The sequence below is a fragment of the Streptococcus troglodytae genome, from assembly GCF_002355215.1.
In the GTDB taxonomy this organism is placed as follows: Bacteria; Bacillota; Bacilli; order Lactobacillales; family Streptococcaceae; genus Streptococcus; species Streptococcus troglodytae.
Genome location: NZ_AP014612.1, coordinates 634385 through 692055, shown reverse-complemented (window position 1 = coordinate 692055; position 57671 = coordinate 634385). Strand labels below are relative to the sequence as shown.

Here is a 57671-nt window from a genome sequence, read left to right as displayed (position 1 = left end):
CCAGTTCCGGTGTTAGTTCTACATTTGCCTCACCACGTACGCCGTCTGTACCAAAATATTTTCCCATAACTATTTGATGCTAAGCATCTTCCTCCATTAATTTTAATCATTATAATATTATTTTTCTTAGCTGTCAACTTAACAGTTACTTTTGCAGGACTTATCTTAAGATTATCCGCAGCCAAAGGAATGGTCTTTGTTGTATCCTTAGTAACATCTGAAATATTAACTTTAGCCTTAATATAAGAGATTTTTTCGAGATTTTCTTGTTTACCATAGACAAGAACCTCTTTTGTAGCTAATTCGTAGCGAATATCAGACAGACTGCTGTTAATTTGACCTGTTAACTCAACAATAACTGGTACTTTTTCGATAATTCTTCAACCTCAACCTCTAAGTCTGTTTTTGTTGGTTCAATAATACTTGGTAAAATTTTACCGTTTTCAGAAACAGCCTGTAAGGTTACTGAACCGCTGTAATTTTTGGATAGGACTTGGTTTTCCGGAAGGACAGCCGCTACATGATCAATCTGATCAATGGTGGACTCATCGCTAGTAACCTCTACCTCTGAAGCGCTAGTGGAAATTTTCTTTAATTTGTAACCATCAGCAATTTGATTATCAGATACTTTACCGACAACTTTAAACGTCTTTGTTTTCTTTTTACCAACGGTCACATTTATAGTCGTCGGCGAAGCTTCTGCACTGACACCACTAGGAAGATCTTTTATCTCTAAAGGGACCTTATTGGTACCTTCTTTAGCATTTGACAAGTCAGCAACAACTTTAAAGTGTCTGGTATCATTATTGATTTCTGAATCCAATTTCACCCGATTGGTTGAGGTCAAATAAACCTCTGTATCATAAGAATAACCACTAATGAAGTATTTATTGCTGTCATATTTAATATCAATAGGGACATTTTCCAAGGTATGGTTATATGTCTGCAAAAGGCCAGTTGTTTGATTTCTTGAACCATAATTGACTGAATTAGCTGTCAAGAACAAGAGAATGGCAAAAAAGATTGAAACAAGAGTTAACCAGAGTCGTTTAGTAAAAAACCGCTTAAACATGATGGCGTCCTCCAAAGAATTGCTTCATCCAATTCTTTTTCTTTGGTTCTTCTTTAATGAAATGCTCCCGCAATAAGACCTCAAAAGCTTCAAGGGACAAATCATGGATAAAATCGCCTTTGTAAGCAACAGAAATAGCTCCTGTTTCCTCGGAAACAACAAAGGTAAAGGCATCAGAAGCTTCTGAAAGTCCAATGGCAGCACGGTGGCGCGTTCCAAATTCCTTGGAAATATGACTGGACTCTGAAAGCGGAAGATAGGCACAAGAAACAGCAATCTTATTTCCCTCCACGATAACAGCACCATCGTGCAAAGGGGTGTTAGGAATAAAAATATTAATCAGTAATTCTCCAGAAATATCTGCATCTAAAGGAATTCCAGTGGCAATATATTCTCTTAGGGTCTGGGTCTCTTCTATTGATACTAAAGCTCCAATTTTGCGCGGACTCATATAAGCCACAGCTTTCACAAAGGCGGCAACTAATTTCTCATCATCACTCAGCTGCTGTCTTTGAATAAAAGACTGGGGCGTTCGTCCAAAACGTTCCAAGCCAGACCGAATTTCAGGAGCAAAGATAACAACTCCAGCAATAACACCATAAGTAATAACTTGGTTCATCAAAAAAGCAATTGTTGTGAATCCTAAGAATTCTGCGACAAATTTAAAGAGAACAAATAGAACAACTCCTTGAACTAAAGACATCACTTTAGTACCTGCTAAAGCCTTGATAAATTTATAAATCAACCATGATACAATAGCAATATCAAGAATATGAACCAAAATTTTTAAAGGACTATCAATAAGACTAGCCCAAAATTGGGCATTAATGTTAAATAAACTACTCATACAACTCTTTCTTTTTAATATCAAACTTAACTATATACCCCTTTATTATATCATTTTTCAAGTGATTTTTCTGTATCTCAAACGCTTTTTTTATGATAAAATGTTCATATGACTTTAAAATCAAGAATAGGAATTTTAGCTGGTAAGACAGCACACTTTTTTCTCAGTAAAATCGGGCGCGGCTCTACCTTACCTGGAAAAATTGCTCTTAAGTGCGATAAAGATATTTTAAATACACTTGCCAAAGACTATGAAATTGTTGTTGTCACGGGTACCAATGGCAAAACCCTGACCACAGCTCTGACAGTCGGTATTTTAAAGGAAGCCTATGGTCAAGTGCTAACTAACCCCAGCGGGGCCAATATGATTACAGGCATTACCTCAACTTTTTTAACTGCTAAAAAATCTAGAAATGGTAAAAAGATTGCGGTATTGGAAATTGATGAAGCCAGTCTACCTAAAATTACTGACTATTTAAAGCCCAGTCTTTTTGTTTTTACCAATATTTTCCGCGATCAGATGGATCGTTACGGCGAAATTTACACCACTTATCAGATGATTTTGGATGGTGCTGCCAAGGTACCAGAGGCAACCATTTTAGCCAATGGTGACAGCCCGCTTTTTCATTCCAAAGAGCTGATCAATCCTGTACGTTACTATGGTTTTGATACGGAAAAAGAAGTCGCTCATTTGGCACACTACAATACCGAAGGTATCGTTTGCCCTAAATGTGAGCATATCCTACAGTACAAACTCAACACTTATGCTAATCTTGGCGACTATATCTGTCCTAAGTGTGGCTTTCATCGTCCTCAACTGGACTACAGTTTGACTCAGTTGACTAGCATCAGCAGCACAGATGCTGAATTTGTCATTGATGGACAAGACTACAAAATCAATGTTGGCGGTCTTTACAATATCTATAATGCCTTGGCTGCCGTTTCTGTTGCCGAATTCTTCGGAGTAAATCCAGATAAAATTAAAGCTGGCTTTGACAAGAGCCGTGCTGTTTTTGGACGTCAAGAAACCTTCAAAATTGGCGATAAATCATGTACTCTTGTTCTTATTAAAAATCCTGTCGGTGCCAGTCAAGCGCTAGAAATGATTAAACTAGCTCCTTATCCTTTTACTTTATCAGTTCTTCTCAATGCTAATTATGCAGATGGTATTGATACCAGTTGGATTTGGGATGCTAATTTTGAAAGCATTTTAGACATGGACATTCCACAAATCTTTGCAGGTGGTGTTCGCCATTCAGAAATAGCCAGACGTCTACGTGTTACTGGCTACAATGAGAAAAAGATCGAGCAAGCTGAAAAACTTGAAGACATTCTAAGCATGATCGAAAAACAAGAGGCTGAGCATGCCTACATTTTAGCTACTTACACAGCCATGCTGGAATTTCGCGAATTACTGGCCAGCCGTCATGCAGTAAGAAAGGAGATGAACTAATAATGACTTATACTTCTTTACAATCTCCTTCTGACAAGGATTATTTATATGACATCAGGGTCGCTCATCTTTATGGCAATTTGCTCAATACCTATGGTGATAATGGAAACGTTCTCATGCTTAAATATGTTGGTGAAAAATTAGGTGTACGAATGACTTTTGATATTGTCTCAATTGGTGATGATTTTGATGCTAACAAGTATGATATGGTTTTCTTTGGCGGCGGTCAGGACTATGAGCAATCTATTGTTGCTAAGGATTTGCCTAATAAACGCTCTGCTATTGCCAACTTTATTCAAAATAATAAGGTTATCCTAGCTATCTGCGGCGGGTTCCAGTTGTTGGGACAATATTATGTTCAGGCTAATGGTGTTCGCATTGACGGTATCGGTGTTATGGGTCACTATACGCTTAATCAAAAAGATAATCGCTACATTGGTGATATCAAGATTCATAATGATGAATTTAACGAAACCTACTACGGCTTTGAGAATCATCAAGGAAGGACCTTTTTATCTGATGACGAAAAGCCTTTAGGGAGAGTTATTTACGGAAATGGTAATAATAAAGAAGATGGTAGCGAAGGCGTTCACTATCAAAATGTTTTTGGCTCCTACTTCCACGGTCCCATCCTTTCGCGTAACGCTAATCTAGCTTACCGCCTTGTGACAACGGCACTGCATAATAAATATGGCGCCGATATTCAACTACCTCGCTACAATGATATTCTTAGCTTAGAAATTGCTGAAGAATACGGTGATGTTAAGAGCAAAGCAGAGTTTGAGAAATAACTAAAAAATTCACTGTAAAAAGGCTTTTTTTGAGACTTTCCTTAGGTAATACGGACGGTAGCGACTTTCTTCGGAATTCCATACCTAAGATTTGAGCCTAAGGTTTCAAATCTTCCGAGTGGCAGAAACTTCAATGTTTCTGCCACTTTTATCACGGCGGAAAGCCTCCTTTAGGCTCACTTCGTTCGCAAATAAAGGGAATAATCTTGGCATTTACAGAGCTTAAAAATAGGTTTTCTACCATTCTAAGATTGATTTTCCCATCTTATGACAACAGCAATACAGATTAATTCTGATTATAATATCTTTGTTAATGAATAGATATGTTATTATAAAAGAAACCCTACAAAATTATATTGTTCTAGACTATACCTTTATATGGATAATGTTTAACATAATAAAAGCGTACCTCTTTTTCATTCAAGGGTACGCTTTTATTAAGGTAGATGCACCAAATTTTTTCAATTAAAACATCAGAAAATTTTTCTAATAGTTGGTCATTAGAAATAGTTTCCAATGCAATATCTTTCGCTTCATCTTGACTCATTTTTACATTTAAAAGTTCTTTTTTACTCCTATTATTCAGTTGTTGTCCAAATTTTAAAAGCGATGACTCATTAGAAATATAATCTGCTTTATTCAATTGTCTATTCAAAAATATAGGTGTACAAAGAAGTTGAAATACTATTAATTTTGACAATCTTTTCTTATCTTCTTTTGTTAAAACTTCAGCTTTATAATTGTCAGAGGTCAACATTATTTTTGTTATGATATTACGTAAAGGATCTCCGTAAAATGGTTCAATATTTTGTGAAAAATATTTTTCCCCAGTATTTATCATCTTTTCTTTGTGAAACATTTTATAATAATTCCTTTTATAACCTACTTCTCTAATTGATTTTGTAAACGTCTTATCATTAGATTTCAATGTTACTTTTACATAGTAATTACCTTTTTATTTTTTGAGCAAACCATTTTAAATAAGCCTGAGGAATAATATGCTGTCTTGTATTGTCTTCTACCACTTAATCTCCTTCCGCCCGCTCACTCAATTCTTCCCATTCTTCCAGAAGTTCCAGCTGTTCTGTTTGAACATTCTCTAGTTCTTTTTGCAGTTCAGCCAATTGAGTAAAGTCATTAGTAGCAAGCATGTCCGCATTGATTTCAGACTCACGCGCTTCGATGATTTCTAAGTGCTCTTCAATTTCGGCTATACGCCTCTTTAATTTGCGCTCTTCTTTTTGGCTGGCCTTTTGAGCTTGATAATCGGAGGCAGCTGCCGCTGAAGACGATATGACTTTTTCATGTGGAGCTAACGAAACAGCATGCACAGCTGCTTCTCGCTCTGCCTTTTTTTCCAGATAATAATCATAATCACCTAAATAAAGGCTAGAGCCATTTTCAGAAATTTCGAGAACTTTTGTAGCAACGCGGTTGATAAAATAACGGTCGTGACTAACAAAGAGAAGGGTCCCATCGAAATCAATAAGAGCAGTCTCCAGCACTTCTTTGCTATCAATGTCTAAGTGGTTAGTAGGTTCGTCTAGAATGAGAAAATTATTGTTTTCCATGGATAGCTTGGCAAGAAGCAAACGCGCACGCTCACCACCAGACAGCATGGCAACAGACTTTTTGACATCATCACCTGAAAAGAGAAAGGCGCCTAAACGATTTCTAATAATCACTTCTGCTGTTCTTGGAAAGGCTGACCAAAGCTCTTCTAAAACGGTATTTCTCGCTGTCAAATTGGACTGGGTTTGATCGTAATAACCGACTTGTACATTCGAGCCATAAGCTGAGCTTCCATGAATAAATGGTATTTGCCCCATAATGGACTTGAGCAAAGTTGACTTGCCAATACCATTTGGTCCAACAATAGCAAGGGCATCCATTTTCCTAACCTCTAGATTAATAGGCTGCGCCAATATCTGGTTATCATAACCAATAGCAGCATCAGTAACCTTTAAAACCTCATTTCCGGAAGCTTTATCAACATGAAAAGTCATATTGGCAGATTTTTTGCTTGTACCGGGTTTATCCAATCGCTCCATCTTTTCCAATTGCTTACGTCTAGCCTGTGCCCGCTTGGTCGTTGATGCACGGACAATATTGCGCTGCACAAAGTCCTCTAATTTAGCAATTTCTTTTTGCTGCTTCTCGTAATTTTTCTCTTCTGTGGCTATTTTTTCAGCCTTAAGATCCATAAATTTAGAATAATTCCCCACATAGCGATCGAGAGAGTGAGGGGTCAAATCAAGCGTAATTGTCGCTACCTTGTCGAGAAAATAGCGGTCGTGACTGACAATGATCAAGGCACCTTGATAATTGACTAAATAATTTTCCAACCAAGAAATCGTTTCGATATCCAAATGATTGGTGGGCTCGTCCAATACCAACAGTTCTGGTTTTTCTAAGAGCATCTTAGCCAAAGCTAGGCGCGTGTTTTGGCCACCTGAAAGCTCAGCAATTTTTGTCTGCCACATAGACGCATCAAATTTAAAACCATTGAGAATGGCCTTGATGTCACTCTCATAAGTGAAACCGCCCTGCTGCCTGAAGGATTCAGATAAGCGATCATAATCAGCCATGAGTTTATCAAAATCAGCTCCAACCAGATCTGTCATTTGTCCTTCCATAGAGCGCAAACGTCTCTCAGTCGCACGTAAATCATCAAAAACATGGAGCATTTCATCATAAATGGTATTATCAGATTCAAAACGGCTATTCTGAGCCAAATACGACAGGGTTACATCACGCTTGAGCGTGACTTCACCTGATGTTGCTGCTTCTTCACCCACGAGAATTTTTAAGAGTGTAGATTTACCAGCACCATTAGGCCCAACCAAAGCGATACGATCATGTTCATCTACTTGAAGATTAATATTATCAAAGAGCACATCACCAGAAAATGAGCGCTCTAATTTGTTTCCTTGTAAAATAATCATAATTCTATTTTATCAGATCTCGACTGACTAAGCTAGTTGAGATAGTCAAAAAGATAACCGCAGTTATCTTTTTGACATTGTTTATTGATCCAAAACAGCCATCGTTGTTAGAGCTGAATCATAATAGTTTGTTGATGACAGGCCTTTGACAAAAACTTTCTTTTCTTGCTGATGTAAACGCTCATACTTATGGTTTAATTTCTTAGCTGCATAGAAAATTGGAGCATCAAAACTAGCTGACTGATGACTATCCAACCGTTCCCCATTCAGCTTATAACCCGCATAGATGGTCTTTTCGGTCATGAAGAAATTCATCATCTTCTTAAGTATCTTTTGGCTCTTTTTATCATTGCTTTTAGCTAAATTATAGGGCATACGACAGGCATTATAATAATAATCGCCATCATACTGACTAGCAACAAGATTAGCTTTAGCAGCCTTTATCTCACCTGATTCACGAACCCACATAAAATCTGGCAGGAGACCAGTTTTATGCTGACGACTCATCTTTTCTAAGCTAGCTAGCATGGAAGTTTTAATCGTTTTCCAAGTCTCATCTTTACTAAACTGATAAAAAACATCAAATTGTTCTGGCAGTATATCTGAAGTGCGGACGAGATCATAATAATCAGTCCCTTTAACAGCCCAATTACCAACAGTCAAGGATTTCGTCTCTGAATTGTAATTATAAGTTAAAATATCCTTTAGAAGCAACCTAGCTTGTTTTTTATAAGTATCAGCTTGATCGGGCCAGAGCTCTGATGCTTTAATCAAGGCGTAAGCAATATACAAATCCCCATCCGTTGCACTGTTTGATAAATCTTCAATTGAGCCATCTGTTTTAATATTTTGTTTCCAAGACATTAACTGTGTATTGGCAGTGCGATGGTTCATATAATATTTGTAGAGCTTAGCAAATTGGGATTTAGTAGCTATGCCCTTCTTAGCAGCTTTAATAGCAATATACATTCCATAACCTTGTCCTTCAGAAAGAGCAGTTGTCCCTTCATCACTAGTAGCCGTCTTTACATAAGCACTTTTTCCATGAGTTACAACATAATATTTAGACCAACTTTTATAGGTGTTCCTTTGCATATCATCAGTACTTTTCACTCGGATAAAATAAAATCCTACAGCCAGTGTTGCCAGCAAAAGTATAAGCCAAATGTATTTTAATTTCTTTTTTTCACTTTCTTCTCCTCTAGCCTGCAAAACGTTTTGTTTTAACCCATTTAGTTCCTTCACGATGTAAAATCTTATCCATCATAACAGAAGCTACTGATGAAATGGATACAATAATAAAGAGCTGCGTATAGGTAAAGTAAGCCAATAAGGCAATCCAAATTTGTTTAACAGTTGCCTGACCATATTGAGTCGCCTGTGAAATTGAAATTTGCAAGAGATAAAGCAAAATCATCAAGAACCAGTTAAAGAGTAAAAGCTGTGCCATGTAAATATTATTAGCATCAAAAGCAAAGGGAACCTGCACACCTGGCTTAAATAGACCAATAATTAATGCAATCAAATTGGAGAAAAACAAGATATCTGATAACACAATGGCTGCATTAAACCAAAAGAAAGTACAAGTATAGTAGAAGACTTCCCATTTGACACGCCAATTACCACGGCCAAAAAGGTGTTTAAAGTTAGCAATAACAACCTCATAGTTACCTTTGGCCCAGCGCTTTCTTTGCAAATAATAAGATTTCAGCGTTTCGGGTTCTTGCTGGAAAGCTTCTGAATTATAAGCAAGGGCAATCAACTTACCACTTTGCATGATTTTAAAGGAAATATCTGTATCTTCTGTCAGGGCACCATTTCTCCAGCCGCCAATACTCTTAACAAATTCCGTATTGATAATAAAGTTGGTCCCAGGAATCCGTCCAATTTTGCCTAAATGCCACATACCAACATGTTGGATACGTTGGGTAACAACGATTTCCTGATTAATACAACGCGTCAAGAAATTTTGATTAGCATTACGCGTCTTATTTCGACCAAAAGCTGCCACATGACGTTCTGGATCTTCCATAACCTTTTGAACAAGGAAATAAAGAGCATTTTTTTCAGGCATGGCATCCGCATCATAAACACAGATATAATCGCCTTTAGCTATCTTCAAAGCATCATTTAAGACACCAGCTTTTCCACCAGTACCACTACGATTAATCAGGGTCAAATCTCGATCAGCATATTGCGGCAAAGCTTTAATGTTTTGCATTTCCTGATAAGTATTATCTTCACAATTATCAGCAAAAAGAATAATTTCAAGCTTATCCTTTGGGTACTTCATATCCAAGATAGCCTTTGCTGTCTGTGCAATCACAACATCTTCATTATGAGCCGGAACCACAACCGTTACCATAGGATATTCTGGCAAAGGACTGGTATCAACATCAAAATCACTGTGCTTAAACCAAAAATGGACAGCTGACATAAGGATGATCAATGCCATAGCTAAGGAAGACCAAATTGAAATTAAACTAATAATCATTAGAATTTGACTCATCATCATCCACCGCCTTAAAATTTTTATTAACTCTTTCTAAAATAACTAAATAACTAATAAACAAGGTGACAAAACAGGCCGCAAAAAAGAGACTGATGCCAAGACCAATGTTAAAAAATAAGTTTGTTAAGTTCATAATCTCCACTCACCTAATATTCTACAATAATATGAGTTTCCAAAAGACGTTCCAGCCTTTTGAGGATATCTTCATAATAAGCATAACGTTCCCAATTATCATGATTAACTAATTGATAACCATATTGGAACTGAATTTCATGACTAGTTGCCTCATTATTGAAACGCAAACTGCTAAGATTGATACTAACCTCTTCTTCCATCCCGCGATGCCAGTTGGGATCTGAAGTTATTTGAACAATAAGAAACAAACCATTTCTCAAATAAAAAACACGGTCACTGTCATGTTTGGATCTAAAAATGGCACGATTAATGCGTTTAATACTAGCATAATACTCTTTAGGCTGAATTTGCTTAAATTGTTCAGCGTGAGCCCAACTAACCAACATTGTTTGAATAGTGACGTCCTCAGAATGCTGTGCCTTACGAGCATAGTATTCATAATAGCTTTTAGCCTTAGAAGTTTGAACTGCAATCGCACCTTTTTTCTCTAAAAACAAAGCTTCTACTTGATTAGCAGTGATTAAAACTATAGGCAAAACTAAAATTAAAGCTAAACGGTCATACAAAGGAATATATGAAATACCCACAGACAAGATAAATGAACCAATAATAATAGAAAAGAGTTCGGTCCAAGTTACTAATAGGTCTGTTAAAAACCAAGGAGTAATGATAGCCATAAAAATAAGAAAGGCATAAATCTCTAAGATAAGCAAACCATACTGAAGAGCAACATAAAGACCTAATCCAGCAGCTAATAGCATAAATAAAAGCATGCTGAAAAATTTTAACAAGCGTTTCATTCTAAAATTATTCCCCCATTCCAAAATCATTCGGCCGTGCGCTATTATTAAAATAATAAGAAATCGCTTCTAAAATACGTTTTGAAGCTTGACCATCGCCATAAGGATTTTGGGTCTGGGCCATTTTATCATATTCTTCTTTATTATCCAGCAAATTTATCATAGCATTTTTGACACTATCTTCTTGAGTACCAACCAATCTTAAAGTCCCCGCTGCTACTCCTTCAGGTCGCTCTGTTGTATCGCGTAAGACAAGGACAGGCTTCCCAAGGGATGGTGCCTCCTCTTGAACACCACCAGAATCTGACATAATAAAATAACTCTTATTTGCTAAGTTATGAAAATCCATAACATCAAGCGGTTCAATCAGATGGATACGCTCTGTATTTGCTAAAATATCCTTTGCTGCCTTTTGAACAGCGGGACTCAGATGAACTGGATAAACAAGCTCAACATCTGGATAATCAGCTAACACTGATTTAAGCGTCTTAAAGACCCTTCTCATCGGTTCTCCTTGATTTTCACGACGATGCATCGTTACCAAAATAATTCTATTATCTGGTTTAATTTTAGTAAGAACATCATGATGATAGTCCTCTTTAACAGTTAAATCAAGAGCATCAATAGCAGTATTTCCAGTAATAAAAATATGTTGAGCAGGATGATTTTCCTTCAAGAGATTATCACGGCTTTGATTCGTTGGTGCAAAGTACAAATCTGAAACAACATCTGTTATCTGGCGATTAACTTCTTCTGGAAATGGAGAGCGTTTATTCCAAGTCCTAAGGCCTGCCTCAACATGACCAATTTTAATTTGATTATAGAAAGCAGAGATGCTAGCAGCAAGAGTTGTCGTTGTGTCACCATGAACTAAAATAATATCAGGTTTCTCACTCTTTAAGACTTCATCCAGTTTACTAATAACATTGGTTGTAATGGTTGACAAGGTCTGCTGCTTACTCATAATGTTCAGATCATAATCAGGCCTAATCTTAAATGTCTCTAACACTTGATCAAGCATCTGTCTGTGCTGAGCAGTTACTACGGTTACTGCTTCAAAACGATCAGTCTGCTCTTTTAAAGACATAATCAGGGGTGCCATTTTGATGGCCTCTGGTCTTGTACCAAAGACAAGCATAACTTTAATCTTTTTCATGTTCCCTCTTCATGATAAATTGAAATTAATGTAAAGCCAAATGATACATCTTTGTCATAATAGCACTATTTCATTACATTTTCAATACAAAATACTTTGATTTTTTTAAAAAACTTTTCCTTTATTTTATAATTACATTAAAAATTCTCTTCTTTTAAAAGAGCGTCCAAGGATAAAAATCATTACTAAATAAGTATTTAGCAAGCTTTAGAATTTTTTTATTTTATTTTAATAAAATAAAAAACAACCAAGTGGCTGTTTCGTATATGTCGATAAAATTAAATTTCTATAATAAAACGATATAAAACTATTATTTTGTTCACATTTAATTAGCGTAAAGTTTCTTAACAGCAGTTATATCAACTGTTTGAATACCATTGTAGGAACCTGATGAGGCCATTACCGAAGTTTCTTTATCATCATGATCAAGTCCTATAGCATGCCCTAATTCGTGCTCTGCTGTGTGGACTATCCTATCAAAACTATAACCGTAACTTGCATCTAAAAGATAGTAGCGATTAAGTTTAACATCAACATGACTCATGCGATTGGTCACTGCATTCGTTTCTGTTTCGGCCAAACCAGCGGCTTGCGAATTTGCATCAGAATAATCCTTTGCTATAATATCTGCTGATGCTTTATCCGAAATGATATTAAAAGTGAAACTTCCTGTTGCATTCCAATTAGCCAGAGCAGTTTGGTAAGCCTTAACAATAGTTTTATCAGTAGAAGCTATATAAACACTAGCACTATTTTGACTCCAACGACTCCCTGCTTCATGTTTATAATTATCTGTTGATAATTTAGACATCGTATCTGACAAACTAAAGTCACTACTAAAAAAAGTCGTTATCTTATTCCATTGCTCAGAAATCGTTGATTGCAAATCAGTTCTTTGATTATTGGTAAAATAAAGAAAAGCAAAAATAATAATTGCAAGAATAATAACAGTTTTAACAATACTCCAGATAATATTCCATATTAGTCTAGGAATAAAAACAAAATTTTAATGAAAGTCTTCATAAATAATCCTTTCTATGCTTGTCATAAAACTCAGGATGACAGACAAAAACAGGAACTTTCTGATATTCATCTCACTTTTTAATCTATAACACTAAGCAAGATCCAAATATTCTTAGATTCATTTCATTCTTGAAAATCCAGTATTTAAGATATGCCTAAGTATAGCAGGCAAGAGAATAAAAAGCAAGGATTTACCGCAATCGCCAATGAAGCAAGATTTGTACATACCATCACTGAAATCACAATAGAAACGAAAAACTGAGCCAATTGGAATCGTATTTATGGGCAGCATTTCATACTTTGGTGTAACTATAGGCTTTACATAGTAACTGAGTTAAGAGTTGTCTTGAAATAGCTTGCAGACTGAGAGCAACCTTTCTTTTGACGTTTGTTTTTTGACTTTCAGAAAGAGAAAGCTATTAAAAAATTACCCCTTAAAGAGATTTTGAGCCAAAATCATGACTATCTGTTTTAATGGGCAATTTACTTGTCTCGCACCTTACGGAGCGAGCCGAACTGAAAATCACATACATAATAAAACAGCAGGCAGAATTAAGACTCTGCCTGCTGTTTCATTTATCAGCTAATATTAATTCACTTTCAATTCTTTAAAATGACCATTTTTAACTTTGCTGTAACCCTGTTTTTTGAGAAATCTTTCACTTTGCTTTAAGCTAATATAAGTTGCTCTTTTACCTGAAGGAGTATTGATGTTTACTTCTGGAAGCTTCTTCGCTAATTCATTAAGATTAGCCTTGGTATAATCTACACTTACTTTTTCTATCAAATAGTCATCCTTGTAAACAACACTTTCCTGAACACCCGTAATACCTTGATATTTCTCTGATTGAGAGCCAACCTTCTCTTTTGCTGCTTGAGCATCTGTCACCTTGAGTGCTGAATAAAGGATTTTTGACTCCGCCGTTTGTTTAAGTACCTTATCACTGCCTTTATTATGATAGTAAGTCAATCTAACATCAGCTACATCTTCTTTAAAAAGCTGATAGGACACTGTTTCTACACGAGATGATTTAGCACTTACTATTTTTGATTCGTTAAGGTAAAAATGTCACAGCTACAATAATCAGCCCTAACACAACACTTAATTTCTTTTCACAAGCCGAATCCTCACTTTCATTTTCTATTCTTATTTTAGCTGCTTAAAATAAACTGTCAAATAAAACCAGAAAAACTTACTTTAAGATTATTATATTAGGACAGCCGTTCTTCTTTTTGATAGTCAATAGGAAGCCATTCTAAAAGAAAATTCAACTGCTTTTCCCAATAGTACCACTCATGTCTGCCATGGTCGTTACGATAGTCAATATCAAGTCCTATCTTTCTTAATTTTTTCACGGCTGTTTCATTAGCCTGATAAAGAATATCTTCATAACCGCACCAAGCGTAAAACTTGGTTTTTTTATCAGACTTTTCTGCTAGTGTTGTTAGAAAATGTTCCTGTAACTGTTTTCCTTGTAAATTTCCAAAGATGCCTTCCCAATAGTTTTGAGATGCTCCTGTTGTTTCTCCTAGGTCTTGACCGTCAATTCCAAGTCCAAGTGCACCTGAAAAGAAGCTGCGTGAGAAAACTTATCTGTTGAAAGAGCAATTTTATAAGCTCCGTAACCTCCCATGGAAAGTCCCGCAATAAAAGTTTTCTCCCGTTTTCTTGTCATATTTGGAAAGAAGCGCTGCAGAATTTGAGGCAGCTCTTTGGCAATCATATCATAATAATCCAAGCCATAAGCTGTATTGGTATACCATGCTAAATCAGTTGATGGCATAACTACAATAAGATTTGTCTTTCTAACGAGACGTTCAATAGCTGTCCGCTTCTGCCATGAATTTTCATTGCCGCCCATACCGTGCAAAAGATAAAGAACAGGAATATCGGTATCATTTATATAATCTTCCTTAATCTCTGAAGCATCGGGATAGATAACATTAACATGGCGTTCCATCCCTAAAATTTTGGAATTGTATTCTATTTGAAAAAAAGCCATTTTTGATCTCCCTTTTTTTGTTTTTATTATAGCACAATCCCTCTTTTTTTGGTAAACTAGCAAAATAAGTGGAGGAACATATGGTTACGATTTGCGGTGATCTTATTGATAAGGAGACAAGATGCATTGATTATCATGGCCCGACAGACATTGTCGCCCTAAAATGTTTTGCCTGTCAAAAATACTACCCTTGTTTTTTATGCCATAATCGACATGAGACACATAATTTTCAAGCCTATCCAGAAAAATTGAAAAAAGATAAGGTTGTTTTTTGTGGAGCTTGTCAAAGAGAATTAACTATTGAAGCATACAAGGGAAAAGAAACCTGTCCTTTCTGTCACCATCTTTTCAATCCCAATTGTAAAGTACATTACAATCATTATTTCAGAAATTAATAAAAAGCTAGGATTGTACTGACCCCTAAAAGTTGGACTTCTCTACCAACCTTTTGGAAACAGTATCAATCAAGCCTCTTTTATCTAACTTCCATAACTACTGGTAAGATGGCTGGACGACGCTTCGTTTGTTCAAAAAGAAATTTACCAATTTCATCACGAACAATAGATTTCAATTCTCCCCAATCAAACGTATCTTGTTGTAAATAATTTTCAACAGCCTTATTGACAATATCTGCGCTTTCGCGTAAAATATCACGGCTTTTCTTGACATAAACAAAACCACGTGTATTGATTTTAGCTCTTGAAATGATTTTCTTTTCTTTTTTATTGACAGTTAAGGCAATGATAAAGATACCATCTTCAGAAAGCACCTTGCGGTCTCGTAAAACAATATTACCAACATCACCAATAGCATTACCATCAATCATGACATCTCCAGCTGGGATACTGCCTTCATGTAAGAAACCATCCTTTTTATCATAAACCATAATGTCACCATGTTTCATGATATAAATATTTTCCGGAAACATGCCTATTTCAAGAGCTAAATCAGCATGGGCAGCTAATTCACGATATTCCCCTTGTATAGGGAAGAGATATTTGGGCTTAAGCAGGTTAATCATCAGCTGAAGGTCACGACCATTAGCATGTCCAGATACGCGTAAGTCCTGAGCAATGAGTCTCACATTACCCCCAGCCTTATAAATCATATTCTCAACACGCGCAACAACGGCTTCCTTAGAAACAGTAGGCGTTGTTACAATATAGACTAAATCACCATCTTTAATTTCAACATAACGATGACGGCCAATAGCCATTTTTCTTAAACCATTGAGTGGCTCGCTCATCCGACCAGTTTCTAAAATAATGAGTTCATGATCTTCAAATTTATGCATATCTTTTGGTTTGACAATAAGTTTTTCATCAACCAGAGAAAGCTTTTTAAGACGGATAGCTGTTCGAACAATATTTTCAACATCATAACCTGTCAGTACAACACGGCGGCCATTATTAGCAGCTGAATCAAAGACTTGTTGAATACGAACAAGATTAGAGGCCACTGCAGCGACGATAATCCGCCCTTCCCAATTGGAAATGACTTGTTCCATTTCAATGCCTACTTCAGCTTCACTGGCAATTTGAGCAGTACTGTCAGCATTCGCAGAATCTGATAAAAGTGCCAGAACACCTTCACGGCCAATTTCAGCAATACGAGCCAAATCAGTCTGATAAAGCTTACTGGCTGCTTGGTCAAACTTAAAATCACCTGTATAAACAATATTGCCTTCTTTAGTGCCAACCACAATTCCTAAACTTTCTGGTATAGAATGGGTAGTCTTGAAAAAAGAAATAATAGCATCGTCAAATTCAATTTCAGTTTGAGCATCAACAACATGGAAATTATGGAATTTCTTAGTTGCATCGTTGTTTTTAACGACCAACTTAGCTAGTTCAATTGTTAACTCAGAACCAAATACCGGAGCTTTGACATCACTCAACAAATAAGGCAAAGCACCAATAGCATCAGCATGTCCATGGGTTAAAAAAATTCCCTGTACACGCTTTTTATTTTCAATCAGATAATCCAGATTAGGAATAACAACATCAACACCTAACTGTTCATTTTCTGGATACTTAAGCCCAGCATCAAGAATGAAAATGGCATCGTTGACTTCTGCCACATAGAAGTTCTTACCATTTTCACGAACTCCGCCTAGGGCAATAATTTTAATGTCACTCATTATGTCTCCTTACATTAGTTTTATAGGTTTTGAATTTCAATTTTAGTGTCAGAATTATCTCATATTAACGAATGAATCTGATGAAATATATCTCATCAGATTATCGTACTAACCAGCAGTTTGGCTATTCTTTCACTATAATATTATTTTCATACATACGGTTCTTGCTTAGCAAGTCGAATGACTGCGGGCAATAAAAATTGCATACATTGTTAGTATACAACTTTTCGCCAGTTTTTTCAATTTATTCAAACAGTCCGTAATAATCTGAAATGTTCATCTTTGCTTTTTCTTCGGCCGATAAATCTTGGATAATATGACCATCTTTCATTACCAAGAGGCGATTGCCATATTTAAGAGCATCTTCCATACGATGAGTAATCATGAGGGCTGTTAGATGATCACGTTTCACGAATTCTTCTGTCAGTGTCATCAGAGCAACACTGGTTTTAGGATCCAGAGCCGCTGTATGCTCATCAAGTAACAAAAGCTCTGGACGTTTGATGGTTGCCATAAGCAAACTGAGCGCCTGTCTTTGCCCACCTGACAGCAAGCCTGTTGGTGTCTCTAGATGCTTTTCAAGTCCATTACCAATTTTATCAATGACTGCTTGAAACTCTTCTTTGTAAGCACTAATGTGACGTGAGACAAGCCCACGCTTTTCACCACGGTGTTTGGCAATTAAGAGATTTTCCGCAACTGTCATTCTTGGTGCAGTCCCCATTTTAGGATCCTGAAAAACACGCGATAGGTATTTTGCTCGCTTTTCAGCAGGATAGGCGGTGACATCTTCTCCCATAATAGAAATGCTGCCGTCAGTCAACGGCAGTGTACCAGCAAGGACATTAAAGAGAGTAGATTTCCCTGCTCCATTTCCACCAAGAATGGTCAAAAAATCATGTTTGTATATATCTAGACTGACATCATCAAGAATTGTCTTATAATCATCAAAGCCATTGTTAACTTGAACCGTAGCGTTCTTTAATTCAACAATTTTAGTCATCGTGATAACTTCACTCCTTTGAAGAATTTCTTTTTCAGCTCTGGAATCATAAGACAGATAGCCAAGACTAAAGCACTGAAGAGTTTGAGATAGTTCGTCTTAAAGCCCATTGAAATAACAGCCAAAATCAAGAATTGATAGAGAACAGAGCCAACAACAATAGCTAATAAACGCTCCAATAACGTTAGACTCGTCGAAAAGAGAACTTCACCAATGATAATACTAGCCAATCCAATAACAATGACACCAATTCCTTTTGAAACATCTGCATAACCATCTTGCTGGCTAATCAGAGCACCAGATAAGGCAATAATACCGTTAGATAAAATGAGTCCCATTAATTCCATCTTATCTGTATGTATGCCAAAACTCTTGGCCATATCATGATTATCACCTGTCGCAATGTAGGCCTGTCCCAGACGCGTATTAAGAAAGAAAATCATCGCGCCAACGACAAGAAAAACAAAAATAAGACCCAGACTAAGGAGATTAATCTCTCCTGAAAAGGGTAAGAGATCCTGTAATTTTTTAGCATCTAGAAGACCTATATTTGCCCGTCCCATAATCATCAACATAACAGAATGACAAGAGGTCATAACCAGAATTCCTGATAGAAGCGTGGGAATTTTTCCTTTAGTATAAAGAAGTCCTGCTGCTAGCCCTGCCAAACAGCCTGACAGACTTGCAATAATGGTTGCTAATAAAGGATTCATTCCCTGTGTGATCAAACTCACAGCCACTGCTCCTCCCAAGGGAAAGGAACCTTCCGTTGTCATATCAGGAAAATCTAAAATGCGAAAGGTCATAAAAATACCTAAACCTAAAATAGACCAAAGAAAACCTTGAGAAATGGTTGAAAGTAACATTATCGTCCCCTTCTTTTGTAATATCTTCTATTTTAACACAAAAAAAGGAGGGGGACAAAAAGCTCTTTGAGAGACCTTCCTTTATCCTACTCCTTATTAAAGTTCCATTTTCATTAATTCTTTCGCTGTTTTGCTTTGTTCAAAATATCAGCTGGGATATCAATGCCTAACTCTTTGGCAACTTTTGTATTCACAACTGGAGTTCCTTTATCAAAAATATCAACAGGAAGTTGTGAAACTTTTTTACCTTCAAACACTTTAACAGCCATTTTACCAGTAGCAACACCCAATTTATACTGATCTACAACAACCGAAGCAAGTCCACCTTCTGTTACCATGGTATCAACACTTGGATAGATAGGCTTTTTAGCTGTTTTAGCCGCTGACACCACTGTTGGAAAGGCACTGGCAATTGTATTGTCCAAAGGAATCCAGACAGCATCTGCCTTGTCCAGCATAACATTCATGGTTGCCGTAATTTCATTGGTTGAAGGAACAGAATATTCCAGAACCTTGTAACCTTTTTTCTCAGCAATTTTTTTAAATTCTTCCACTTGGGATTTTGAATTATCTTCACTGCTAGAATAGAGGATACCAACTGTTTTGACATCTGGCGTTAATTTTTTGATTAAATCAACTTGAGCACTGATCGGTGTCTTGTCTGAAACACCCGTTACATTTCCATTTGGTTTTTTCAAATCTTTAACCAATTTGGCACCAACGGGATCAGTCACAGCTCCCATAATAATTGGTGTCTCTTTGGTTGCACTGGCTAAACCTTGCGCTGCTGGCGTAGCAATACCAACGAGAACATCATTTTTATGATTGACTAAGGTCTGACTCATGGTTTGTACTTTGCTTTGATCACCTTCAGCATTCATAAAATCAATTTTGATTTTTTTGCCAGAATAGCCTTCTTCTTTAAGACCAGCCTTAATACCACGATAAATCTCATCTAGCGCATTGTGACTGACATATTGGAGCACGCCAACTTTAAAAGTTCCTGATTGTGAATTCTTCCCATTTTGTTTGTCAACGGACTGGTAAACCAAAACACCAATAACAAGTACAGCTAGAGCTAATAAAACGCCCAATAAACGTTTATTTTTCATATTTCCTCCCAAATAATGAATGTCAGTGAGAATAGCTTAAGTATGATCAAAATCTAACCTGCTGCTAACAAAGAAAGCTTTCTTACGCTTGCAAGCCAAAAAATTGTCTGTTTAATTTTCTTAAATTCACTAAGTTACCTTTTCTATTTTACTGTAATTTTCAGCTTTTTTCAATATAGCAGATAATAACTTAAAAGACTTTAGGAAATGCTTTAAGTCTGTATATGGTATAATAGAAGAACTAAAAGAAAAGGGGGAAATCATGTCTTTTGATGGCTTTTTTTACATCATTTAACAAAGGAATTACAAGAACAGATTCTTTGGGGGCGTATTCAGAAGGTAAACCAGCCTTTCGAACAAGAGCTAGTGTTGACGATTCGCAACAATCGGCAAAATTATAAGCTACTTCTTTCAGCCCACCCTGTCTTTGGCCGTGTTCAATTAACCAAGACCGATTTTCAAAATCCTCAAAATCCTAATACTTTTACTATGATTATGCGAAAGTATCTGCAAGGAGCTCTTATCGAAAACATTGAACAAATTGAAAATGATCGTATTCTTGAAATGAGCATTTCCAATAAAAATGAAATTGGTGATCAAATCAAGGTTACTATAATTATTGAAATCATGGGTAAGCACAGTAATATTATTCTTTTGGATAAAAACGAAGGAAAAATCATTGAATCCATTAAGCACATCGGTTTTACACAAAACAGCTATCGTACTATTTTGCCTGGTTCAAATTACTTAGCACCACCAAAAACACAGGCCCAAAATCCTTTTACCATTTCTGATGAAACGTTATTTGAAATCCTACAAACAGAAGATTTAGCGGCTAATAATTTACAAAAACTCTTTCAAGGTTTGGGACGCGATACTGCTGCCGAATTGAGTCAAAGATTGAAAACCGACACATTCAAGAGCTTCAAACAGTTTTTTGACCTGCCAACTTTCCCAACTTTGACTGAAAAATCTTTTACTGCCATTACTTTCAGCAATTCCCAAGAAACTTTTGACAGCCTGTCAGATCTGCTTGATTATTTCTATCAAGATAAGGCTGAACGCGACAGAATTGCACAGCAAGCCAGCGATCTTATCCATCGTATTCAAAATGAATTAGAGAAAAACAAGAAAAAACTCAAAAAGCAAGAACAAGAATTTCAAGATACAGATAAGGCTGAAGAGTTTCGCCAAAAGGGAGAACTTTTGACCACTTATCTTAGTCAGGTCCCTAACAATCAGGACAGTGTTGAACTAAATAATTATTATACGGGACAAAAAGTAAGCATTCCGCTTAATAAAGCCTTGACGCCTAGTCAGAATGCACAACGCTATTTTAAAAAATATCAAAAATTAAAAGAAGCTGTGAAGCATTTAGGGAGCCTCATCAGCGAAACAAAGGCTACTATTCAATACTTAGAAAGTGTTGACAATGCCCTCAATCAAGCCAGTTTGTCTGAAATCAGTGAAATTCGTGAAGAACTGGTGCAAACAGGTTTTGTCAAGCGCCGCCATCGTGAAAAATTCAAAAACGCAAAAACCTGAACCTTACTTAGCTTCTGATGGCAAAACCATCATTCTGGTTGGAAAAAATAACCTTCAAAATGACGAGCTAACCTTCAAAATGTCTAAAAAAGGTGAGCTCTGGTTCCATGCCAAAGACATTCCAGGAAGCCATGTTTTGATTAAAGATAACCTCAACCCTAGCGACGAAATTAAAACGGATGCCGCCGAATTAGCAGCTTACTTTTCAAAGGCTCGCCTTTCCAATCTTGTCCAAGTTGATATGATTGAAGCTAAAAAGCTCAACAAACCCAACAAAGCTAAACCCGGTTTTGTCACTTATAGAGGACAAAAAACGCTGCGCGTAACGCCTAATGAAGCCAAGATAAAAGCAATGAAGATGTAAAAGATTAGAACAGTCAGCCATATGTATGGTTAACCATTCTAATTTTTTCCTTTTTCCAATTTTCTTTCTCATTATCTATTTTGGTTAAAATTACTGTTACCAAACTTTTGAATCACATATTATCAACTATCTTAAAGCTTTTCTAGTAGAGCTAACACTCTCTAGTCACTGTTCTCACGCAATCTAAGAATTCCTAAATCCATAAAGCCCGAACAGCGCTATCACGGAAACTATCAAATAATGAGCCTTATCACCCAATGATTGGAATATTTTATTCAGCTATGACCAATTTGTGATTTTGGTAAAATAATATTATAATGGAAAAGATATTATTAAAAAGGTTGGAATTATGTCACATCAAAATACAAAAAATACGACACAGGAACAGGATGCGAAAGAGCTTGAGAATGGCATGGTTCGTGGCTTACAAAATCGCCACGTTCAATTGATTGCCATTGCTGGAACCATCGGAACGGGACTTTTTCTAGGAGCCGGGCGTTCCATTTCATTAACAGGTCCCTCCATCATCATCGTTTATCTCTTAACAGGACTTTTCATGTTTTGGATGATGCGTGCAATGGGGGAAATGCTTTATCATGATCCTGACCAGCATACTTTTATCAATTTTATTACCAAATACATCGGTAAAGACTGGGGCTATTTTGCGGGTTGGTCTTATTGGGTCTCTGTTATTTTCTTAGGAATGGCGGAAATCACAGCTATTGCCAAATATGTTCAGTACTGGTTCCCATCTTGGCCCGCTTGGATAATTCAGATTGTTTTTCTTTTAATATTAGGATCTGTTAATTTAATTGCTGTTCGTGTTTTTGGCGAAGCAGAATTCTGGTTTGCCATGATTAAAATCATTGCCATTTTAGCATTGATTGCAACAGCTATCGTCATGTTACTGACTGGTTTTAAAACGAGTCAGGGACCAGTTAGTTTTGCCAATATTTCTAAGGGATTTGAAATGTTTCCCAACGGTTGGATGAAATTCCTCGTGTCTTTCCAAATGGTCTTCTTTGCTTATCAGGCTATTGAATTTGTTGGGATTACCGTATCCGAGACACAAAATCCCAGAAAGGTGTTACCAAAAGCTATTCAAGAAATTCCAATGCGAATTGTGATTTTTTATGTCGGTGCCTTAATCGCCATTATGACCATTTTCCCATGGAGAGCATTACCATCAGATACATCACCATTTGTCATGGTCTTCAAATTGGCCGGTATCAAATGGGCGGCTGCCTTAATCAACTTTGTTGTATTGACTTCTGCAGCATCCGCTTTGAATTCGACACTCTATTCAACTGGTCGGCACCTTTATCAATTAGCTAATGAAGCACCTAATCAATTTATGAAACGCTTCAAAATTGGAACACTTTCACGAACTGGTGTGCCAAGTAAGGCCATTATTTTCTCAGCTATTGTTATTGCTATTTCAGCTTTTATCAATGTACTGCCTGGAATAAAAGACGCTTTTGCTTTGATTACTGCGTCTTCTTCTGGTGTTTACATTGCCATTTATGTTTTGACCATGTTAGCTCATCTGAAATATCGCAAGTCAAATGATTTCATGGCAGACGGCTACTTAATGCCTCACTATAAAATATTAAATCCTGTCACAATTATTTTTATGGTCTTTGTTTTTGTAACTTTGTTCTTACAAGACTCAACCTATATCGGAGCCATTGGAGCAACTATTTGGATTGCTGCCTTTGGTTTCTACAGTAAGTTTAAATTTAAAAACAATAGATGACCAATCAAGTCAAAAAGAGCTAAGGTTTATAAGTCCTTAGCTCTTTTTTAAAGTCATAATCCAGTTTTATTCTGCCTTGTCAATATCACCACGAATATCTTTGGCGTTAAATTTAGCAAAGAGATATTGCCGATCTTGAACGGGGAAACGTTGATCTAACTGATCAACAGCACCCACTTCAACCTGCCCTTCTGAAATAACATAGTCCATAACGTGGCCGCCAAAAGTATGGTCATCAGAAATAAAGTGCAAATGATAACCAGCCACACTGACACCATGAAAAATTTCAGGTGTCCAAATACCAACAATAGTACCGGTAATATTTTCAGCTCTGTATTCTGGCTGATGTGTTGCCACTTCTGCAAATTTCTCATCAGGGGTCGAACGCGGAATCATACGTACATGCATTTTAGCAAAGGTCCCGTGAATTTTAATCGAACGAAAGAGATTCTCCCCATCATAGTAAGACTCAATGCGTTTCTGCAATTCTTGATCTGTCATTTCAAAACGCTGTTTAAAAATAACCTCTGCTTCATGATGAATGACAGCTGCATAAGGCACTTTCATATCATCAGACACTTCAACAACTTCTGGTTTATCACCAGATCCTTTAGCCTGATAAGCTTTACCATCTAGGACAATTAATTCACCATCAATAGAATCAAGTGTTCCTAAACCTAAATCTCCATATTCTAACAGCTCACCCACAGTTAAAGAACCATCATAGAGACCTGCCATAAGCGCTCCTAAGGTATTATATTGAAATAATTTGTTGGTTTCCATTTTAAACTCCTTTTTAGTAGAATTCGTCAGGCAAAATAGTTTCACCCAATTTTACATTATCCTTATAGTCCATTGGAACATCAATGAGAACTGGACCATTTTCAGCTTCCTTGAGTGCCGTTTGAAGGACTTGATCAAACTTTTCTTTACTATCAGCACGGTAACCTTTAGCACCGAAACTATCCGCATACTTGACAAAATCAACAGAACCAAAATCAACACCTGATGAACGGCCATATTTCATTTCTTCTTGGAATTCAACCATATTGTATTTACCATCATTCCAAATGATATGAACAATTGGCAAATGCAAACGGACAGCTGTTTCTAATTCTTGACCAGAAAAGAGGAAACCACCATCACCTGAAATAGAAATAATCTTCTCATTTGGCCGTACAAGAGCTGCCGAAATTGCCCAAGGTAAAGCAACACCTAAGGTTTGCATGCCATTTGAGAAAAGTAAGTGCCGTGCTTCATAGCTTTTAAAATAACGAGCCATCCAAATATAATGGCTGCCAACATCAACCGTTACTGTCATATCATCTCTTGTCTGCTTTTGAAGGACATCAACCACATCAAGCGGATGAACCAGACCGGATTTGACTGTCTTATCAAATTTGACATCTTCTACTACATTATCACGAAGACCTTTGAGATAGTCAAGAGAACCTTTTGGAAGCGAGTAACCACTAATAGCAGGTAAGAGTAAATCAAGTGTTTCAGCTATATCACCAATTAATTCACGTTCAGGTTGGAAATAAGTATCAATTTCAGCTGGAGCAACATCAATAACAATAATGCGAGCCGAAATTTCAGCATTCCAATTGCGTGCTTCATATTCAATAGGATCATAGCCAATAGCAATAACTAAGTCAGAACGTTTCAGCAGCATATCTCCGGGCTGATTACGAAAAAGTCCCACACGACCAAAAAAAGTATCCTCTTCTAAATCTCTTGAAACAATACCAGCTCCTTGGAAAGTTTCAACGACTGGCAGCTTGACAGCCCCTAACAAACGGCGAATAGAAGCTGTAACTGCAGCCGTTGACGCACCATTTCCTAAAAGTAAGACAGGAAGGACCGCATTTTTTATGGCCTGTGCCAAATAATTAATATCAGCAACTGACGCTGAACCTAACTTAGGATCTGTCAAGGGTTTAATCGCCTTAACAGTAACAGGACTATCAGTTACATCTTGAGGAATAGATAAGAAACTAGCTCCCGGTTTTCCCGATTTAGCTAAACGATAAGCATTGGCAATATTTTCTGAAAGTGTTGCAGGATCCTGAATTTCTGCTGAATATTTAGTAATGGGAGCAAGCATAGCAACATTATTCATTGACTGGTGAGCCCGTTTGAGCAAATCAGCACGTTTAACCTGACCACCAATAGCAAGGACAGGATCTCCCTCAGCTGTCGCAGTAACAAGACCAGTCGCCAGATTGGAAACACCGGGACCGCTGGTTGTAATCACAACACCAGGCTCACCAGTAATACGGCCAATTCCCTGAGCCATAAAAGCAGCATTTTGCTCATGGCGTGCTACAATAAGTTCTGGCCCCTTATCTTCTAAGGTATCAAAGACACGATCAATTTTTGCACCAGGGATTCCAAAAACATAGTTGACATCATGATTAATGAGGCTGTCTACAATCAGGTCAGCCCCATAGTCTTCCTTATTTATTTCGGTCATAAAAAGCCCTTCTTTCACAAGTTTCATGTCAATTATACCATAGATTTTTCAAGACTTTGTGAATTTTTATTTGTGAGTTTTTTAACTAAAAAATGAAAACTCTTTTAAAATTAAAGTTTTATTTCCAGAGAATTACTGCAATTGCTCTCGCAAATCGGCAATATCATTATCATCAGGTACTAATTGTAAGTATTTATCCGCAAACGTTTTAACTTTTTCATCATAACCGAATTTTCGCAAAATATAGATATAATCCTTAAGAAAGTCTGGATTATCAGCCAAATCTACGATTAAAGTATCATAAATCTCCAGAGCTTTTGTGTCATCTTCAAGTTTCTGGTAGGCCTTAGCTATATTCCACTTTGTCAGAACACTATCAATATCTGCTCTGTCTAAATTGATCACATCTTCAAAACGATTCTCTTCTAAGTAAAGATTGCTAAGTCTCATAAGAGCTTCTTCATCATCTTCTGCTATTTCTAAAACTTTCAGAAGGTAATTTTCGGCGGCTTTTTTATCATGCAGTTCATAGGATAATTGTGAAGCTAAAAGGAGGAGCTGACTGTCAAATTCATTCTTTGACAATCCCTGTTGAAGCACACGCAAGGCCTGCTTCGTTTGATGCTCTGCATGAAGCGAAAGAGCATAATTGTATTCATATCCTGCGAAATCAGGATTCATACTGTCTAACTGTTTAAAATAAAGATTGGCTCTTTGGTATTCTTCTTGATCATAGAGTAAAGTTGCGACCTCAAAAACAGTTGTTTCATCAAATTCAATTTCTACTGCCTTTTCGAGAAATTCAATAGCTGTTTCAAACTTTCCTAAGCTAGCATAGGCACGTCCAATTCTCTCATAAGTAGAAACACCTGTCTCTTCTAAAATTGCACGGTTATCCAATTGAGCATAATGCTGGATGGCTGCTTGAAAATCTGATAAATTCATTTCAATCTCTGCTAAACCAAAGATGACCAAGGGCTCTTGGCTAATTTGGCTAGCTTCTAATAGTTTTTCTCTGGCAACTTCTGTTAGTCCTTCAGTATCATACAAATCTGCCTTAACTAACAGTGCTGTCAAATAATCGGGATGATCAGGTTTGATAATATCTAAATACATAAAGGCTTCATCAATGTGACCATCCTCATTAGCAATTTGAGCCAGATTAATATTAACTTCAGGAAAATCTGCCCGTAATTGCAAAAAATCTCTTTGGCTTGTGGATAAAACCAATGGATTGCAAATAATCCGCTAAAGCTAAAAGTGTTTGGTCGTCATCTTCTGTCAATGCCTGTTCAAAATATTTTTGGGCTTGTTCTAAATCTTGATTTTGAATAGCCGTCAGCATTTTTTCACTATTTAACATCTTTCTCAATATCCTCCCTTTCTTGCTCATACAAGCCACTAATAGGCTTATACCACTCAAAAATTTCTTTGACGACAACCTTGATTGATGCATAAATAGGGATTCCCAAAAAAACTCCCCAAACACCAAACATTGAGCCTGCTGTCAATAAAATAAACATAATGGTAATGGGATGAATACTAAGTTTGCTGCCAAGAACAAGCGGAGAGACAAAGCGCCCTTCAATGGTTTGTTCAACAATAAAAACAAGCGCTACTTTCACCACCATAACAGGTCCTTCAACAAGAGCCAAAATAAAAACTGGTATCGTTGCTAAAAAACTTCCTAGATAAGGAATCATATTTAAAAATCCCGCTATAATTCCAAAGGTCACTGCATAGCGCAAACCAATAACTGTGAACATAATAGAAAACATAAACCCAACGATAATCGCAACAGTCACTTGACCTTGAACATAACCAGCCAGCTGCCGATTAACATCACCCAAAATACGATGAATGGGCTGACGTATTTTAGTAGGCAAATAAGATACAAAAGCTTCTTTCATCTTACTGCTATCACGTAAAAGATAAAAAACAATGAAAGGAGAAATTATAATAGCTACTGTGACACGTGCAATTAGCGATGCAAAATTCCCAGCCCAAGTTACTGCTCCTTTAGAAAAAGTTTCCGCATAATCAACAGCTTTCTGGCTAAAATTAGTTACTGCATCTTCAATTTGCGGTCGAAAACTAGCCAGCAAATCGTTCCTCAACAATTTTGAAACCTGAGCATCTACAGACCTGACATAACTTGGTAAGTATTTAATAAAAGAAGTCAGTTGCTCATTAAGCATGGGAAAGAAATTGGCTATACCCCAAACAAGAAGCCCTGCTATGATAACAAAGACAATTGTAATAGCCATCACACGGCTGGTTCCCCGTCTTTCAATAAAATCTACAATAGGCTTTAAAAGGTAGTAAAGTAAGGCTGAAATTACCAAAGGTAACATGATGACAGCTAAAAAAGAAAGAAGAGGTCTAAAAATAGAACTAATCTTGGTAAAAACAAGAATATCCAAAAAAACTAAAAGTAAAACCAGTAAGACCGTTACGGTTTTATTATCCAAGAACCATTTAAAAAACCAAGAAAGATTAAATTTTTCACTTTTTTTATTCACAAAAAACCTCCATATTTGATCAGTTTGTACCCAAATCAATACACTTTATCTCTATCAATCAAGTAACTCTATTTTTCATAAAAAATCACATGTTTATCAACTAGCTTTTGCTCTTGATAAACAAATTTGGCAGAGAAAAAAGGGGCGTCTTCTAAGATCCATTTAAAAATGTCATAGTCGCCTTCCCATGTCGGCTTAGTTAAAACCTGATCATAAGGTACCCATTCCAGCGTTCCCTCACGACTGTCTTTATCAGAAATCAACTGGCCTTCAAAATCTCTTACCTTAAACACATAGGTATACCAATCATGATCTGGTGTAAAATCTGGAAAAGTAATAATACCTTTAAAATCCATTTGTTTGACAATTAGATGAGTTTCCTCAAAAATCTCACGTCTGGCACATTCATCAGGACTTTCTCCCCTTTCCAATTTTCCACCTACACTAATCCATTTGCCTTCATGAACATCATTTGGTTTTTATTACGATGCATCAATAAAAGCTCGCGCCCGTTGTCAATATAACAAATTGTTGCTAATTTTGTCATTTACCTTCTGCCTTTTTAATCTTTTTTCTTATTATATCAAAAATACCATAAAGCCTCTTGTCTGAGAAGTCTTTTTCAGACTAAAATGATTGATTCAAACAAGCTAGATTAGGTTAATAAAGAAAACGAAACAAGTTGAGAGAGTGTATCCGAATAAACGATTTCAGAAACTTAAAGATTAATAGTTAGAAATCCTTCACTGGATAATTTCTATCCCACCTCCGCATAGTTGATTAGGAATTGACATAGACTAACATTTATGGGATTAGATAGCAAGGGATAAGGACCGCCAATCAACCACTGTATCAATCTGAAATCTAGAGCAAAATCAAAGAGGCAGAACTTTTGTCCCAGCCTCTTGTTTATCTTTATTTAAGTATTTTTTGTGTTTTGGCATAGTTGGCTTCGACTGCTTCCTTTTCAGCTTTCCACCAATCTTCATGCTCAGTATACCATTTAATAGTATCTTCCAAGCCTTCTTCAAAATTAGTGAATTGTGGTTTCCAGCTAAGTTCCTCGCGCAGTTTTGTTGAATCAATGGCATAACGAAGATCATGACCTGCACGATCTGTTACGTGGTCGTATGCGTCTTTTGGCTGACCCATTTTTTCAAGGATAAGCTCAAGCACTTCCTTGTTGTTCTTTTCACCATCAGCACCGATGAGATAAGTTTCGCCGATGCGGCCTTTAGTGAGAATTGCCCAAACGCCTGTTGAATGGTCATTGGTGTGAATCCAATCACGCACGTTCTTACCTTCACCATAGAGTTTTGGTTTGATGCCTGACAGGATGTTGGTAATTTGACGCGGAATAAATTTTTCAATGTGTTGATAAGGTCCATAGTTGTTTGAACAGTTGGAAATGGTTGCTTTCACACCGAAAGAACGTACCCAAGCCTTAACAATCAAGTCAGACGCTGCCTTGGTTGATGAATAAGGTGATGATGGATTGTATTTCGTTTCAGCTGTAAATTTTTCACCCGGACCTTCACCGTGACCCGGCAAATCTTCACGCAGCGGAAGATCACCGTAAACTTCATCAGTTGAGACGTGGTGGAAACGGATATCGTATTTGCGCGCAGCTTCCAACAAGGTGTACGTTCCAACAAAGTTAGTATAGATAAACGGTGATGGATCTTTGAGTGAATTGTCATTGTGGCTTTCAGCCGCATAGTGGACAATAGCATCCGCTTTGGCAGCCAATTTGTCTACCAATTTGCTATCTGCGATGTCCCCAACAACCAACTCTACACGCTCGCCAAGAATTTCTTCAAGGTTAGCACGGTTACCAGCATAAGTGAGTTTGTCAAGAACAGTCACATGAACGTCTGGGTGATTGTTGTAAACGTAGTGGACAAAGTTTGAACCGATGAAACCAGCGCCACCGGTAACGATAATGTTTTTATATTCTGTCATATATTAAGATACAAAGGGGCGATTCAGCTTGCTGAAAATTTCCGTAGAAAAATAGGAAATCTGACAAAGACTCTTGCATCTAGGAAAGATTATCTTTTTTCATAGGAAATTAGCCCCGTGTTCAATTTAGAAAGATAAACTGAACACTCCTTTCTAATTTATGTTTCTTTTCATTATAGTAACAAACACAAGCAAACTATTTGCATAGTTCTATTGCCTAAAATTGGGTTAATCAAAAATAAAATTGCAATATAAAACATTATTATAGCAAATAATAATGAAATCACAAAGTAACCTAAAAAATTTATTGCAATTTGAAAAATGACTGGATAGTTAGACACATCATAAAATAAAGTGAATACTATGGGAACCGTCACAAAAACAGGCAATAATACTAATATTTATGCGCAGTTTGAGAGTATAGTACGTAGATTATTTACCATACTTTTATAAGCTTTTTCATGACCATACAGGCCAATATAAATTATTAAAAATGAAGTAACTGAAATAGATAAACATTCAATCCATTGAAAATGATTATTTTCTTTAACGAAAGCAGTCATTGTTGATAGAATTGACAGTAAAAAGATTGATAAAAATAACTCCCGCTTGATAACTTTCCAATCATAAGATTGAATAAATTTTTGATTTTCTTCCATTCTACAAATCTTCTGCTTTTAATGGGTTAACATCCTTGAGCAATGGGTGATTTTTATCCGCTTCTGAGACTTGCGCTTCTGCTAGATTTTCCCATTTAATTCCTAATGTTGGATCAGCATAGTTGACGAAAGCGTATTTTGGTTTAAGTTCAAGCGCCCAGTAGTCATTAACGAGATAACTGTAAGAAACCTTGTCAGATAAGACTTGGAAACCATTAGCCACACCGCGGGGAACAAAGATACCCTTGGAAGCATCAATAACTGTCTGGTAAACATGACCAAAACTATCGCCTTCACGCAGGTCAACCCAAGAACCGAGAACCTTTCCTTCATCTGCTACTGAAATGTATTTATCCCATGGTTCTGCATGCAGACCGCGTAAAACATTCTTACGGGAAAAACTAACATTATTTTGCAATTTGCCTTCTGTAAAGAAGCTTTCCGGAAAACCTAGCGGCACCATTTTTTCCCTTTGAAAATTTTCTTTGAACCAACCGCGGTTATCGCCGTGAACCGGAATATCAAATTCAATCATACCAGGAATAGCATCAATCTTACGTGCTGCTAATTCCTTGCCAAAAAATTGTTCTTCAGTCATTTTAAGCTTCTCCAATCAAACGCAGTAAATATTGTCCGTACTCATTTTTCTTTAAAGGCTGTGCCAATTCACGTACTTGGTCAGCTGTGATATAGCCCATACGATAAGCAATTTCTTCCAAGTTAGCTACTTGCAAGTTTTGCATGCGTTGAACGGTTTCGATATACTGCGCAGCTTCTAGTAAACTTTCATGCGTACCTGTATCCAGCCAAGCAAAACCACGTTCCATAACTTCAACTGATAAGTCGCCTCGGTCAAGATAGGCTTTATTAACATCTGTAATTTCAAGTTCTCCCCGAGGACTGGGTTTAATATTTTTAGCAATATCAACAACACTATTATCGTAAAAATAAAGACCAGTAACTGCATAGTGTGATTTAGGATGTTCTGGTTTTTCCTCAATGGAAATAGCATTTCTGTCATTATCAAATTCAACAACGCCAAAGCGTTCTGGATCTTTAACTTGATAGCCAAAGACAGTTGCACCGCTTTCTTTGCTGGCAGCTTTTTGTAACATTCGACTAAGACCCGGACCGTAATAAATATTATCTCCCAAAATGAGAGCAACATGATCATCACCGATAAATTCTTCTCCAATGATAAAGGCTTGTGCCAAACCATCTGGACTCGGTTGCTCAGCATAAGAGAGCTTAATGCCAAATTCGGAACCATCCTGAAGCAACTCTTTAAAACGAGGTAAATCTTGAGGTGTGGAAATAATCAAAATATCTTTAATTCCTGCCAGCATCAAGGTTGAAAGCGGATAATAAATCATTGGTTTATCATAAACCGGCATGAGTTGTTTTGAAGCAGCGCGAGTCAATGGGTACAAACGTGTCCCAGAACCGCCCGCAAGAATAATTCCTTTCATTCTAGGTCTCCTCTTTTATAATTATCATCTTTCATTTTATCATTTTTTGTTAACGGTGTCACTAGCTATTCTTAACGATTTAGTCGGGATCATAGGCACTAATTACTATTCTTTCTTTTGTCGGCACTATTTCTACTAAACCATCATGACATTTAATGGGCAAGTAAAGAAGCCTAAACTGCTAACTGTATAAGCAAGAAGCTCTCTTTTCTTAGACATAGCATAAATGACAGTTGTCCACCAATACCAGCTCTAATAACAGCCGTTCTTTCTTTAAAAAAACTTAACCAATCATAAATGATAAAAAGGATTGGTGTTAGCTTGACTGTCTAAAATAGTGATATCCCAATTTTCTTGATAGGACCATGTTTGGAATTTTTCAGCCAATTTCGTAACAAATAAGACCTCAATATGGTGGCCGGGATCCAAAGCCAAGAGACCATTGGTTAACATTTCCTGAGCGGTATGGTAATAAATATCACCTGTAATATAAACTTGAGCTCCTTTAGTTAGAGCTTCTTGGTAAAAACTCTGACCACTGCCGCCACAAATGGCAATACGAGAAATTAAAGGATTATTCTCACCATAAGACACCAAACGAATGCTATCCAGATTAAAAATTTTCTTAACCTTTTTTGCCAAATCCTCAAAAGAGAGGGGAGAAATATCTCCAACACGCCCAATACCATAATCATCCTTACTTGGACTCAAAATCTTTCTGTTCTTGATATCCAATAAATCACAAAACCAATCATTGAGCCCATCAGGAACAATATCAATATTCGTATGGCTGACATAAACAGCAATATCATGCTTAATCAAATCAAGGTAAATTTGATTTTGAGCAGTCTCAACTAAATTCTTCAAAGGACGAAAAATAGGAGCATGCTTGACAATCAATAAGTCTACCTTTTTTTCAATAGCTTCAGCTACGGTTGTTTCCCGAACATCCAGAGCAATCATAAGCCGCTTGACTTCCTTATCCAATGTGCCAATTTGCAGACCTGATATATCGCCTTCCAAAGACAAGCTCTGCGGACAATAGGCTTCGTAACGTTCAATGATTTGACTAGCTTTCATAGAGCACCTCCTTGATTTGCTTGATTTTTGTGCTAAGGAACATGTTGTCTGCTTTCTTTTTAGCAGGAACCTTGGTCAGAGCCAATTCCAATTTAGCCAACTCTTTCCGCCATCTTTCTTTAAAGATAGATGAGCGTTCTTGTCGTAAAAATGGTCCAAAGCGCAAGTCTTTATCTGACAAAGTCATCTGTCCCTTTTCAACCACTAAGATTTCATAATACTTGTGTTTATCCTTTACCATTTTTTCAGCCCTAATCATAAAATCATTGGCTACTAACCAAAAACGCAAGTCATCTTCACAATTATTAGGCTGCAAAATGATTTGTTTAATAGCGTTTAACTTATCGCTACCAGCTGCTAATATATCGGTAATCAAACGGCCACCCATGCCACAAATGGTAATAAGATCAATAGCATCATTGTCATTAAGAGCTGCCAAACCATCAGCTAAACGAACAGCAATTTGGTCTGACAATCCTGATTCACTAACATTAGCCACAGCAGATTCATAGGGACCCTTGATAACTTCACCAGCAACAGCAAAGTCAATCAGACCTTGCTCAAGTAAGTAAATGGGCAAATAAGCATGATCACTGCCAACATCAAGAAGCCTTGCACCTTTTGGCACAAAGCTTGCTACTTCCTGTAAACGATGAGAAAGGGAAACTTCTCTCTTCTTATCTGGCATCAGAATCACTCCATAAATTCATAGCAGACAGAAAATCGTCTGAAACGGTTACATTAGCTGGACTGGCTTGTTCTCGCTCCTTGCGTCTTTCTTCAACTTGACGTAACGTACTAATCCCTTCACGACGCCAATTTCGCAAGATGGCCTGAATATAATTCCAATTGGTTTTGCCATTAAAAACAGCTTCACGTAAGGCTGCTCGCACAAGATCAGGATCTGTCTTATCATCTGAAACCGTCTTTTGCAGATCTTCTAACTCAAAAGGACTCAGCATGCGTCCTAATTCACGCTCAAAGTCTTCAACCAAATCCTTCAAGGCATTACTTGTACCTCTAGAAGATGAGATAGTTGTTTCAGCAGCTGCAGTTAACAAATCATCCAGTTTTTTCAGTGCCAAAGTGGCATCAAATAGAACTTCGCTTTCTCCGTCTAATTCAATCGTCTTCATGTCTAGCAGTTCTTGACTAATCAGATTGGATACCGAACGATTAACTTCTGGAACAGTCTTGCCAATAGCTGCGGCTATCTGACTCGTAGCAATGTCTTCCATCTTTGTGGTGTTTTGAAAGTAGAAAAATTGCCAAACTAGAAAATCATCCGCATTACTAAAAATATCTTTGTAATGAAAAAGCAAGGCACTTGGTAAGACCAAATTCCCTGATTTATAATGTTGCAAAAAACTCATAAGACCTCCTTACAGATAGCCATAAAATGATATATCCTTTTCCAACTCTTCCAAGCGATAAGGGGTTTCTTGATAAACAGCGTAATTAATCCAATTGCTAAAAAAAGTCGCTGCGGCAAGATTCCAACGCATAATAGGATGAGTTGTCACATCATCATCTTGATAATAATTTTCCGGAATTTTAGGATTCTTACCAGCTTTGAGATCGCGTTTGTATTCATTGTCCAAGGTTTCGCGGTCATATTCTAAATGACCAAAACTGTAAACCTCCCGCATATCACGACTGGCCAAAATAGACAGACCAACTTTTTCACCGCTAGCAAGGATTTCTAGATTGGTTTTGTTGCTAACGTCTTTTAGCAATACTTCCGTGTAGCGTGAATGAGGCGACAGGAAACAATCATCAAAACCGCGCATCAGAGGACTTAGCTGTTCATTTACTTTCTGCAAATAAATACCTGATAATTTATCTGTCATCTGAACCTTGTCAACGCTATAACGATAATATAATCCTGCTTGTGCTCCCCAACAAAGATGCAAAGTAGAGTAAACATGAGTCTTAGACCACTGAAAAACCTGACAGAGCTCCGCCCAATAATCAACTTTCTCAAAGGGCATGGTCTCAACTGGTGCACCTGTGATAATCAACCCATCATAATAATTGTCTTTGATATCCTTAAACGTTTTATAAAAGGTCTTCATATGTTCAGCCTGAGTGGTTTTTGAATGGTGACTCGTCATGTAGAGAAAGTCAACACTCAGCTGCAAAGGCGTATTAGCCAACAGGCGCAGTAACTGCGTTTCTGTTGCTACCTTTGTTGGCATTAAATTAAGAATCAAGATACTCATGGGTCGAATATCCTGATGAATTGCCCTTTTATCATCCATAACGAAGATATTTTCCGACTTCAAAATATCCACAGCTGGTAATTTTTTATCAAGAGTAATTGGCATGAAAATATCTCCACTTCTATAATGTCTATTTATTATTATAAAACAGGGAGATATAGTTATCAAATATATATTTTCTCTAGTTAGGTATAGGTTTAAACTATAATTAACCAGGAAAATTCATCAAAACTTTAGTATCATAACCTTCAATAGCCTGACGTCCATTGAGCCCATCTAACTCGATTAAGAAAGCACAGCCTGCAACAATACCGCCTAATCTTTCAATCATTTCAATGGTTGCCTTAACTGTACCACCAGTTGCTAAAAGATCGTCAACAATAAGAACCCTTTGACCGGGCTTAATGGCATCTGCATGCATGGTTAAGGTATCAATACCATATTCTTTTTCATAATGAGCTTCAATAACTTCACGCGGCAGTTTCCCAGGTTTGCGGACAGGAGCAAAACCAACACCCAATTCATAGGCGACCGGACAGCCAACAATAAAACCACGCGCTTCAGGTCCAACAATCATGTCAATTTTTTTATCTGTCGCATATTGGACAATCTCACGAACAGCGTAGCTATAAGCATTACCATTAGCCATCAAAGGACTGATATCACGAAAAGTGACGCCTTCTTGTGGATAATCCTCAATTGTTGCAATGTAATTTTTTAAATCCATTTGTTTACTTTCTAGGGCAATCTGCCAAAAAATCATTTATGCTTTATTATAGCATGAAATTCTTTTTTTCAAAATCTTTAATCTTAAAAATACAAAAAGGGCTAAACAGCCCTGAGAATGTAGAAAAAGTCTTCTTTTGAGACTTTCCTTAGGTGATACGGACGATAGCGATAAGGAAACTTTCGTTTCCTTATGTCCCAACCTGAAATAGCTTTATGACTATTTTAGCCTTTGAGAATTCCATACCTAAATCAAGATACAAAGGGCATTAGGCGGACAATAGCAAAATAGGAAACTAACCGACGACGCTTGCGTCTAGGATATGTTTATCTTTTTGCAGCCGTCCGCAGCCCGTGTTCAGTTAAGATTTGAGCCTAAAGTCTCAAATCTTCCGAGTTCCTGAAACTTTAATGTTTCAGGCACTTTTATCACAGCGGAAAATCTCGTTTAGAGCTCGCTTCGCTCGCAAATAAGGAAAATTAAAATTGAAATTTGCAGAGCTTAAAAATTTTTTACGTTGAAAAATAGGTTTGTCTTCAGTCTGAGGGCTAAACAGCCCTTCATTTTAGGTAAGATTGTCTAATTTTGCTGACACTTTCTTTGATGTGCTTTCAACTTTTTAATGGCCCAATCATAATGGCTCGATGTGGCACTAACAAAATAAGCCCCCAAGGTTGTTCCCCCAACCCAATCAAAAACTCCTTTGGTGAACAAATCTTCATTTGAAAATTGCTGAGCTAAAGCAAGTCGTTTTTCCTGAGAATTTTCCAACAGTATCTTAGCTTCTTCCAAAGACGTTTTCTGATGTTTTTTCCAAAATTCAACATTCATTTGTCCATAATTTCGCCAATTATAAGGTTTTGGTAGAAAAGATGCCTTTTCTCCTTTTTGATTTGAAGCAATCCAGTTTAAAAGGAGCATTTGCCATTCGTATAAATGAATGAGAACATCACGAAGATTTTTATCACGCTTCCAATGTGCCTCTTTCTTTTTCTCATCTTCTGAAAAATCAAAAACTGTTGTTAATTCTTGCTCGCTTAGAGACGATATCAGAGTGTTCAATGCCTGATAGTCACCCTTGGCTGCATTGAGTAAATCAGTTTTTGTTGTCGGTCTAGCCATCATTTTTCCCCCACTTGATAGCGTAAAATCGTTTTGAGCTTGCTTTTTTCTGTTCTCTGCGCATTACTGAGGTAGATTTCCCTGTGAATGTCGGACGAACGTTTTAAACCATGTTCTTTGGCAAAAGCGTCCATCTTAGCAAAGGACTGCGGTTCATCATCATAAGATCCGATATGAAGAACCTGAATACATTTTCCATCTTTAATATTCTCAAAAGAAATAGATTCGTAAAAAGAATTTGGTTTTTTGATCTTAACCCTATCTAAAGCTTGGGCAACAAGTTCTTTGGTGATAAATTCAGGCTGACGAATCATAATCGTATAGGAGAGTTTATCTTTTTCCAAAGTATCCTCCTTAGCATCTTCTGCTTGCTGCCAGAGACCTTCCAAAGGATAGACCGCAAAATCAGTAACTGCCTGATCATCCTGCTCAGTCTTCATTGCTTGTTTATAAGCCATTTTAATGCCATAAGCTAAAGCATAAAGAGCAGATACTCGATTAGAGAAATCTTGATCATTAGGGTTTCCTTTTCCTTTGATGGTAATAAACTGTTGTTCTTCTACTTCAAGAAAAATAGGTTTTGCTTTGACACCGTATAACTCTTTTTCAAATTTACGCCATTCATGTTTCATTGTTATTCTCCTTTTTTATACCAAGAAAGTATTAGACTTGTTTGGAAACGAATCTATTGTTACTTTGTTGCTGTTTAGTGTAAGTCCGATTATAGATGCGCATATATTTTTCAGGACTGAACCGTTTTGTCATAAGTTAAGAATTGTTAAAGTGATTGGTTCTTAACTTATGAAAATATAAAGGTTTTGTGAGTTCATCGATCACCCCCATCTACAAGTTCAGTATAGCATAGCAAACTGGACAGCTAATGTCAGGTTTTATAAATTGTTAACATTTTCTTTAATTTTTTCTGAATGACTTGACGTAAAGCCTCAGGCTGTAAGACTTCTAGGCCTTCTCCAAACGATAAAAGGTAACTTTCCAAAACATCATTATCAGGAAGATCAATTTCTGCATATAAAGAACCCTCCTGATCTGCAGTGACATCTGAAAATTCATCATAAACGCGAAAGGCTAACTGAGGAGCAAATTTAAGAGATAGATGTACCGTCGAATCATAATCAAAATCCGTTTTAATCATCATTTCTGAAAAATCATCTTCAAAACAATCGCTTGAGATCTGCCATTCTTTGATTCGTGACAGTTTGAAAAAGCGATAGTTCTGCCTTAAGAGACAGTAAGCATACAAATACCAATCCTGCCCTTTAAAAACAAGACGAACAGGTTTGACCCTCCGCTTGGTTTGTTTGGCTAGACTACTGAAATAAAGGAAGGAAAAAAAGTGCTTCTGACAAATGGCTTCTTTTATAAGCTGAACCAATTTCTGCTGCTGAGCATGATTTTGCCAAGGACTAAACTGGACCTCAATCCAATTAGGATTTTTCACTTTGAACAAGGCTGACAATTTAGTCAGCAGCTGTTTGTCGTTTACAATACCGTTAACGGAACCTAAACCTTGCAGGCCATCTAAAATCTGTTCTTTTTCTTCTTGTGATAATAAGGACTTAGATAAAACAAAATCCTCATCCAGCTGAATACCGCCATTTTTCCCTTGGCTGGCATAGATAGGAATACCGCTGCTGCTAAGAGCATCGATATCACGGTAAATCGTTCTGACAGAAACTTCAAATTGTTTGGCTAAATCAGCTGCTGTGACCTTTTTCTTTGCCAATAATTGATAAATAATTTGAAATAATCTGCTCTCTCTCATGTTTACCACCTCTTATTCTCAGGCTTATTATAACATATAAAGATGACACTTATTGTCAGGTTATTAAAATGTTATTCTTTTAACAAAAAAGCCCTTCAAAAAATTGAAAAGGGCTTAAATTAGCAATCGCGTTTTAAAAAATCATACATTTCCTGAGGTGTTCCTAATGCCATCAATTCTTGAAATTTCACTAACTTTTTCAAATCTTGGTAAATCTGACTCTCGGAAATCTCTCTTTTTTGGGCATTTTTATTAACTGTCATAATGCCATCATCAATGGAGACAAAGTCCAATTCATCAAAAATTTGAATCATCTTGATCAGCAAAATATCTGGAATCTTGAGAAATTGACTGAGCTCTTTTAACTTATGACGTACATCAAATTCCGGAAACTGGTAAATCGTCTTGTAAAGCTTAGCAAATTGCTCACGTGTTCCAGATCCCGTTAAATAATATTGATGTTTAATCCGATTTTTAAAATAAATGGCTTCAAAGTTCCGATTTTTAAAAAGCGCTAGAAGGTCTTCTTCTTTTTCCGGTATTTCAAATAAGACAACTGCTTTACTATCTGTTTGATCTTCTAAAAGAGGAACTCCGTCAGGCAGAGTGCTATTGCGAGCACGGATATCAAGCAGCTGAATGCCTTCAACACGCGCATCAACTAGCATCAATTGGAGACTAGTATTGCCGTTCCAACGATTAACCGATAAAGTCACAGCTAGTTCGAGATGTTGAGCTTGTTGAAATTCTGTAACGAGCGAACCATAGTTAAAGGCAAGGAGTTCAAAGACAGCCTGTTCCTGAGCCACTTTTAACTTCAGATGAGCTCCATTTTGTCCCATCGTTCTAACCTGTCTGACTGTAAAATCCTTCAGTAAAAAACGGAGTTTTTTATTGTCCATACCAAAAGGAGCCAAGGTTTCAAGCCCTTTTAAAGTGTCTAAACTAAGTTCTGGCAAGTGCAACTCTTCATCAATTACTAAAGCCGTCTTTTGCGATAAATTAATAGCTTGTTCTTGAATATAATCATTTAAAACCTGTGATAATTCTTCTAATTTATCAGTCTCTAGAGTCATGCCTGCAGCTCCAGCATGGCCTCCAAAAGCCATAAATAAATCCCTATGTGCATCAAGGGCATTAAAAATATTAACTGACTCTAAACTACGGGCACTTCCCTTGGCAAGGCCATTTTCAATATTAAGAACAATAACTGGCTGGTTTATTTGTTCCATAATACGACCTGCAACAATTCCCAGAACGCCAGCATGCCAGCCTTCTTTAGCCAAAACTTGAACAGACTTATTTTCATCAACCAGAGTCATAGCTTCATCAAAAATCGCCTGTACAATGTTCTTTCGCTCCTCATTTTTTTCATTAATCATAGCCGCAATCGTCTTTGCTTCTTCATCATCAAAGCCTGTCAGCAATTCAACAGCAGGATTGGGATCATCCAGACGTCCCAAAGCATTAAGCTGAGGTGCTAACTTGAAACCAATGGTTTCTTCATTGATATCAGCAAAATCAACACCTGCAAATGCTATTAATTCTTGCAGACCGATGCGCTCTGTTTGTTTTAGGATTTCAAGACCGTATTTGACCATTGCACGATTTTCATCAGTGAGTGATACCATATCGGCAATGGTTCCAATAGCCACCAAATCCAGCATCTCTGTCGGAATGGATTCTAACAAGGCACAGGCTAACTTAAAAACGACACCGCACCCTGCTAAACATTTAAAGGGATAATTAGCATCTGGATGTTCAGGATGAACAATAGCATAAGCTGAAGGAAGCTCAGCAGGCATACTGTGGTGGTCAGTAACAATGACATCAACACCTTGTTCTTGTGCATAAGCAATAGCATCATGACCAGCAACACCATTATCCACAGTGAGAATCAGTGATATCCCCTGCTGCTCAATAAAATATTTATAAACACTGAGATTAGGACCATAACCATCGGTAAAACGATTAGGAAGATAAGTCTCTACCTCAGCTCCCAGCATTTCCAACGCTTCCTTTGCAATGGAACTTGAAGTCATACCATCAGCATCGTAATCCCCATAGATGAGAATGCGTTCATTGGTTTCAATAGCTCTGCGAATACGCGTGACAGCCTTGTCCATATCATTTAAAAGAAAAGGATCATGTAGTTGAGACAAATCAGGTCTCAAAAACGCTCCTATATCTTCACTTGTTCTAAAACCTCGCTCGTATAAAATTTGTGCAGCTGTAGGATTGAGATTTTCTTTTTTAGCTAGCTCAAAAAAGCCATCATCTGGCTTTTTTTCATTTATTTTCCAAGCATATTTGGAAGTAATCATTTATAATTAAATACCTTTCTGGTTAAAAAATCCGACAATTTAGGAAAGAGAATATAGGCTTTGTGCGCCGCCTTTAGTAGAAAAGGCATATTGAGTTCGCGTTTATTTTTTCCAAAAACAGCAACAATTTTTTTGGCAACATCATCAGGCTGCAAAGTGAATTCTTCAACGCTCTTAAGATAATTGCCGCTAGGATCTGCCTTATCAAAAAACTTAGTGGCAATCGGTCCCGGATTAACAGTCGTAACATAGACTTCTTTGTCTGCTAATTCTAGACGCAAGGCATTTGAAAAACCAATCACTGCAAACTTGGTAGCTGAATAAATCGTTGATTTACTAGAAGCAATCAGGCCCGCCATACTAGCGATATTGATAATATGTCCTGACTGAACCTCTGCCATCTTTTGACCAACCAAGCGAGAAAAATTGATGGTTGCTAAAGTATTGACATCAAACATGTCTCGAATGTCTTTATTAGAATAGTGATCAAAGTCTTTAAATTCACCAAAGCCTGCATTGTTAATAAAAATATCGATGCGGTCAAATTTTTGATAAATGGTGTCAACTATATCTTTTACAGCTTCATCATCTTTAATATCAATTTGAAAACAAGTTACTCTTTCACGATAGGCATACATGTCTTCTAATTTTTCCTTATCGCGGCCCAATAAAACAAGTTGATCTGTCTTTGGTAAGCGTTTAATGATTTCTTCAGCAAGCCCCCCTGAGGCACCTGTAATGACAATTATACGTTCTTTCATAGTTTTACTTCTTCTAAGTCTCTGACAATATGAACATCAGCAAAGATTTCCTGTGCATCATCTCTCATGCGGCTGATATCATGTGAAAGAAAACGAGCACTGATGTGATTAAGCAGCAATTTCTTAACAGAAGCGGCTTTTGCAACACGAGCAGCTTCCATATTAGTTGAATGCCCATGACGCCTCGCTAATTTCTCATCTCCTTTACTATAAGTGGACTCATGAACCAGCACATCAGCTCCCAAGGCAAGTCGAATACTGGCATCTGTTTTTCGGGTATCTCCTAAAATAGTAATAACCTTTCCCTTTTTCGGAGCCGAAATATAGTCCTTAGCAATAATTGTCGTCCCATCTTCTAAAACGACATCCTGACCATTTTTGATCTTACCAAAAAGCGGGCCAAATGGTAAACCTGCTGCTTTTAATTTCTCAGCATCCAGCGTCCCTTCTAAATCTTTTTGAACAACACGATAACCAACACAAAAAATCGTGTGATCTAGCTTTTCCGCATAAACCATAAACTTATCGGTTTCTAAAATTTTCCCTAAATGCTTAGCATCAAATTCATGAAAATGAATGCGATAAGGTAAATGAGCTCCCGAAGTACGTATGCTAGCCATAACTAAATGTTTAATACCAACCGGTCCATAAATATCAACATCTGTCTGTTCGTCATTGGCTTGAAAAGCACGGCTGGATAAAAATCCCGGCAAACCAAAAACATGGTCACCATGCAGATGGGTAATAAAGATTTTTCTAATCTTACGCGGTTTAATAGTTGTTTCTAAAATTTGACGCTGCGTTCCTTCACCGCAATCAAACATCCAAATTTCATTAAGTTCATCTAACAGCTTTAAAACGAGGCTGGAAACATTTCTCGCCTTAGCTGGCTGGCCAGCACCCGTTCCTAAAAATTGAATTTCCATACTAACAATACTTTCTTTCTATACTGGTTAATCTTCTTTGAGATAAAGCACTGCCTGATTTTGAGCATAACTGTAGTATCTGCGTCCTGAGTAGGCCTGTGCTAATTCTATAACTTCTTCCTGATTGAAACTTCTTATTTTAATCGTGCCATCTTGCAGACGGCTAATGTCGCTGAGCAAAGCTGCAGCATTTTCCAATGTTTCACTTTGATACTCATCAAAGTTCATTTTTTTCATTTTAATTTGTTGATTGTCGCTAAAAATTTTATACTGGGGAAATATCTGAGCTAAGTCAAACAAGAGGCTGTCAGTAATTTCTTCCTTTTTTTCACTAAAGACCTGCGCTACTTCCCCTTCATTTTCATAAACAAACCCATACGATTTTCCTGATAAATTAAGCCGAACAAAAGGCTTTTGTTCATCAAACGATGGTTTATCCGTAAATAAATGTAGGTTCTGACTCAAATCAAAATAATAATTTGTTGCGGCCTGAGGAGATTCCTTTTGGTAAAGTTCTGCAAAGTAAGCATTGATAACGCTTGGCGGCGGTGTAATGAAACTCAATTTTTCCTCATTTGACAAAGAGGCTAACTTGTTTTGCAAGTAAACCTTATCTAAGCTAGTGAAACCGCCATATTTAAGGGCCAAATCAAGATAATTCACGATAAAACGCCTCTAGCCTCCATTGATTTTTTTCCGAAATGTAACCTTTAATTTCTTGCACTTCTTGCTTAACATCATAAGAAGTCAGCAAGGCTATTTTGTCCAATTCATAAATTTTGTAGCTTTTGTCTTGACTGCATTTAATCGTGAAAGGAACAAAAAGAGTCTTAATCTTTTCCAAGATAGACTGACGTAAAAGCGCTGCCGCCTCCTCGGACTTAGCAGACAAGCTGATATGAGGAAATTGACTGGCCACAAAATTTTCTGCTTTGTCCATTTTATTATAAATAAGCAGCTGAGGAATGGCTGTCATATCAAGTTCCTTTAAAATAGCATGAACAACTTTTTCATGCTCTTCATGATTAGGATCACTGGCATCAATAACATGAAGCAATAAATCTACCTGTCGGCTTTCTTCAAGCGTTGACTTGAAAGCGGCAACCAGCTCGGTTGGTAAATCCTGAATAAAGCCAACGGTGTCCGTCAGAGTAGCTTGAAAATGATCTGTCAAATAAATTTGCTTGGTTGTCGCATCAAGTGTAGCAAACAGTTCATCAGCCTCATACTGTTTATTATCAGTCAAAACATTCATGATGGTTGACTTACCTGCATTGGTATAACCGATTAGACCAATTTTAAAAACTTGCGAATCCAAGCGTTTTTCGCGGTTTGTTTCCCGATTTTTTTCAGCATTTTTCAGTTGCCGTTCAATATCTGTAATTTGTTTGCGAATAGAACGGCGATTCAATTCTAATTGGCTTTCACCGGGACCACGGCTGCCGATACCCCCAGCCTGACGGCTGAGCATGATACCCTGTCCAACCAGACGCGGCAGCATGTATTTAAGCTGGGCTAAATGAACCTGAAGTTTGCCCTCATAGCTGCGTGCCCGCATGGCAAAAATATCTAAAATAAGCTGCATGCGATCAATAACTTTAGCTCCTAATTCCGCTTCCAAATAGGTATTCTGGCGAGGGGTCAAACGATTATTAACAATGACGCTATCAATCGCCTCAGTCACCATTATTTGCTTGATTTCAAGTAATTTTCCTGAACCAATGAAACTCTTACTGTCATAGCGGTCTCTTTTTTGAGTGTATGTCTGAATGACCTCACCTCCTGCAGTTTTCGCAAGGCTGGCTAATTCTTCCATAGACAAGTCGAAATTTTCACTATTTGGTAAAGCGACACCAACAAGAATGACCCGTTCTTGTTTTTGACTTGTTTCAATCATTCTTGTTCCTTCACTTTCAGAGAAATATCTTCTTTTGCCAAGCAAATATGAATAGCAACTTGGTTTTTATTATATCACAGCCAGCTAGAAAAGTCTGACAATTTTTCCTATTTTTTGAAGAATTTCATCAGCATTTAATTAATGTAAAAACAGCTTAAACTATGAAAAAAATCACTTCACAGTGATTTCTAATTTCTTAAAAAATCGGCAACAGCCTGATTGATTTTTCTCTTGTGATCCGAATCACTGACCGAATAAAACGAAACAGCCATACGATTTTTAAACCAAGTCAACTGCCGTTTCGCAAAACGTCTTGTATTTTGCTTAATTTTTTCAATAGCCTCTTCCAAACCAATGTCACCTGCAAAATAAGGAAAGAGTTCCTTGTAGCCAATTCCGCGAGTTGCTTGAACATGAGGATAATTATCATATAACCACTTGGCTTCGTCTAACAATCCTGCTGCCATCATCTTATCAACGCGAGCATTAATGCGTTCATAAAGGGCTTGTCGATCATCATTTAAGCCAATCAATAAAACATCATAAGGGCTTTCTTGATTTTGGACACCTTGGCTAAATTTGCGGAGTTCCAAGGAACGCATCAAACGCCGACGATTGGGTTCTGTCATAACAATTTGCTGTGTTTCAGCTAACTGAGAAAGTTCCGTATCAGATAAGGTTTCCAATTCTCTTCGATAGGCTAAAACAGCTTCATGATCAACTTGGCCGCCCAAATGATAACCTTCCAGAAGACTTTGTAAATAAAGCCCAGTTCCACCGACAATAATAGGAAGATGTCCACGTTCGCAAATGTTGGCAATTTCTTTCGTTGCTTCCTGAACAAAATCAAAGGCTGAATAATTTTCATCAACCTCTCTGACATCAATTAAATGATGCGGAACTGCTGCTTGCTCGGCAGCTGTAGCCTTAGCCGTGCCAATATCTAGTTTTTGATAAACCTGCTGGCTGTCACCGCTAATAATTTCACCATGAAATTGCTGGGCCAATTCAATTCCCAGTGTTGTTTTTCCGACTGCTGTTGGCCCCAAAACAACAATTAATTTTGTTTTCATAGACTTTTTCCTTGAAAAATATATTATTTTTTAAGATAATAGTATTATTATAACATATAAAAGGAGACTTAATTATGGCTAAGAAACATGCATTTGCTAGAGGTCTTGCAACAGGTGTTATCGGCACTGCTGCAACAGTTGCTGGGGCAGTCTTTGCTGTTAAAAAAACAATCATTGATCCAGAAGAAAAAAAGCAGCTTTCATTGAAGAAAACCGTAAAAAAGCTGCCCGCCGCCGTGTCACACGTTAATTGATTTACTAAAATACAAATAAAAGCTGCCCGCCGCCGTGTCACACGTTAATTGATTTACTAAAATACAAATAAAAGCTTTTCAAGTCAGTTTTACTTGAAAAGCTTTTATTTGCTCTTTCTTGAGAACTTAACTGCCCATGCCTTTAACATTTTTTCATCTCCTTTAACCGACAGAAAGTTCTTTTTATTATAACATCAGAAAAGAGCCTTAAATAAAACCATTAGTATACTATTTAAGCAACTGAATTTTTTAATCAATAAAAAATTCAATCTTACTAATTCGTATCATTTTTTCAAAAATATTGACAAGTTGCTTAACTGCTTATATTATTAAGGTATCATGACGCATTAAGAATAGAACATAGGAGAAATTTGATGGAAAATTATAAGTCACAGCACCGTTACTCTCTTGCAGTCAAATGCTTGTATATCGCCTTACAGACAATCAACCTGATACTTAGTTTTCTCACTTTGATTCTCTTATTTCTTTCTTTTCCTTCTTTGCGGATCAAGCTGTCTCCTCTTTTTTTAGCATTGGCATTAACGATTTATCTTCTTTTGAGAAATATCAATTACAAAATTTGCCGACTGTTTGGTTACCACGCCTCGCCAAAACTGGTTGACTATGGACAGACAGTATCTTATGATGGGGTAACACTGCCGACTTTTGAAAAAATCACTGAAAATTATAAAGTAATCTATCGGACCAGACATGTTGGTTTTCAAAGTCTCTTTTATTTCTTTTTATGGCGTTAAATGCTGGACTGATAGCTCTTTATGGCTTTCTTGCAGAACTAATCTTTCTTTATGCAAAGATCACTACACAAGCAGCAGTCTACATTTATGGACTAGGCGGTGCTGTTGCTATCTTTATCATCATTTTTATCCAAATAAGGCTTAACAAAGAACTGCAAAAATACTTTGCCAAATGGTTTCACCTCAAAGTGATTTTAATGGAGCATGAACAACCCATTTATGCCAAAAAAGAAAACTACTGGCACTAATCATTTTCTTATAAACAAGTAACTTGTGAGCACAAGGTTATCCAATAAAATGAAATGCCCTATTTAAGACCATACCTATTTGCCTATTAATAAAAACACGAACAGTCTCAAACGTCTAACCTAGAGTTAGTGAAATTGTTCGTGTTTTAATTGTCTTTCGTTTTTTATCTTTAACACTAGCTATCTGCTTCAAAGACATTATAGGCGATGTTGTCTTTGTGTCAATCTGGCAGACCTAGGGCAAAGCAAAAGAGGCAGGACCTTTTTAAAGAGCAAAATCTCTGCCAGAAATTAGCACCACTAGTCATTAACGGACTCAATTTAAATTTGAAATCCCTTTACTTTTACGAATGCAAGAGAGAATAAGCAAATAAAGCAAGCAAAATGAAGACACATATAAATGAAATAATAATGTTTTTACTACGGTAAGAAATAAGTGCTAGTATACAAAGAACAAGCAACACTACAAGTAACCGAATGATGTGCATAAACCAATATCACCCTTTCTAAATTGATGCTGATATTTTTAATGAATGCAATAACATACCTTATACCTAGAATAGACTAACATTCATATTCCAAAAGAAAAGACTATTGAAGTTATTAAAGTGAACGCTATACCTACTTTGATAAGTGTCGCCCCGATTGTAGCCAGACAGATAAAAATCTGCTGGTTTTTATTGCCATCTTCATCAGATTTTACCATGATAATCACTAAACCCATTACTCTAAAAAGACTCATACTTTAAAAAATCAGTGATTTCTTTGGCAAAAACGATTGGCATTTTGGTGTTTAATAGATGTCCGCCTTTTTTGATGACAGAAAGGCGAGCATTGGGTATCAGCTCTGCAATTTTCCTAGCAGGCAAAAGATTGGGCTTATCTTTTTGACCGCAAAGAATCAAAGCGGGTATGTCTATTTGCTGGATAGTTTCTCTTAAATCAAGAGTTGACAGAGACTTTGAAAAGGCTAGAAAAGAATCCTTCTCTACTCCTTGTTTTTTAAAAAAGGACTTGGGAAGCAGCTGCAGGCCAAGAAGCTGTAACTTATAAAGAAAACTCCTCTTCAAATCATGCTGCGCGCCAGAAACAATGAAGCCTTTTATATGTGGCAAGGTATAGTCACTCAGTGCTAAAGCCAGCATAGCGCCCAAGGATAGACCAATTAACACAAAATCTTCTTCTATCCCTTTGAGTTCAGTCGCAACTTGTTCCACCAAAGTCGTAAAATTTTCAGGCATTTTTCCTTCATCAAATAAATCCAAGGCTAGACAGTCGTAATGAGGCAGAGCAGCTATCACGTCATCCCAAGCCGTCTTATCCTGTCCCAAACCATGCAAAAAGACTAGTTTCATATACTGTTCCTTTCAGTCACATTTATCCAGTACCGCTTCATCATGTTCCCCGTTGATTCATCCAAACGGCTGTCTTCATAGATACCTCCGTTTGCGAGGATAGTGCGCTCAGAACCAATATTCCAGTCTGCGCAGGTCACCAAAACCTTGTCAATGCCTAATTTCTTGGCTTCTAACAATGCTAGGCGCAGCTGCACTTTAGCGTAGCCTTTCTTACGCTCATCAGGCCGAATGGAATAGCCAATGTGGCCTGAAACATTAAGCAAACCTAAACTATTTAGATGATGTCTGACATTGCAAATACCAATCATTCGTTTATCAGACTGACGAATGCAGAGAAAAACTGTTGCTGTCCACCCTTCTTCTGCTGGCTTATCCTTTGAGAGCCTGTCTAGGTAAACCAGCCAATCAGACAGCTTATCAAATTTATAAAGATCAGCTCCGCCGTACATGTGCTCATCTTTAAAGGCTTCCTTATAAGCCAGTAATTCCTCTTCCCAATCAAGACTGGGGCGAACCAGGATTAAGTTTCCGGTCATAATGTGCGCTCGCTTTCGTTGAGTTTATTTTAATATGTTTCAATTTGTAAGTAAAATCAATATTCAAAAGCTATCAATTAAAATTAATTATCATTATAACCAAATTTTATTGATTGCAATACTTTCTTCCACCATTGTTCACGACCAATAATATAATCGTCATCGACTTTTCCGTTAAAATTTTCTAAAAGACTATATTGAAAATTTTCTTTTACATAGTCAAAACCTTTTTCTTTGACTAATTTTTGGAGTTCTGTATTACCACCATGACCATTATTTACATATGAACTCCATCTACTAAGCAACATTTTATCTTTACTTGTAGCTGAACCAACATATAATTGTCCTGTTTTTTTATCTGTAATTAGATAAACAGCTTTTTGATTTTGTAAAGCAGTCAGCCAATCTCTCTTCTCCAGTCTAAAAATACTTTCTAATTGAGAATATGATAAACAAATTTCATCATAACCATTAAAATCATCACCTCGCCATGGTTCTGATAGAATTTCAGAAACGATAACATCATCATAAAGACTTGCATATTTTCTCACTCTCATACGACCTGGCTTATATTTTATGATTAAGCGATCAAAATATGGTTTAAATTTTTCTACATTTTCTCCTTCATAGCCTTGATCATTATATTGATTTAAATCTTTAGTCACTTTTTTTACCATAGTAACCAAATATTTATCATAGTCTACTTTTACTGCATTTATCACTGTTTCTCCAACTTTAAAATGTTTCTTATCAGCATTATAGAAAATATTCCAATGGTTAACTTGTTCTTTATTAGATAGATAATAATCTTTTGTATAATTCACATCGCTTTTCCACACATGAAAATAAATTTTTACATGTGGGATTTCTTCTTCAGTAAATCCAAATATATCATTTAATTTTATATCACTCATTTCAATATTTCCAATCTATCATAATCATTCAATTTAGCCATGAAACCGTATGTTTGCTGGCGTGCTGAACCACATGGGCTAACTGACAATAGGAATACTGTCTACAAACGAAATGCTACAACAATCCACCATCACTTTTTAAATTATCTCCCCCTCTTCAATTCCATACTCATCTAAGATGTCTTGAATTTTGTCAAAAGCCAATCGGAAGTGTTCGAGTTTGTGGCCGTCGGAGCCGATCGAGTATTTGCGACAGCCTAAGTTTTTGACTAGACCTAAGGCATAGCGGTAGAGATGCTCGTGGTGATAGAGGTACATGGACTTGCTGTTGAGTTCAAAGGCTAGGTTGTGGTCGATCATCTTTTGGAAAATGCGGCGCAGCTGGGTTTCATGAGTCTTTAATTCATCAACCGTCAGGTCAAATAAGCGAAAGCCATAGTCGAAATGCGCCAGCACATCAGCTTCCACGCGTCCAATGGTGTATTCCAGCTTGTCTAGGTATTCTTGGATAATGATCTCTTTGTCCATATCTGCCACTTCATCGTCCAAATAATCATTGACCCCGTTGTGGTGGACAGAGAGTAATTTCAAATCATAGTCCTTGTCAGCTAGGAAGCTGAGAATGTCCGCTTCACGGGGCTGGTAATAGCCAATTTCAATGCCTCGCTTGATGCGGTTGCCGTATTTCGCATTAAGCTCGGCTATTTCTTTAGAATAGGCCTCATAATCGGGCACATCATCCTGCTGGGTGTAGGGGTTGGATAGATCGTAGTGCTCAGTCGTGACGATTTCCCCATCATAGTGAGTTAGATAGTCCTCAAAGCTGGCGTCGGAATCATAGGAAAAATGGGTGTGTAAATGGTTATCACGCATGGGGTATAAGTTACTCCTTGTTTTTTCTTCTATTTTACCAAAAAAGGCGGAGATAGGGAAAACTGCTTTTTCATTTCTATGAGAAAAAGGCAGTTGTATTTAGACAAAAGCTGTCTTTTTAGTTATAGTTTAAAACTATATCATTTTCTCTAATTTAACTATTTTTCAAACGACTGCAGCTTTTGTACAATAAAAAGCAAGAAAATTAGAAAGAGGCTTTTACATGGCACAATCAAAATTCCAACTTGTTGGATCTCTTCTTCGTCCAGCTGATCTGCTTGACTATAAAAATAAAATTGAACATCGTGATGACATTCAGTATCCTTTTTATGATAGTTTTCCGGGGTATCGTGAAACAGAAACAGCAGAAATTAAAAAGGTTATTGCTGATGAAAAGGCAAATGGTATTGACATTTTGACAGATGGTGAGTACTCTAAGTCCATGTGGCATTTAGATTTCATTTGGGGACTTAAAGGTATTGAACGTTACATTGCAGACCACGGCTACACTTTTAAAGACCATGACGGCGGACAGTACGAAACGCGTAAAGACATCGGTATTCGCATTACCCAGCCACTTTCAGGTAAAAATCATCATTTCTTAGATAGTTACAAACTGCTCAAGGAAGAAGCTGGTGATACGCAAACAAAATTAACGATTTGGGGACCTGCGCATGCTTATACTGAACTGGCTATTTTTGATAAACTTGCTGGTGAGGGGCAAGTTTACAAAACCAATGAGGCCTTAAAGGATGGTCTTATCAAGGCCTACAAGGAATTCTTGACAGAATACAAAGAAGCTGGCGGTGAGATTATCCAGTTTGATGACTGCCTTTGGGAACTTTTTGATGAATCAAATCCTGCTTCGTTTTTTGCGGATGGTAATGCTGCGCTGGCTGATTTAGCTGATGAATTCATTGCGATCAATAACGAAGTAGCTGATTACGGGCATCAATTGGGACTCAAAGTTTGGACACATAACTGCCGCGGAAATTATGAAAGCCGTTCTGCCTCAGGCGGAACTTACGAGGCTATCGCAGAAAAATTCTTGCGTGATCAACACTATGACCGCTTCTTCTTAGAATGGGACAGTGACGTCTCAGGTGATTTGAAGGCTCTTGCTTCTCTTAAAGATAAAGATGCTGAGGTTGTTCTTGGACTCCTTTCCAGTAAGACAACTGATCTTGATGATGAAGAACGTGTTCTCAAGTTATTAGAACAAGCCAGCACCATTTTGCCTAAGGAACGTTTGCTGCTGTCCCATCAATGCGGTTTTGCTTCTTGTGATTCTGGCAATGAGTTGGCTATCCCGCAGCAATGGGCTAAAATCAAACAAGGTCAAGAAATCGCTAAGCAATTTTGGGGTTAAGTAAAAAACCATTTGGAGACATTATCTTCTCCAAATGGTTTTTTAGTCTGTTTTGAAAGAGCCTTCCCTGACACTGAAAAAATTGCTGTTCTAACTTCGTCTTTTAGAACGAGACAGTAAGCTACAGACCGTACTGATTTACAGCAAAGCGATCCTGCAATATTAAAAAATAAGCTGGATATCCATCTTCTAGCTTTATTTTGAAAATGGCAGATGACCTTTAGTCAAGAACACTTGTTCAGCAGTCAGATGTGTCAGCTCCAAAAATTTCTCTTGAAATTCGGATAAAGGCAGATTTGAATGACAAATCCATTCATCACCAGTATTGACATACCACTTACCCAAACGCTTGATTTCTTCTGTCATATTTGGAACATCTTTTTGATTGGTGAAGGTTAAGATATAGACTATCTCAAAGGCTGATGAGATGGCGTTTTTAGCTATTTTTTTAAGAGAAGTCATCATTAACTCTCTCCTTTCAATTTTATAAGACAGTGATGTCAAAATAGTTTCGATCAAGCTGTCCGGTCCCTACAAAGCTCACATTGCGTTTTTCTTCAAAATAATCTGATTTCATCTACCGTAGTTGACAGCCCGCTCCAAGGTTCTAAGGCTATAAAAGGACTCTTATTGGCTGTTGACCAGAGAATGAGGTAAGGAAAATCTGCAAAATCCAAATGCAGGCTGCCAGTGTAGATAATCTTTCATTCAAAATGATAGGGATATTGCATCAGCATTTCTTTGTCAGGAATAATGGTAAAAACAACACTGTCTTTTCTCAGTTGCTCAAAGCGAAAATTTTTCTTTCTTACCAGTCCGTGTCTGGGGACACTGCCAAACTCTTTAAATTGGACAGTCATTTTTTCATTTTTGAGTTCAATAACCATTACTTATCCTCATTCTTACTTCATCTTTTTAACATTAAAACAAAGCAAGAGTGCAATCAAAGACTGCCACTCTTGCTTTTATTGCTGCCTTTAACCAAAACTTAAACAAAATTTAGGTTGTCTTTTGGAAGTATTCATTAAATATAGGATATATAGAAAGTATTGAAGTATCAAGTTTTTGATTTCATTTCAGTTAAGACAGCAAGCCTACCAAAGAACACAGATGATTACCAAAACTAAAGATACAAAGCTAGGTATTATCAAATTCAATTAAAACACCAGCATCAGTCAATGATTTGGGTCTCAGCTAATTTTTTATACCAGTAGGCACTTTTCTTGGGATAACGCTCTTGCGTATCAAAATCTACATAGAAAAGACCATAGCGCTTCTCATAACCATTTGACCATGAAAAGACATCCATAAGAGACCAGATAAAGTAACCTTTGACATCGGCACCATCTGCTATAGCATCTGAAAGAACTTCTAAGTGTTTTTTGACATAATCAATACGGGCATCATCATAAACAGTATGATCCACAAATTCATCCTTATAACCAAGACCATTTTCAGTGATATAGATTTTCTTATAATTAGGGTAATCTTTTTTCACGCGCATGATTTGGTCGTAAAGGCCTTGCGGATAAATGATCCAATCCCAATCTGTTTTGGGAACATTTACTGGCGCTTCTCTGCGACCGACACCTTTAATCTGGTACTTAGAACTTCCTTTTTCGCCTTTAGCATTATGCGTAATTTCGGTTTCACCATCAAAGTTACGCATCCAATCACTCATATAATAATTGATGCCCAAGAAATCATTGAGATCTTTAGCAGCTTCAAGAGCAGCAAAATCGTCATCACGCAGATCCAATTCACCGCCATTGACAGCCAAAATATGATGGACCCCTTCCATGGTTTTCTCAGAATATTTACCCAGATAAGTCGCATCCAAGATGAATTTATTATGAATAATATCTTCTAATTCTGCCGCACGAACATCTGCTGGGTTGTTTGGATCATAAGGATATTTGGTTGGCAGAGCATGAACCACACCGATTTCACCAGAGTAGCCACCATCTTTAAAAAGTTTGACGGCCTTGCTATGTGCAACCATCATGTTATGGTGGGATTGGAAAACCTTGGCAAGATCGTATTGGATGCCCGGCGGAAATTTTCCAACCAGATACTGACCATCACCAATGGGGCCAATTTCATTGAAAGTTGTCCAATAATTCACTTCTGGAAATTCTTTAAAGCAAAATTCAGCATAGTTGACAAAATGCTCTATATTTTCACGATTGAGAAAGTCCCCATTTGAATGCAGAGCTTCTGGGGTATCAAAGTGATGAAGTGTTACAAAAGGTTCCACATGACGTTTATGGCATTCAGCAAAAAGATTATGATAAAAGGCAAGGCCTTTGGGGTTAACGACTCCATACCCTTTTGGAAAAATCCGTGACCAAGCAATGGAAATGCGAATACCGTTGACGCCAAATTCTTCCGCTAACTTTAAATCAACAGGATATTGATGATAGAAATCGCTGGCAGGCTCAGCCGTATACCAATAGTTATCTTCTAAATATTTATCCCAAGCAACAGGACCCTTCCCATCTGCATGCGTGGCACCTTCAGCCTGATAAGCTGCTGTTGCACCACCAAAGATAAAATCTTTAGGTAATGTTTTGCTCATAGTGTGACCTCTCAATCTTTAAATTGTTCTTCCACAAAGGCAAGCGCTCCCTTGCCATCACGCGTCAAACCAATATATTGAGCACCTTCGGTCTTAGCTAATTTGATGCCAAGTTTATCCGTTTCTGCTTTCATATCCTCATAATTAGAAGCAACTTGCGGAGCCAAGATGACTAATTGGTATTGGTCTAAAATTTCGCGGTGAGCGCCATAACTTCCAGCTGCAGCCTTAACAGGGGCTCCGTATTCTTTCGCAGCTTTATTTAAAGCATTAGCTAAAAGACCGCTGGTACCGCCGCCGGCACATAAAACGAGAACATTTGTTTCTTCAGTGATAGTATTAACTGCTGGCTCTTCTTTAGATTCAGCACTTTCAAGGATAGCATCAGCTTTTTTCGTATCAAAGTTGGCTGCTACTTTTTCTTTTAAAGCATCAGATGAGCTTTTACCTTCAGCTTCTTCAGCCAAAATCTGTTCATCATAAACTTTAACAAAAGGATAATAAATGACAGTATCTACAAGGATTAAAAGTGCTGCAAGAACAAAAGATAAAACAGCAAATCCAGTTCCTAAGACAATGCCTATTGGCCCAGGTGTTGTCCATGGAAGATTAGCAAAGAAACTGTTCATTCCAAGGGTATCAACAAAAATTTTAAAAATCCAAACATTAACAATTGGGGCAAGAATGAAAGGGATGAAAAAGACTGGATTTAAAACAATAGGTGCTCCAAACAAGATAGGTTCATTGACACCAAAGAAAGTTGGCACAACAGAAGCACGCCCAATAGCCTTATTACGTTTTGATTGACATAGCCACATGAACATGAAAGGAACAACTAATGTTGCACCAGTACCACCCATAGTTACAATAAACATTTGAGTGCCTGAGGTAATCACTTTGTCAGCATGTTGACCGGCATGAATCAAATGTGCATTCAATTCAACATTTGAATACGTAATAGCTGCAATAGCCGGCTCAACAATGGAAGGACCATGAATACCGACAAACCAGAACAAGGCGTAAGCTCCAAAAATAATCGTAATACCAAGATAGCCATCGGCTGCTGAAAATAAAGGAGCAAGCAAGGTTCCAATTGATTCAGCCACATTTACTCCAATAACTGCCTTAATAGCTAATTGGATAGCATACAAAATGATAATGGAAAAAGCAAATGGGAAAATATCTTTAAACACTTGAGAGATATTTGGCGGTACCTCCTCAGGCATACGAATGGTGACGTTATTTTTAACACAGACCTTGTAGACATTAACCGTAATAAAGGCTGCAATGAAAGCTGTTAACAAGCCCTTAGTTCCCATAAAGGCACTCAGGAAACCACCTTCTTTGGCAGGATCTGCTGCCATGATTAAGAAACCAGCCATGGAAGCTAACATTGTTGAAATGAAGTTAATCTGGTTGGTTCTTTCTAATTGTCGGTTCATTGAATCCGTCAGTGACTTGGCCGTTGTACCAGCAACTAAGAAGCCAATAATCCCCATGGTATAGTTATAGGGTGTCATCAACATGTTTTCAATACCTTTTGGCCAAGTAAAACCAAAGATATTAGGAACATAAGCAATTAGCAGAAAAAGACTTGAAAATAGAATGACCGGCATTGCCGAAATAAACCCATCACGAATAGCACGTAGGTAAATATTACGCGAAATCTTTTCAAAGAAAGGCTTTCCTTTTTCAATTTGAGCAATCAATGTGTTCATATTATTTCAGCTCCCTCTTTTGTACAGTTCAATTAAATGTTTCATCAAATCTTTTAGAAGGACGGTCGTCATCAAGTGATCCTGTCCATGCATTAAGGTAACACTCAGTTCAATATCATCACCCTGTGCTTCCTTGGTCAAAAGGCTTGTTTGAGCCTTATGAGCATCAACAATACAGTTATCTGCTGCTGCCACAAGTTCTTCAGCCTTATCATAGTCGCCTGCTTGCGCTGCATTCAAAGCTTCAAGCAATTTAGAACGTGCATCTCCTGCATAAGCTACAATCTCAAACCCCAAAAGAGTCGCTTCTTCTCTGTTCATCTCTTTTCCACCTTTCTATCTTTCTTTCCAAGACGTTGCAGTTGCTTTTAAAACCTTATTCAGCTCATCAATATTCTTGAATCCTTCTGTACGAAGCCATTGACGAGCTGCTGCTTGGCCTTTTTCAATATAATCTTTAACTGAACCAGCCCATGTGGCACGTCCGCAAAGGACACCGTTAAAATTAGCCCCTGACTCTTTTGCAAAAACAAGCGTATCTTG

The 57671-nt window shown here is 37.2% G+C and carries 49 protein-coding genes and 9 pseudogenes (2 of these 58 running past the window's edge); 8 read left to right on the top strand and 50 right to left on the bottom strand.

The window, feature by feature from the left end; genetic code table 11:
* The 3 genes and pseudogenes from glmM to cdaA form a co-directional block, all read right to left on the bottom strand.
* Positions 1–67 carry the start of a phosphoglucosamine mutase gene (glmM, locus tag SRT_RS03560; protein ID WP_128833063.1) on the bottom strand. It extends 1283 nt beyond the left edge of the window, so only the first 67 of its 1350 coding nucleotides appear in the window; it begins with the start codon at positions 65–67; its stop codon lies off the left edge, out of view.
* 55 nt (positions 68–122) lie between these two features.
* Positions 123–1072, bottom strand: a pseudogene (locus SRT_RS03555) (CdaR family protein); the annotation flags it as partial.
* Positions 1065–1919, bottom strand: coding sequence for a diadenylate cyclase CdaA (gene cdaA / locus SRT_RS03550; protein ID WP_128833062.1), 855 nt, complete (start codon positions 1917–1919; stop codon positions 1065–1067). The pseudogene SRT_RS03555 and the gene cdaA, both read right to left, overlap by 8 nt.
* A gap of 108 nt (positions 1920–2027) precedes the next feature.
* Here cdaA and murT point away from each other — a divergent pair, with 108 nt between their 5' ends.
* Both murT and gatD read left to right on the top strand, forming a co-directional pair.
* Complete coding sequence (gene murT, locus SRT_RS03545; RefSeq protein WP_128833061.1) at positions 2028–3371, top strand: lipid II isoglutaminyl synthase subunit MurT; 1344 nt, start codon at positions 2028–2030, stop codon at positions 3369–3371.
* 2 nt (positions 3372–3373) lie between these two features.
* On the top strand, positions 3374–4162 hold the full coding sequence (gene gatD / locus SRT_RS03540) for a lipid II isoglutaminyl synthase subunit GatD (RefSeq protein ID WP_128833060.1): 789 nt from the start codon (positions 3374–3376) through the stop codon (positions 4160–4162).
* Between the two features lie 361 nt (positions 4163–4523).
* Here the strand turns inward: gatD and SRT_RS03535 are convergent, their stop codons facing one another.
* From SRT_RS03535 to SRT_RS03490, 10 genes and pseudogenes are all read right to left on the bottom strand, one after another.
* Positions 4524–5090, bottom strand: a complete 567-nt coding sequence (locus SRT_RS03535; RefSeq protein ID WP_128833059.1) for a DUF4238 domain-containing protein — start codon at positions 5088–5090, stop codon at positions 4524–4526.
* 97 nt (positions 5091–5187) lie between these two features.
* A complete protein-coding gene (locus SRT_RS03530) occupies positions 5188–7107 on the bottom strand; it encodes an ABC-F family ATP-binding cassette domain-containing protein (protein WP_128833058.1) in 1920 nt (639 codons plus the stop codon).
* Between the two features lie 81 nt (positions 7108–7188).
* Positions 7189–8352 (bottom strand): glycosyl hydrolase family 8, encoded by a 1164-nt coding sequence (locus SRT_RS03525; RefSeq protein ID WP_223213975.1) that lies wholly within the window; start codon positions 8350–8352, stop codon positions 7189–7191.
* Entirely contained in the window at positions 8309–9619 is a 1311-nt protein-coding gene (locus SRT_RS03520; protein ID WP_128834022.1) for a glycosyltransferase family 2 protein, read from the bottom strand. The genes SRT_RS03525 and SRT_RS03520 overlap by 44 nt, the downstream gene beginning before the upstream one ends.
* Entirely contained in the window at positions 9591–9752 is a 162-nt protein-coding gene (locus SRT_RS10405; protein ID WP_002263106.1) for a hypothetical protein, read from the bottom strand. Before SRT_RS10405 ends, SRT_RS03520 begins: the two co-directional genes overlap by 29 nt.
* A 13-nt stretch (positions 9753–9765) precedes the next feature.
* Positions 9766–10554, bottom strand: coding sequence for a hypothetical protein (locus tag SRT_RS03510; RefSeq protein WP_128833057.1), 789 nt, complete (start codon positions 10552–10554; stop codon positions 9766–9768).
* 7 nt (positions 10555–10561) lie between these two features.
* On the bottom strand, positions 10562–11710 hold the full coding sequence (wecB, locus tag SRT_RS03505; protein WP_128833056.1) for a non-hydrolyzing UDP-N-acetylglucosamine 2-epimerase: 1149 nt from the start codon (positions 11708–11710) through the stop codon (positions 10562–10564).
* Positions 11711–12035: 325 nt separating this feature from the next.
* A pseudogene (locus SRT_RS03500) lies at positions 12036–12733 on the bottom strand (M57 family metalloprotease).
* 589 nt (positions 12734–13322) lie between these two features.
* Positions 13323–13745: a YehR family lipoprotein gene (locus tag SRT_RS03495; RefSeq protein WP_223213974.1), complete on the bottom strand. Its 423-nt coding sequence runs from the start codon at positions 13743–13745 to the stop codon at positions 13323–13325.
* Positions 13746–13945: 200 nt separating this feature from the next.
* Positions 13946–14736 (bottom strand): annotated as a pseudogene (locus SRT_RS03490) (alpha/beta hydrolase).
* Positions 14737–14816: 80 nt separating this feature from the next.
* Here SRT_RS03490 and SRT_RS03485 point away from each other — a divergent pair.
* Positions 14817–15131, top strand: coding sequence for a CHY zinc finger protein (locus SRT_RS03485; RefSeq protein WP_128833054.1), 315 nt, complete (start codon positions 14817–14819; stop codon positions 15129–15131).
* Positions 15132–15211: 80 nt separating this feature from the next.
* Here SRT_RS03485 and rnjB read toward each other — a convergent pair whose 3' ends face one another.
* The 4 genes from rnjB to trpX all read right to left on the bottom strand — a co-directional run bounded on the left by rnjB (position 15212) and on the right by trpX (position 19857).
* Positions 15212–16876: a ribonuclease J2 gene (gene rnjB, locus SRT_RS03480; RefSeq protein WP_128833053.1), complete on the bottom strand. Its 1665-nt coding sequence runs from the start codon at positions 16874–16876 to the stop codon at positions 15212–15214.
* Between the two features lie 244 nt (positions 16877–17120).
* Entirely contained in the window at positions 17121–17879 is a 759-nt protein-coding gene (locus SRT_RS03475) for an ABC transporter ATP-binding protein (protein WP_128833052.1), read from the bottom strand.
* Positions 17876–18745 (bottom strand): ABC transporter permease, encoded by an 870-nt coding sequence (locus tag SRT_RS03470; protein ID WP_128833051.1) that lies wholly within the window; start codon positions 18743–18745, stop codon positions 17876–17878. Before SRT_RS03470 ends, SRT_RS03475 begins: the two co-directional genes overlap by 4 nt.
* 113 nt (positions 18746–18858) lie before the next feature.
* Entirely contained in the window at positions 18859–19857 is a 999-nt protein-coding gene (gene trpX / locus SRT_RS03465) for a tryptophan ABC transporter substrate-binding protein (protein WP_128833050.1), read from the bottom strand.
* Positions 19858–20119: 262 nt separating this feature from the next.
* On the opposite strand from trpX, the pseudogene SRT_RS03460 reads away from it, so the two are divergent.
* Together SRT_RS03460 and SRT_RS03455 are read left to right on the top strand one after the other, a co-directional pair.
* Positions 20120–21766: pseudogene (locus SRT_RS03460) on the top strand (Rqc2 family fibronectin-binding protein).
* Positions 21767–22115: 349 nt separating this feature from the next.
* Positions 22116–23522: an amino acid permease gene (locus tag SRT_RS03455; RefSeq protein ID WP_128833049.1), complete on the top strand. Its 1407-nt coding sequence runs from the start codon at positions 22116–22118 to the stop codon at positions 23520–23522.
* 66 nt (positions 23523–23588) lie between these two features.
* Here SRT_RS03455 and budA read toward each other — a convergent pair whose 3' ends face one another.
* The 23 genes and pseudogenes from budA to miaA all read right to left on the bottom strand — a co-directional run bounded on the left by budA (position 23589) and on the right by miaA (position 46525).
* A complete protein-coding gene (gene budA, locus SRT_RS03450; RefSeq protein ID WP_128833048.1) occupies positions 23589–24305 on the bottom strand; it encodes an acetolactate decarboxylase in 717 nt (238 codons plus the stop codon).
* Positions 24306–24318: 13 nt separating this feature from the next.
* Complete coding sequence (gene alsS, locus SRT_RS03445; RefSeq protein WP_128833047.1) at positions 24319–25998, bottom strand: acetolactate synthase AlsS; 1680 nt, start codon at positions 25996–25998, stop codon at positions 24319–24321.
* A gap of 132 nt (positions 25999–26130) precedes the next feature.
* Positions 26131–27361, bottom strand: a pseudogene (locus SRT_RS03440) (tetratricopeptide repeat protein).
* A complete protein-coding gene (locus SRT_RS03435) occupies positions 27351–28520 on the bottom strand; it encodes an AI-2E family transporter (RefSeq protein WP_128833046.1) in 1170 nt (389 codons plus the stop codon). Before SRT_RS03435 ends, SRT_RS03440 begins: the two are co-directional and overlap by 11 nt.
* A gap of 68 nt (positions 28521–28588) precedes the next feature.
* Positions 28589–29067: pseudogene (locus SRT_RS03430) on the bottom strand (NUDIX hydrolase).
* A gap of 368 nt (positions 29068–29435) precedes the next feature.
* Positions 29436–30482: a dTDP-glucose 4,6-dehydratase gene (rfbB, locus tag SRT_RS03425; protein WP_128833045.1), complete on the bottom strand. Its 1047-nt coding sequence runs from the start codon at positions 30480–30482 to the stop codon at positions 29436–29438.
* A 401-nt stretch (positions 30483–30883) separates the two neighbouring features.
* Entirely contained in the window at positions 30884–31141 is a 258-nt protein-coding gene (locus SRT_RS10590; RefSeq protein ID WP_223213973.1) for a hypothetical protein, read from the bottom strand.
* A gap of 1 nt (position 31142) precedes the next feature.
* Positions 31143–31739 carry a dTDP-4-dehydrorhamnose 3,5-epimerase family protein gene (locus SRT_RS03415; protein WP_128833044.1) on the bottom strand — a complete coding sequence of 199 codons (597 nt, stop codon included), beginning with the start codon at positions 31737–31739 and terminating at the stop codon, positions 31143–31145.
* Between the two features lies 1 nt (position 31740).
* A complete protein-coding gene (gene rfbA, locus SRT_RS03410) occupies positions 31741–32610 on the bottom strand; it encodes a glucose-1-phosphate thymidylyltransferase RfbA (RefSeq protein ID WP_002263084.1) in 870 nt (289 codons plus the stop codon).
* 291 nt (positions 32611–32901) lie between these two features.
* Positions 32902–33690, bottom strand: a complete 789-nt coding sequence (locus SRT_RS03405; protein ID WP_128833043.1) for a Nif3-like dinuclear metal center hexameric protein — start codon at positions 33688–33690, stop codon at positions 32902–32904.
* A complete protein-coding gene (locus SRT_RS03400; protein WP_128833042.1) occupies positions 33680–34378 on the bottom strand; it encodes a tRNA (adenine(22)-N(1))-methyltransferase in 699 nt (232 codons plus the stop codon). The genes SRT_RS03405 and SRT_RS03400 overlap by 11 nt, the downstream gene beginning before the upstream one ends.
* The gene (locus SRT_RS03395) at positions 34368–35063 is read right to left on the bottom strand and encodes a DnaD domain-containing protein (protein WP_128833041.1); all 696 of its coding nucleotides are present in this window, start codon (positions 35061–35063) and stop codon (positions 34368–34370) included. The genes SRT_RS03400 and SRT_RS03395 overlap by 11 nt, the downstream gene beginning before the upstream one ends.
* A 9-nt stretch (positions 35064–35072) precedes the next feature.
* The gene (gene metA / locus SRT_RS03390) at positions 35073–36017 is read right to left on the bottom strand and encodes a homoserine O-acetyltransferase MetA (RefSeq protein ID WP_128833040.1); all 945 of its coding nucleotides are present in this window, start codon (positions 36015–36017) and stop codon (positions 35073–35075) included.
* Between the two features lie 103 nt (positions 36018–36120).
* Positions 36121–36639 (bottom strand): adenine phosphoribosyltransferase, encoded by a 519-nt coding sequence (locus tag SRT_RS03385; protein ID WP_128833039.1) that lies wholly within the window; start codon positions 36637–36639, stop codon positions 36121–36123.
* Between the two features lie 579 nt (positions 36640–37218).
* Entirely contained in the window at positions 37219–37761 is a 543-nt protein-coding gene (locus SRT_RS03380; protein WP_128834021.1) for a ClbS/DfsB family four-helix bundle protein, read from the bottom strand.
* On the bottom strand, positions 37761–38393 hold the full coding sequence (locus SRT_RS03375) for a GyrI-like domain-containing protein (protein WP_128833038.1): 633 nt from the start codon (positions 38391–38393) through the stop codon (positions 37761–37763). Before SRT_RS03375 ends, SRT_RS03380 begins: the two co-directional genes overlap by 1 nt.
* A 251-nt stretch (positions 38394–38644) precedes the next feature.
* Entirely contained in the window at positions 38645–39544 is a 900-nt protein-coding gene (locus SRT_RS03370; protein WP_128833037.1) for a helix-turn-helix transcriptional regulator, read from the bottom strand.
* Positions 39545–39663: 119 nt separating this feature from the next.
* Positions 39664–41868: a single-stranded-DNA-specific exonuclease RecJ gene (gene recJ / locus SRT_RS03365; protein WP_128833036.1), complete on the bottom strand. Its 2205-nt coding sequence runs from the start codon at positions 41866–41868 to the stop codon at positions 39664–39666.
* Positions 41865–42629, bottom strand: coding sequence for an SDR family NAD(P)-dependent oxidoreductase (locus tag SRT_RS03360; protein WP_128833035.1), 765 nt, complete (start codon positions 42627–42629; stop codon positions 41865–41867). The genes recJ and SRT_RS03360 overlap by 4 nt, the downstream gene beginning before the upstream one ends.
* On the bottom strand, positions 42626–43555 hold the full coding sequence (gene rnz / locus SRT_RS03355; RefSeq protein ID WP_128833034.1) for a ribonuclease Z: 930 nt from the start codon (positions 43553–43555) through the stop codon (positions 42626–42628). Before rnz ends, SRT_RS03360 begins: the two co-directional genes overlap by 4 nt.
* Positions 43556–43582: 27 nt before the next feature.
* Entirely contained in the window at positions 43583–44218 is a 636-nt protein-coding gene (locus SRT_RS03350; protein ID WP_128833033.1) for a cystathionine beta-lyase, read from the bottom strand.
* Positions 44205–45452 (bottom strand): GTPase HflX, encoded by a 1248-nt coding sequence (gene hflX, locus SRT_RS03345; protein ID WP_128833032.1) that lies wholly within the window; start codon positions 45450–45452, stop codon positions 44205–44207. The genes SRT_RS03350 and hflX overlap by 14 nt, the downstream gene beginning before the upstream one ends.
* 188 nt (positions 45453–45640) lie before the next feature.
* Positions 45641–46525 (bottom strand): tRNA (adenosine(37)-N6)-dimethylallyltransferase MiaA, encoded by an 885-nt coding sequence (gene miaA, locus SRT_RS03340; protein WP_128833031.1) that lies wholly within the window; start codon positions 46523–46525, stop codon positions 45641–45643.
* Between the two features lie 74 nt (positions 46526–46599).
* Between miaA and SRT_RS03335 the strand changes: the two are divergent.
* Positions 46600–46775, top strand: a pseudogene (locus SRT_RS03335) (DUF3042 family protein).
* A 378-nt stretch (positions 46776–47153) separates the two neighbouring features.
* A pseudogene (locus SRT_RS03330) lies at positions 47154–47782 on the top strand (hypothetical protein).
* 728 nt (positions 47783–48510) lie between these two features.
* Here SRT_RS03330 and SRT_RS03325 read toward each other — a convergent pair.
* The 4 genes from SRT_RS03325 to SRT_RS03310 all read right to left on the bottom strand — a co-directional run bounded on the left by SRT_RS03325 (position 48511) and on the right by SRT_RS03310 (position 51463).
* Positions 48511–49137 carry an alpha/beta fold hydrolase gene (locus SRT_RS03325; protein WP_128833030.1) on the bottom strand — a complete coding sequence of 209 codons (627 nt, stop codon included), beginning with the start codon at positions 49135–49137 and terminating at the stop codon, positions 48511–48513.
* Positions 49134–49676 carry a GNAT family N-acetyltransferase gene (locus tag SRT_RS03320; protein ID WP_161940019.1) on the bottom strand — a complete coding sequence of 181 codons (543 nt, stop codon included), beginning with the start codon at positions 49674–49676 and terminating at the stop codon, positions 49134–49136. Before SRT_RS03320 ends, SRT_RS03325 begins: the two co-directional genes overlap by 4 nt.
* An 83-nt stretch (positions 49677–49759) precedes the next feature.
* Complete coding sequence (locus tag SRT_RS03315; protein ID WP_128833029.1) at positions 49760–50590, bottom strand: GIY-YIG nuclease family protein; 831 nt, start codon at positions 50588–50590, stop codon at positions 49760–49762.
* A gap of 138 nt (positions 50591–50728) precedes the next feature.
* Positions 50729–51463 (bottom strand): PHP domain-containing protein, encoded by a 735-nt coding sequence (locus SRT_RS03310; RefSeq protein ID WP_128833028.1) that lies wholly within the window; start codon positions 51461–51463, stop codon positions 50729–50731.
* A 223-nt stretch (positions 51464–51686) separates the two neighbouring features.
* Between SRT_RS03310 and SRT_RS03305 the strand changes: the two genes are divergently transcribed.
* The gene (locus SRT_RS03305; RefSeq protein ID WP_128833027.1) at positions 51687–52832 is read left to right on the top strand and encodes a cobalamin-independent methionine synthase II family protein; all 1146 of its coding nucleotides are present in this window, start codon (positions 51687–51689) and stop codon (positions 52830–52832) included.
* Positions 52833–53027: 195 nt separating this feature from the next.
* On the opposite strand, the gene SRT_RS03300 is transcribed toward SRT_RS03305, so the two are convergent.
* From SRT_RS03300 to lacD, 6 genes and pseudogenes are all read right to left on the bottom strand, one after another.
* Positions 53028–53297: a DUF3884 family protein gene (locus SRT_RS03300; RefSeq protein WP_128833026.1), complete on the bottom strand. Its 270-nt coding sequence runs from the start codon at positions 53295–53297 to the stop codon at positions 53028–53030.
* A 19-nt stretch (positions 53298–53316) separates the two neighbouring features.
* Positions 53317–53719 (bottom strand): annotated as a pseudogene (locus SRT_RS11435) (aldose epimerase family protein).
* A gap of 284 nt (positions 53720–54003) precedes the next feature.
* The gene (gene lacG, locus SRT_RS03290; protein WP_128833025.1) at positions 54004–55410 is read right to left on the bottom strand and encodes a 6-phospho-beta-galactosidase; all 1407 of its coding nucleotides are present in this window, start codon (positions 55408–55410) and stop codon (positions 54004–54006) included.
* A gap of 11 nt (positions 55411–55421) precedes the next feature.
* The gene (locus SRT_RS03285) at positions 55422–57128 is read right to left on the bottom strand and encodes a lactose-specific PTS transporter subunit EIIC (protein ID WP_128833024.1); all 1707 of its coding nucleotides are present in this window, start codon (positions 57126–57128) and stop codon (positions 55422–55424) included.
* A 6-nt stretch (positions 57129–57134) separates the two neighbouring features.
* Positions 57135–57449, bottom strand: coding sequence for a PTS lactose transporter subunit IIA (lacF, locus tag SRT_RS03280; RefSeq protein ID WP_128833023.1), 315 nt, complete (start codon positions 57447–57449; stop codon positions 57135–57137).
* A gap of 15 nt (positions 57450–57464) precedes the next feature.
* Positions 57465–57671, bottom strand: the 3' end of a protein-coding gene (gene lacD / locus SRT_RS03275) for a tagatose-bisphosphate aldolase (RefSeq protein WP_128833022.1). It continues 771 nt past the right edge of the window; only the last 207 of its 978 coding nucleotides appear in the window; the start codon falls outside the window, past its right edge; the stop codon is at positions 57465–57467.

Excerpts from the sequence above, each read along its gene's own strand:
- SRT_RS03470 (WP_128833051.1), bottom strand. The coding sequence starts at position 18,745 with ATGTTACTTTCAACCATTTCTCAAGGTTTTCTTTGGTCTATTTTAGGT.
- SRT_RS03395 (WP_128833041.1), bottom strand. The coding sequence starts at position 35,063 with ATGAGTTTTTTGCAACATTATAAATCAGGGAATTTGGTCTTACCAAGT.
- SRT_RS03520 (WP_128834022.1), bottom strand. The coding sequence starts at position 9,619 with ATGATGAGTCAAATTCTAATGATTATTAGTTTAATTTCAATTTGGTCT.
- SRT_RS03370 (WP_128833037.1), bottom strand. The coding sequence starts at position 39,544 with ATGAGAGAGAGCAGATTATTTCAAATTATTTATCAATTATTGGCAAAG.
- SRT_RS03530 (WP_128833058.1), bottom strand. The coding sequence starts at position 7,107 with ATGATTATTTTACAAGGAAACAAATTAGAGCGCTCATTTTCTGGTGAT.
- hflX (WP_128833032.1), bottom strand. The coding sequence starts at position 45,452 with ATGATTGAAACAAGTCAAAAACAAGAACGGGTCATTCTTGTTGGTGTC.
- miaA (WP_128833031.1), bottom strand. The coding sequence starts at position 46,525 with ATGAAAACAAAATTAATTGTTGTTTTGGGGCCAACAGCAGTCGGAAAA.
- wecB (WP_128833056.1), bottom strand. The coding sequence starts at position 11,710 with ATGAAAAAGATTAAAGTTATGCTTGTCTTTGGTACAAGACCAGAGGCC.
- rnz (WP_128833034.1), bottom strand. The coding sequence starts at position 43,555 with ATGGAAATTCAATTTTTAGGAACGGGTGCTGGCCAGCCAGCTAAGGCG.
- rnjB (WP_128833053.1), bottom strand. The coding sequence starts at position 16,876 with ATGAGTGACATTAAAATTATTGCCCTAGGCGGAGTTCGTGAAAATGGT.
- metA (WP_128833040.1), bottom strand. The coding sequence starts at position 36,017 with ATGCCAATTACTCTTGATAAAAAATTACCAGCTGTGGATATTTTGAAG.
- lacF (WP_128833023.1), bottom strand. The coding sequence starts at position 57,449 with ATGAACAGAGAAGAAGCGACTCTTTTGGGGTTTGAGATTGTAGCTTAT.
- SRT_RS03385 (WP_128833039.1), bottom strand. The coding sequence starts at position 36,639 with ATGGATTTAAAAAATTACATTGCAACAATTGAGGATTATCCACAAGAA.
- lacG (WP_128833025.1), bottom strand. The coding sequence starts at position 55,410 with ATGAGCAAAACATTACCTAAAGATTTTATCTTTGGTGGTGCAACAGCA.
- alsS (WP_128833047.1), bottom strand. The coding sequence starts at position 25,998 with ATGACCGAAATAAATAAGGAAGACTATGGGGCTGACCTGATTGTAGAC.
- murT (WP_128833061.1), top strand. The coding sequence starts at position 2,028 with ATGACTTTAAAATCAAGAATAGGAATTTTAGCTGGTAAGACAGCACAC.
- SRT_RS03300 (WP_128833026.1), bottom strand. The coding sequence starts at position 53,297 with ATGATGACTTCTCTTAAAAAAATAGCTAAAAACGCCATCTCATCAGCC.
- SRT_RS03310 (WP_128833028.1), bottom strand. The coding sequence starts at position 51,463 with ATGCGTGATAACCATTTACACACCCATTTTTCCTATGATTCCGACGCC.
- budA (WP_128833048.1), bottom strand. The coding sequence starts at position 24,305 with ATGGAAACCAACAAATTATTTCAATATAATACCTTAGGAGCGCTTATG.
- SRT_RS03360 (WP_128833035.1), bottom strand. The coding sequence starts at position 42,629 with ATGAAAGAACGTATAATTGTCATTACAGGTGCCTCAGGGGGGCTTGCT.
- SRT_RS03285 (WP_128833024.1), bottom strand. The coding sequence starts at position 57,128 with ATGAACACATTGATTGCTCAAATTGAAAAAGGAAAGCCTTTCTTTGAA.
- SRT_RS03415 (WP_128833044.1), bottom strand. The coding sequence starts at position 31,739 with ATGACTGAAGAACAATTTTTTGGCAAGGAATTAGCAGCACGTAAGATT.
- SRT_RS10405 (WP_002263106.1), bottom strand. The coding sequence starts at position 9,752 with ATGAACTTAACAAACTTATTTTTTAACATTGGTCTTGGCATCAGTCTC.
- SRT_RS03315 (WP_128833029.1), bottom strand. The coding sequence starts at position 50,590 with ATGAGTGATATAAAATTAAATGATATATTTGGATTTACTGAAGAAGAA.
- SRT_RS03320 (WP_161940019.1), bottom strand. The coding sequence starts at position 49,676 with ATGACCGGAAACTTAATCCTGGTTCGCCCCAGTCTTGATTGGGAAGAG.
- SRT_RS03455 (WP_128833049.1), top strand. The coding sequence starts at position 22,116 with ATGTCACATCAAAATACAAAAAATACGACACAGGAACAGGATGCGAAA.
- SRT_RS03375 (WP_128833038.1), bottom strand. The coding sequence starts at position 38,393 with ATGAAACATGAATGGCGTAAATTTGAAAAAGAGTTATACGGTGTCAAA.
- gatD (WP_128833060.1), top strand. The coding sequence starts at position 3,374 with ATGACTTATACTTCTTTACAATCTCCTTCTGACAAGGATTATTTATAT.
- SRT_RS10590 (WP_223213973.1), bottom strand. The coding sequence starts at position 31,141 with ATGGAAGAAAATCAAAAATTTATTCAATCTTATGATTGGAAAGTTATC.
- SRT_RS03380 (WP_128834021.1), bottom strand. The coding sequence starts at position 37,761 with ATGGCTAGACCGACAACAAAAACTGATTTACTCAATGCAGCCAAGGGT.
- cdaA (WP_128833062.1), bottom strand. The coding sequence starts at position 1,919 with ATGAGTAGTTTATTTAACATTAATGCCCAATTTTGGGCTAGTCTTATT.
- SRT_RS03510 (WP_128833057.1), bottom strand. The coding sequence starts at position 10,554 with ATGAAACGCTTGTTAAAATTTTTCAGCATGCTTTTATTTATGCTATTA.
- SRT_RS03400 (WP_128833042.1), bottom strand. The coding sequence starts at position 34,378 with ATGCCAGATAAGAAGAGAGAAGTTTCCCTTTCTCATCGTTTACAGGAA.
- trpX (WP_128833050.1), bottom strand. The coding sequence starts at position 19,857 with ATGAAAAATAAACGTTTATTGGGCGTTTTATTAGCTCTAGCTGTACTT.
- SRT_RS03305 (WP_128833027.1), top strand. The coding sequence starts at position 51,687 with ATGGCACAATCAAAATTCCAACTTGTTGGATCTCTTCTTCGTCCAGCT.
- rfbB (WP_128833045.1), bottom strand. The coding sequence starts at position 30,482 with ATGACAGAATATAAAAACATTATCGTTACCGGTGGCGCTGGTTTCATC.
- rfbA (WP_002263084.1), bottom strand. The coding sequence starts at position 32,610 with ATGAAAGGAATTATTCTTGCGGGCGGTTCTGGGACACGTTTGTACCCA.
- SRT_RS03475 (WP_128833052.1), bottom strand. The coding sequence starts at position 17,879 with ATGACTAAAATTGTTGAATTAAAGAACGCTACGGTTCAAGTTAACAAT.
- SRT_RS03405 (WP_128833043.1), bottom strand. The coding sequence starts at position 33,690 with ATGAAAGCTAGTCAAATCATTGAACGTTACGAAGCCTATTGTCCGCAG.
- SRT_RS03325 (WP_128833030.1), bottom strand. The coding sequence starts at position 49,137 with ATGAAACTAGTCTTTTTGCATGGTTTGGGACAGGATAAGACGGCTTGG.
- recJ (WP_128833036.1), bottom strand. The coding sequence starts at position 41,868 with ATGATTACTTCCAAATATGCTTGGAAAATAAATGAAAAAAAGCCAGAT.
- SRT_RS03485 (WP_128833054.1), top strand. The coding sequence starts at position 14,817 with ATGGTTACGATTTGCGGTGATCTTATTGATAAGGAGACAAGATGCATT.